The sequence below is a fragment of the Bosea sp. F3-2 genome, assembly GCF_008253865.1.
GTDB lineage: Bacteria > Pseudomonadota > Alphaproteobacteria > Rhizobiales > Beijerinckiaceae > Allobosea.
In genome coordinates, this window is sequence record NZ_CP042331.1 from 5,772,291 (window position 1) to 5,827,176 (window position 54,886).

The 54,886-nt window shown below is 66.4% G+C and carries 59 protein-coding genes (1 of these 59 running past the window's edge); 25 read left to right on the top strand and 34 right to left on the bottom strand.

All coding sequences use genetic code 11. The features are described from left to right. The first annotated feature begins 90 nt into the window (after positions 1–90). From FQV39_RS26775 to FQV39_RS26790, 4 genes are read left to right on the top strand one after another with little or no spacing between them, the layout of a single operon-like run. Complete coding sequence (locus tag FQV39_RS26775; RefSeq protein ID WP_149133062.1) at positions 91–966, top strand: S-methyl-5'-thioadenosine phosphorylase; 876 nt, start codon at positions 91–93, stop codon at positions 964–966. 57 nt (positions 967–1,023) lie between these two features. Beyond that, positions 1,024–1,569 (top strand): adenine phosphoribosyltransferase, encoded by a 546-nt coding sequence (locus FQV39_RS26780; RefSeq protein WP_149133063.1) that lies wholly within the window; start codon positions 1,024–1,026, stop codon positions 1,567–1,569. A gap of 4 nt (positions 1,570–1,573) precedes the next feature. Next, positions 1,574–2,683: an S-methyl-5-thioribose-1-phosphate isomerase gene (mtnA, locus tag FQV39_RS26785; protein ID WP_149133064.1), complete on the top strand. Its 1,110-nt coding sequence runs from the start codon at positions 1,574–1,576 to the stop codon at positions 2,681–2,683. After that, positions 2,680–3,324 (top strand): class II aldolase/adducin family protein, encoded by a 645-nt coding sequence (locus tag FQV39_RS26790; protein WP_149133065.1) that lies wholly within the window; start codon positions 2,680–2,682, stop codon positions 3,322–3,324. Before mtnA ends, FQV39_RS26790 begins: the two co-directional genes overlap by 4 nt. Positions 3,325–3,579: 255 nt before the next feature. Here the strand turns inward: FQV39_RS26790 and bglX are convergent, their stop codons facing one another. After that, on the bottom strand, positions 3,580–5,979 hold the full coding sequence (bglX, locus tag FQV39_RS26795) for a beta-glucosidase BglX (RefSeq protein ID WP_210251146.1): 2,400 nt from the start codon (positions 5,977–5,979) through the stop codon (positions 3,580–3,582). Between the two features lie 182 nt (positions 5,980–6,161). Between bglX and FQV39_RS26800 the strand changes: the two genes are divergently transcribed. Next, positions 6,162–7,922 (top strand): glucan biosynthesis protein G, encoded by a 1,761-nt coding sequence (locus tag FQV39_RS26800; RefSeq protein WP_349238567.1) that lies wholly within the window; start codon positions 6,162–6,164, stop codon positions 7,920–7,922. Positions 7,923–7,979: 57 nt separating this feature from the next. Here FQV39_RS26800 and FQV39_RS26805 read toward each other — a convergent pair whose 3' ends face one another. Beyond that, a complete protein-coding gene (locus tag FQV39_RS26805; protein ID WP_149133066.1) occupies positions 7,980–8,993 on the bottom strand; it encodes a MaoC family dehydratase in 1,014 nt (337 codons plus the stop codon). A gap of 11 nt (positions 8,994–9,004) precedes the next feature. Continuing rightward, a complete protein-coding gene (gene ychF, locus FQV39_RS26810; protein WP_149133067.1) occupies positions 9,005–10,102 on the bottom strand; it encodes a redox-regulated ATPase YchF in 1,098 nt (365 codons plus the stop codon). A 210-nt stretch (positions 10,103–10,312) separates the two neighbouring features. Here ychF and FQV39_RS26815 point away from each other — a divergent pair, with 210 nt between their 5' ends. Next, positions 10,313–10,918 (top strand): DUF5666 domain-containing protein, encoded by a 606-nt coding sequence (locus tag FQV39_RS26815; protein ID WP_149133068.1) that lies wholly within the window; start codon positions 10,313–10,315, stop codon positions 10,916–10,918. A gap of 3 nt (positions 10,919–10,921) precedes the next feature. Here the strand turns inward: FQV39_RS26815 and pth are convergent, their stop codons facing one another. The 9 genes from pth to FQV39_RS26860 all read right to left on the bottom strand — a co-directional run bounded on the left by pth (position 10,922) and on the right by FQV39_RS26860 (position 18,603). Further along, a complete protein-coding gene (gene pth, locus FQV39_RS26820) occupies positions 10,922–11,536 on the bottom strand; it encodes an aminoacyl-tRNA hydrolase (protein ID WP_149133069.1) in 615 nt (204 codons plus the stop codon). A 152-nt stretch (positions 11,537–11,688) separates the two neighbouring features. Continuing rightward, the gene (locus FQV39_RS26825; RefSeq protein ID WP_149133070.1) at positions 11,689–12,309 is read right to left on the bottom strand and encodes a 50S ribosomal protein L25/general stress protein Ctc; all 621 of its coding nucleotides are present in this window, start codon (positions 12,307–12,309) and stop codon (positions 11,689–11,691) included. A 137-nt stretch (positions 12,310–12,446) separates the two neighbouring features. Further along, positions 12,447–13,217, bottom strand: a complete 771-nt coding sequence (locus FQV39_RS26830) for an EAL domain-containing protein (protein ID WP_187640073.1) — start codon at positions 13,215–13,217, stop codon at positions 12,447–12,449. Beyond that, positions 13,111–14,304: a diguanylate cyclase domain-containing protein gene (locus FQV39_RS26835; protein ID WP_149133072.1), complete on the bottom strand. Its 1,194-nt coding sequence runs from the start codon at positions 14,302–14,304 to the stop codon at positions 13,111–13,113. The genes FQV39_RS26830 and FQV39_RS26835 overlap by 107 nt, the downstream gene beginning before the upstream one ends. A gap of 95 nt (positions 14,305–14,399) precedes the next feature. After that, positions 14,400–14,963: a VUT family protein gene (locus FQV39_RS26840; protein ID WP_149133073.1), complete on the bottom strand. Its 564-nt coding sequence runs from the start codon at positions 14,961–14,963 to the stop codon at positions 14,400–14,402. Beyond that, the gene (gene queC / locus FQV39_RS26845; protein WP_149133074.1) at positions 14,953–15,678 is read right to left on the bottom strand and encodes a 7-cyano-7-deazaguanine synthase QueC; all 726 of its coding nucleotides are present in this window, start codon (positions 15,676–15,678) and stop codon (positions 14,953–14,955) included. Before queC ends, FQV39_RS26840 begins: the two co-directional genes overlap by 11 nt. Positions 15,679–15,688: 10 nt before the next feature. Continuing rightward, a complete protein-coding gene (locus FQV39_RS26850) occupies positions 15,689–16,633 on the bottom strand; it encodes a ribose-phosphate pyrophosphokinase (protein ID WP_149133075.1) in 945 nt (314 codons plus the stop codon). Between the two features lie 190 nt (positions 16,634–16,823). Next, entirely contained in the window at positions 16,824–17,390 is a 567-nt protein-coding gene (locus FQV39_RS26855; RefSeq protein WP_149133076.1) for a hypothetical protein, read from the bottom strand. Between the two features lie 61 nt (positions 17,391–17,451). Then, positions 17,452–18,603 (bottom strand): M24 family metallopeptidase, encoded by a 1,152-nt coding sequence (locus tag FQV39_RS26860; protein ID WP_149133077.1) that lies wholly within the window; start codon positions 18,601–18,603, stop codon positions 17,452–17,454. A gap of 292 nt (positions 18,604–18,895) precedes the next feature. On the opposite strand from FQV39_RS26860, the gene FQV39_RS26865 reads away from it, so the two are divergent. The 6 genes from FQV39_RS26865 (at position 18,896) to FQV39_RS26890 (ending at position 24,725) form a co-directional block, all read left to right on the top strand. Continuing rightward, positions 18,896–19,150, top strand: coding sequence for an accessory factor UbiK family protein (locus FQV39_RS26865; protein ID WP_149133078.1), 255 nt, complete (start codon positions 18,896–18,898; stop codon positions 19,148–19,150). A gap of 329 nt (positions 19,151–19,479) precedes the next feature. After that, a complete protein-coding gene (locus FQV39_RS26870; protein ID WP_149133079.1) occupies positions 19,480–19,986 on the top strand; it encodes a type III secretion system chaperone family protein in 507 nt (168 codons plus the stop codon). Between the two features lie 530 nt (positions 19,987–20,516). Continuing rightward, positions 20,517–21,338 carry a pyrroline-5-carboxylate reductase gene (proC, locus tag FQV39_RS26875; protein WP_149133080.1) on the top strand — a complete coding sequence of 274 codons (822 nt, stop codon included), beginning with the start codon at positions 20,517–20,519 and terminating at the stop codon, positions 21,336–21,338. 166 nt (positions 21,339–21,504) lie between these two features. Next, entirely contained in the window at positions 21,505–22,257 is a 753-nt protein-coding gene (locus FQV39_RS26880) for a TetR/AcrR family transcriptional regulator (protein WP_149133081.1), read from the top strand. A 114-nt stretch (positions 22,258–22,371) separates the two neighbouring features. Next, positions 22,372–24,369 carry a methyl-accepting chemotaxis protein gene (locus FQV39_RS26885; RefSeq protein WP_149133082.1) on the top strand — a complete coding sequence of 666 codons (1,998 nt, stop codon included), beginning with the start codon at positions 22,372–22,374 and terminating at the stop codon, positions 24,367–24,369. Further along, a complete protein-coding gene (locus FQV39_RS26890) occupies positions 24,366–24,725 on the top strand; it encodes a tRNA-binding protein (RefSeq protein WP_149133083.1) in 360 nt (119 codons plus the stop codon). Before FQV39_RS26885 ends, FQV39_RS26890 begins: the two co-directional genes overlap by 4 nt. Here the strand turns inward: FQV39_RS26890 and FQV39_RS26895 are convergent. Further along, positions 24,722–25,663: a pyridoxamine 5'-phosphate oxidase family protein gene (locus tag FQV39_RS26895; protein ID WP_149133084.1), complete on the bottom strand. Its 942-nt coding sequence runs from the start codon at positions 25,661–25,663 to the stop codon at positions 24,722–24,724. The two genes, FQV39_RS26890 and FQV39_RS26895, sit on opposite strands and share 4 nt — an antisense overlap. Next, positions 25,653–26,291 (bottom strand): glutathione S-transferase, encoded by a 639-nt coding sequence (locus FQV39_RS26900; protein ID WP_149133085.1) that lies wholly within the window; start codon positions 26,289–26,291, stop codon positions 25,653–25,655. The genes FQV39_RS26895 and FQV39_RS26900 overlap by 11 nt, the downstream gene beginning before the upstream one ends. Positions 26,292–26,389: 98 nt before the next feature. Between FQV39_RS26900 and FQV39_RS26905 the strand changes: the two genes are divergently transcribed. Further along, a complete protein-coding gene (locus tag FQV39_RS26905) occupies positions 26,390–27,292 on the top strand; it encodes a LysR family transcriptional regulator (RefSeq protein WP_149133086.1) in 903 nt (300 codons plus the stop codon). Here the strand turns inward: FQV39_RS26905 and FQV39_RS26910 are convergent. The 4 genes from FQV39_RS26910 to FQV39_RS26925 form a co-directional block, all read right to left on the bottom strand. Then, positions 27,289–27,987, bottom strand: a complete 699-nt coding sequence (locus FQV39_RS26910) for an alpha/beta fold hydrolase (protein WP_149133087.1) — start codon at positions 27,985–27,987, stop codon at positions 27,289–27,291. The two genes, FQV39_RS26905 and FQV39_RS26910, sit on opposite strands and share 4 nt — an antisense overlap. Positions 27,988–28,054: 67 nt before the next feature. After that, entirely contained in the window at positions 28,055–29,455 is a 1,401-nt protein-coding gene (locus FQV39_RS26915) for an ATP-binding protein (RefSeq protein WP_248313155.1), read from the bottom strand. A 53-nt stretch (positions 29,456–29,508) separates the two neighbouring features. Next, positions 29,509–30,252, bottom strand: a complete 744-nt coding sequence (locus FQV39_RS26920) for a response regulator (RefSeq protein WP_149133088.1) — start codon at positions 30,250–30,252, stop codon at positions 29,509–29,511. A gap of 82 nt (positions 30,253–30,334) precedes the next feature. Continuing rightward, positions 30,335–30,877 (bottom strand): MarR family winged helix-turn-helix transcriptional regulator, encoded by a 543-nt coding sequence (locus FQV39_RS26925; protein WP_149133089.1) that lies wholly within the window; start codon positions 30,875–30,877, stop codon positions 30,335–30,337. Positions 30,878–31,024: 147 nt separating this feature from the next. On the opposite strand from FQV39_RS26925, the gene FQV39_RS26930 reads away from it, so the two are divergent. Next, positions 31,025–31,912, top strand: coding sequence for a branched-chain amino acid aminotransferase (locus tag FQV39_RS26930; protein ID WP_149133090.1), 888 nt, complete (start codon positions 31,025–31,027; stop codon positions 31,910–31,912). A gap of 353 nt (positions 31,913–32,265) precedes the next feature. Here the strand turns inward: FQV39_RS26930 and FQV39_RS26935 are convergent, their stop codons facing one another. From FQV39_RS26935 to uvrC, 5 genes are read right to left on the bottom strand one after another with little or no spacing between them, the layout of a single operon-like run. Further along, complete coding sequence (locus FQV39_RS26935) at positions 32,266–33,348, bottom strand: DUF1176 domain-containing protein (RefSeq protein ID WP_187640074.1); 1,083 nt, start codon at positions 33,346–33,348, stop codon at positions 32,266–32,268. Next, on the bottom strand, positions 33,317–33,781 hold the full coding sequence (locus FQV39_RS26940; RefSeq protein WP_149133092.1) for a molybdenum cofactor biosynthesis protein MoaE: 465 nt from the start codon (positions 33,779–33,781) through the stop codon (positions 33,317–33,319). Before FQV39_RS26940 ends, FQV39_RS26935 begins: the two co-directional genes overlap by 32 nt. An 8-nt stretch (positions 33,782–33,789) precedes the next feature. Beyond that, positions 33,790–34,041, bottom strand: coding sequence for a molybdopterin converting factor subunit 1 (gene moaD, locus FQV39_RS26945; RefSeq protein WP_149134060.1), 252 nt, complete (start codon positions 34,039–34,041; stop codon positions 33,790–33,792). 38 nt (positions 34,042–34,079) lie between these two features. After that, positions 34,080–34,700: a CDP-diacylglycerol--glycerol-3-phosphate 3-phosphatidyltransferase gene (pgsA, locus tag FQV39_RS26950; protein ID WP_149133093.1), complete on the bottom strand. Its 621-nt coding sequence runs from the start codon at positions 34,698–34,700 to the stop codon at positions 34,080–34,082. 57 nt (positions 34,701–34,757) lie between these two features. Further along, entirely contained in the window at positions 34,758–36,875 is a 2,118-nt protein-coding gene (uvrC, locus tag FQV39_RS26955; protein ID WP_149133094.1) for an excinuclease ABC subunit UvrC, read from the bottom strand. A gap of 96 nt (positions 36,876–36,971) precedes the next feature. Here uvrC and FQV39_RS26960 point away from each other — a divergent pair, with 96 nt between their 5' ends. The 7 genes from FQV39_RS26960 (at position 36,972) to FQV39_RS26990 (ending at position 42,745) form a co-directional block, all read left to right on the top strand. Beyond that, positions 36,972–37,556 carry a chloramphenicol phosphotransferase CPT family protein gene (locus tag FQV39_RS26960; protein ID WP_149133095.1) on the top strand — a complete coding sequence of 195 codons (585 nt, stop codon included), beginning with the start codon at positions 36,972–36,974 and terminating at the stop codon, positions 37,554–37,556. Positions 37,557–37,705: 149 nt separating this feature from the next. After that, complete coding sequence (locus FQV39_RS26965; protein ID WP_149133096.1) at positions 37,706–38,725, top strand: NADP-dependent oxidoreductase; 1,020 nt, start codon at positions 37,706–37,708, stop codon at positions 38,723–38,725. Positions 38,726–38,810: 85 nt separating this feature from the next. Further along, entirely contained in the window at positions 38,811–39,665 is an 855-nt protein-coding gene (gene lgt, locus FQV39_RS26970; protein ID WP_149133097.1) for a prolipoprotein diacylglyceryl transferase, read from the top strand. After that, a complete protein-coding gene (locus FQV39_RS26975; RefSeq protein WP_149133098.1) occupies positions 39,662–40,753 on the top strand; it encodes a class I SAM-dependent methyltransferase in 1,092 nt (363 codons plus the stop codon). The genes lgt and FQV39_RS26975 overlap by 4 nt, the downstream gene beginning before the upstream one ends. 45 nt (positions 40,754–40,798) lie before the next feature. After that, positions 40,799–41,563: a peptidoglycan editing factor PgeF gene (gene pgeF, locus FQV39_RS26980; protein WP_149133099.1), complete on the top strand. Its 765-nt coding sequence runs from the start codon at positions 40,799–40,801 to the stop codon at positions 41,561–41,563. A 141-nt stretch (positions 41,564–41,704) separates the two neighbouring features. Continuing rightward, complete coding sequence (locus FQV39_RS26985) at positions 41,705–41,989, top strand: hypothetical protein (protein ID WP_149133100.1); 285 nt, start codon at positions 41,705–41,707, stop codon at positions 41,987–41,989. Between the two features lie 126 nt (positions 41,990–42,115). Then, positions 42,116–42,745: a 2-hydroxychromene-2-carboxylate isomerase gene (locus tag FQV39_RS26990; protein ID WP_149133101.1), complete on the top strand. Its 630-nt coding sequence runs from the start codon at positions 42,116–42,118 to the stop codon at positions 42,743–42,745. 105 nt (positions 42,746–42,850) lie between these two features. Here the strand turns inward: FQV39_RS26990 and FQV39_RS26995 are convergent, their stop codons facing one another. Together FQV39_RS26995 and FQV39_RS27000 are read right to left on the bottom strand one after the other, a co-directional pair. Beyond that, the gene (locus FQV39_RS26995) at positions 42,851–43,597 is read right to left on the bottom strand and encodes an SDR family oxidoreductase (protein ID WP_149133102.1); all 747 of its coding nucleotides are present in this window, start codon (positions 43,595–43,597) and stop codon (positions 42,851–42,853) included. Next, the gene (locus FQV39_RS27000) at positions 43,590–44,405 is read right to left on the bottom strand and encodes a glycosyltransferase family 2 protein (RefSeq protein ID WP_149133103.1); all 816 of its coding nucleotides are present in this window, start codon (positions 44,403–44,405) and stop codon (positions 43,590–43,592) included. Before FQV39_RS27000 ends, FQV39_RS26995 begins: the two co-directional genes overlap by 8 nt. Positions 44,406–44,789: 384 nt before the next feature. Between FQV39_RS27000 and FQV39_RS27005 the strand changes: the two genes are divergently transcribed. Beyond that, complete coding sequence (locus tag FQV39_RS27005; RefSeq protein WP_149133104.1) at positions 44,790–45,452, top strand: outer membrane protein; 663 nt, start codon at positions 44,790–44,792, stop codon at positions 45,450–45,452. A gap of 404 nt (positions 45,453–45,856) precedes the next feature. Here FQV39_RS27005 and FQV39_RS27010 read toward each other — a convergent pair whose 3' ends face one another. The 4 genes from FQV39_RS27010 to FQV39_RS27025 all read right to left on the bottom strand — a co-directional run bounded on the left by FQV39_RS27010 (position 45,857) and on the right by FQV39_RS27025 (position 48,544). After that, a complete protein-coding gene (locus FQV39_RS27010) occupies positions 45,857–46,459 on the bottom strand; it encodes a glutathione S-transferase (RefSeq protein ID WP_149133105.1) in 603 nt (200 codons plus the stop codon). 29 nt (positions 46,460–46,488) lie between these two features. Continuing rightward, a complete protein-coding gene (locus FQV39_RS27015) occupies positions 46,489–47,340 on the bottom strand; it encodes a 23S rRNA (adenine(2030)-N(6))-methyltransferase RlmJ (RefSeq protein WP_149133106.1) in 852 nt (283 codons plus the stop codon). Positions 47,341–47,404: 64 nt separating this feature from the next. After that, complete coding sequence (locus FQV39_RS27020; protein ID WP_187640344.1) at positions 47,405–48,067, bottom strand: ribonuclease T2 family protein; 663 nt, start codon at positions 48,065–48,067, stop codon at positions 47,405–47,407. Positions 48,068–48,085: 18 nt separating this feature from the next. Next, a complete protein-coding gene (locus FQV39_RS27025; RefSeq protein WP_149133108.1) occupies positions 48,086–48,544 on the bottom strand; it encodes a hypothetical protein in 459 nt (152 codons plus the stop codon). A 219-nt stretch (positions 48,545–48,763) separates the two neighbouring features. Between FQV39_RS27025 and FQV39_RS27030 the strand changes: the two genes are divergently transcribed. After that, positions 48,764–49,399 carry a pyridoxamine 5'-phosphate oxidase family protein gene (locus FQV39_RS27030; RefSeq protein ID WP_149133109.1) on the top strand — a complete coding sequence of 212 codons (636 nt, stop codon included), beginning with the start codon at positions 48,764–48,766 and terminating at the stop codon, positions 49,397–49,399. Between the two features lie 18 nt (positions 49,400–49,417). Here FQV39_RS27030 and FQV39_RS27035 read toward each other — a convergent pair whose 3' ends face one another. Then, positions 49,418–50,548 carry an iron-containing alcohol dehydrogenase gene (locus tag FQV39_RS27035; protein WP_149133110.1) on the bottom strand — a complete coding sequence of 377 codons (1,131 nt, stop codon included), beginning with the start codon at positions 50,546–50,548 and terminating at the stop codon, positions 49,418–49,420. A 41-nt stretch (positions 50,549–50,589) separates the two neighbouring features. Further along, a complete protein-coding gene (locus tag FQV39_RS27040) occupies positions 50,590–51,492 on the bottom strand; it encodes a DMT family transporter (RefSeq protein ID WP_210251147.1) in 903 nt (300 codons plus the stop codon). Positions 51,493–51,630: 138 nt separating this feature from the next. Between FQV39_RS27040 and FQV39_RS27045 the strand changes: the two genes are divergently transcribed. Both FQV39_RS27045 and FQV39_RS27050 read left to right on the top strand, forming a co-directional pair. Next, positions 51,631–51,954, top strand: coding sequence for an ArsR/SmtB family transcription factor (locus tag FQV39_RS27045; protein ID WP_149133111.1), 324 nt, complete (start codon positions 51,631–51,633; stop codon positions 51,952–51,954). Then, positions 51,951–52,508 carry an SRPBCC family protein gene (locus FQV39_RS27050; protein WP_149133112.1) on the top strand — a complete coding sequence of 186 codons (558 nt, stop codon included), beginning with the start codon at positions 51,951–51,953 and terminating at the stop codon, positions 52,506–52,508. The genes FQV39_RS27045 and FQV39_RS27050 overlap by 4 nt, the downstream gene beginning before the upstream one ends. On the opposite strand, the gene FQV39_RS27055 is transcribed toward FQV39_RS27050, so the two are convergent. The 3 genes from FQV39_RS27055 to FQV39_RS27065 all read right to left on the bottom strand — a co-directional run. After that, entirely contained in the window at positions 52,509–53,036 is a 528-nt protein-coding gene (locus FQV39_RS27055; protein WP_149133113.1) for a winged helix DNA-binding protein, read from the bottom strand. Positions 53,037–53,154: 118 nt separating this feature from the next. Continuing rightward, the gene (locus FQV39_RS27060) at positions 53,155–54,150 is read right to left on the bottom strand and encodes a TRAP transporter substrate-binding protein (RefSeq protein WP_149133114.1); all 996 of its coding nucleotides are present in this window, start codon (positions 54,148–54,150) and stop codon (positions 53,155–53,157) included. 35 nt (positions 54,151–54,185) lie between these two features. Then, positions 54,186–54,886 carry the 3' portion of a TRAP transporter large permease gene (locus FQV39_RS27065; RefSeq protein WP_149133115.1) on the bottom strand. The gene runs 610 nt beyond the window's last position, so the window shows 701 of its 1,311 coding nt (coding positions 611–1,311); the start codon falls outside the window, past its right edge; its stop codon occupies positions 54,186–54,188.

The window sequence follows — 54,886 nt, forward strand, 5'->3', positions numbered from 1 at the left end:
CGGCAACGGCGATCGGCATATTTGTCATCGCATCGGATCCTTCCGAAAAGTGGCTTCCACTGTTCGGTCCGATGCTCGAGGGAATCAGCCATGAGTGAAGCCGTCCTCGGAATCATCGGCGGATCGGGCATCTACGATCTGCCGGGCCTTAGCGACTTGCGCGAGGAGCGCATCGACAGTCCCTGGGGCGAGCCGTCGGACGTGCTGCGGATCGGCCGGCTCGGTTCCACCAGGATCGTCTTCCTGCCGCGGCACGGGCGCGGCCATGCCATTCCGCCTTCCGAGATCAACTACCGCGCCAATATCGACGTGCTCAAGCGCGCCGGTGTGACCGACCTCGTCTCGCTCTCGGCCTGCGGCTCCTACAAGGCCGAGCTCTATCCAGGGCTGTTCGTTCTGGTCGATCAGTTCGTCGATCGCACCACGCGGCGCGAAAGCTCCTTCTTCGGCAGGGGTTGCGTCGCTCATGTCTCCGTCGCCCATCCTGTTGGTCCGGCGCTGCAGGGACGGATCGCGGCGGCTGCCGAAGTGGAGGGGCTGCCCTTCGTGCGCGGCGGAACGCTGGTGACGATGGAAGGGCCGCAATTCTCGACCTATGCGGAATCGATCACCTATCGCAGCCTCGGCTACGACCTGATCGGTATGACCGCGATGCCGGAGGCCAAGCTCGCGCGCGAGGCGGAGATCACCTACGCCACCGTCGCGATGGTGACGGACTATGATTGCTGGCATGAGCTGCACGGCGCCGTGGATGTCAGCTCCGTCGTGGCGGTGCTGCATGAGAACGCCGACAAGGCGCGCCGCCTCGTCGTGCGGCTCGCGGCCGACTTCCCGGCCGAGCGCGAGCCTTGCCCGGCCGGCTCGCACAACGCCCTCGATAATGCGATCATCACCGCACCCGCCTTTCGCGATCCCGCTCTTCTGGCGAAGCTCGGAGCGGTCGCCGGGCGCGTGCTCAAGGGCTGAGTGATGGCTGCGCCCTTGACGAAGCTGGCTCGGCGTCCGACCAAGGCGTCCGTCACCATGTCCGAGACGACCTCCATGAACCTTGCCGACAGCATCCGCGCGATCCCGGACTATCCCCGGCCCGGCATCGTCTTTCGCGACATCACGACGCTGCTCGGCGATGCGCGGGCCTTCCGCCGGGTCGTCGACGAACTGGTGCAGCCCTTCGCGGGGCTGAAGATCGCCAAGATCGCCGGCATCGAGGCGCGCGGCTTCATCATTGGTGGTGCCGTGGCGCATCAGCTGTCGGCCGGCTTCATTCCGGTGCGCAAGAAGGGTAAGCTGCCGCTCGAGACGCTGCGGGCGACCTATGCGCTCGAATACGGCACCGACGAGATCGAGATCCACCGCGATGCGGTGCAGCCGGGCGAGCGCGTCCTGCTGGTCGACGATCTCGTCGCGACCGGGGGCACGGCCGAAGCGGCCGTCAACCTGTTGAGCGGGCTGGGCGCGGAGGTGGTCGCGGCCTGCTTCATCGTCGATCTCCCCGATCTCGGCGGCGCCGACAGGATCCGCCGTCTCGGCGTGCCCGTGCGGACGCTGGTGTCCTTTACCGACCCTTGAGCCCATGAAAATCAACGGCCAGCATTACCGGACGATCTGGCTTGCGCAGGATGGCTGGCGCGTCGTCGTCATCGACCAGACGCGGCTGCCTTTCCGCTTCGAGACCGTGGCGCTCGGCTCGACCGAGCAGGCGGCCGATGCGATCCGCTCGATGGTGGTGCGCGGCGCGCCGCTGATCGGCGCGACGGCCGCTTATGGCGTGGCGCTGGCGATGCGTGCCGATGCATCGGATGCCGCGCTGGAGGCGGCACTCGCGCTGCTCGGCTCGACCCGGCCGACCGCGGTCAATCTGCGCTGGGCGCTGGAGCGCATGCGACGCGTGCTGGCGGCGCTGCCCGCGGAGAAACGTGTCGAAGCTGCCTATGCTGAAGCAGCCGCGATCTGTGACGAGGATGTCGCGCTCTGCCGGGCCATCGGCGAGCACGGATTGCCGCTGATCCGCGAGATCGCTGCGCGGAAGCCGGCGGGGCAGGCGGTCAACATCCTCACCCACTGCAATGCCGGCTGGGTCGCGACCGTGGATTGGGGCACGGCGCTGGCGCCGATCTATCTGGCCCACGATGCCGGCATACCCGTCCATGTCTGGGTCGATGAGACGCGCCCGCGCAACCAGGGCTCGGCGCTGACGGCCTATGAGCTCGGCGCCCATGGCGTGCCGCACACCGTCATCGTCGATAATGCCGGTGGGCATCTGATGCAGCGCGGGCAGGTCGACATGGTGATCGTCGGCACCGACCGGACGACGGCGACAGGCGATGTCGCCAACAAGATCGGCACCTATCTCAAGGCGCTCGCGGCCCACGACAACGACGTGCCGTTCTATGTTGCGCTGCCTTCACCGACGATCGACTGGAGCATCGGCGACGGCCTCGCCGAGATTCCGATCGAGGAGCGGGCGACCCGCGAAGTGACCCATCTTTCCGGGCTCGCGGAGGATGGCGAGGTGCGGCCCTTCCGCGTCGTCGCACCCGGTAGCGGCGCGGCCAACCCGGCCTTCGACGTGACGCCGGCGCGCCTCGTCAGCGGGCTCATCACCGAACGCGGGGTTTGCGCGGCGAGCACTGAGGGCCTCGCCCAGCTCTTCCCCGATCTGGCGAACAGGGCGACAGCATGAACGAGACGGAGCTGCGGCAGGAGATCGTCGCGGTCGCGCAAGCGATCGACCGGGCGGGCTTCTGCCCGTCCAAGTCGGGCAATGTCTCGGCTCGCTTCGGGGAGGGGATGCTGATCACCCCGTCCGGGCTGCCCTATGCCCAGACGAAACCGGAGGACCTGATCCATCTGGCGCTCGACGGCACGGTGCTGAGCGGTGCGCGCAAACCGTCCTCGGAATGGCCCTTCCATGTCGAGATTTACAAGGCCCGGCCGGATGCGCAGGCGATCGTTCACACCCATTCCCCGCGCGCCACGGCGCTCTCCAGCACGCGGCGCGGCATCCCGGCCTTCCACTACATGATCGCGCTTTGCGGCGGTGCCGATGTGCGCTGTGCCGACTATGCGACCTTCGGCACGCCCGAACTCGCGGCCAATGCGGTGAAAGGGCTGGAGGGGCGCAAGGCCGTGCTGCTCGCCAATCACGGCGTGATTGCGCTCGGCCAGACGCTGGCCGGCGCGCACACCATCGTCGCCGAGGTCGAGAACCTCGCCGGGCAATATCTCGACATTCTCGCGGCCGGGCTCGAGCCGGTCATCCTCGACGCCGATGAGATGGAGCGCGTCGGCGCGAAGTTTGCGGGCTACGGCAAGGTCGGCTGAGGCAAGCTGCCGAGGCGACGCTTCACGGACCTGGGGAGATCGGCCGCGGGGCCCCTTAGGCCAAGAGGTGGCGCCACAGGCCGGCACAACTGTCCGGCCTGGAGCGAGCCGCGTTTTGATAGAAGGGGATGTCATCCCGGACGGAGCGAAGGGGAGACCCGGGATCCATGCCTGAAGCTCTATCGGAAACGTTCCGGCATGGATCCCGGGTCAAGCCCGGGATGACCGCGTGGCTTCGGGCAAACTTAGCGCGCCCTAGTCGAGCATGAAGGACTGCTCCAGCACGTCCCTGGAATCGAGGCCGAGCTGCACCTCGAAGCGCCCGCTCTCGACGACTTCCTTGAGTTCGGCATTGATGAACTTGAGCTGCTCCTTGCCGATCTCGAAGCGGACCACGCGGCTCTCGCCGGGCTTGAGCGTCACCTTCTGGAAGCCCTTCAGTTCCTTTATCGGGCGCGCGATCGAGGCGTAGGGGTCGGCGATGTAGAGCTGCACGACGTTGGCGCCCTCATAGGTGCCGTCATTGGTCAGCGTCGCCTCGGCGGTCAGGCGTTGGCCCTGCGTGATCCGGGATGCCGAGAGCTTCAGGTTGGATAGGGTGAAACGGCTGTAGCTCAGCCCGAAGCCGAAGGGATAGAGCGGGCCCTGCTCCTCCTCGAAATATTGCGAGGTGTAGTTGCCCGGCTTGCCCGGAGTGAACGGGCGCCCGATCCGCAGAGGATTGTAGTAAGTCGGGATCTGACCGACGGAGCGGGGGAAGGAGATCGGCAGCTTGGCCGAGGGGTTGTGGTCGCCAAACAGCACGTCGGCGATGGCGTTGCCGCCCTCGGTGCCGGTGTACCAGGTCTCCAGCAGCGCGTCGGCATTGTCCTTTTCCCAGCCGAGGGCGAGCGGACGGCCGTTCATCAGCACGACGACGAGCGGCTTGCCGGTGGCCTTGAGGGCCTTGAGCAGGGCGCGCTGGGAACCGGGCATCTCGATGCTGATGCGGCTCGAGGATTCATGCGACATGCCGCGCACCTCGCCGACGACCGCGATCACCACGTCGGCTTGGTTTGCGACCGATACGGCTTCCTGGATCATCTCCTCAGGGCTGCGCGGATCCTGGATGACCTCCGGCTTGTCCCAGTTCAGATAGTTCAGGTATTCGACGACCTTCTGGTCGTCGAGGACGTTGGAGCCGCGGGCGGTCAGGAGGCGTGCCTTGCCTTCGATCGCCTTCTCGATGCCGGCGCGCACGGTCACGGCCTGCTCGGCCACGCCCTGCGCGGACCAGCTGCCGAGGATATCGAGGCCGGAATCGGCCAGCGGTCCGACAAGCGCGATCGTTCCGGTCTTCTTCAGCGGCAGCGTCTGGTTGCGGTTCTCCAGCAGCACGATGGTTTCGCGGGCGATCTCGCGCGCCGGCTGGCGGTGGAGGCGGCTGTCGGCCTTCTCGTTCACCGGGTCGTCGGCGGGTTTGCCCATGCGCAGGAACGGATTGGCGAACAGGCCGAGATCGTATTTGGCGCCCAGCACCTCGCGGACGCAGGCATCGAGTTCCGCCATCTTGACCTCGCCCGAGGCGATGAGGCCCGGCAGCTCGGCAAGATAGACCTGATCGGCCATGCTGAGGTCGATGCCCGCCTTGATGGCGAGCTTGGCCGCCTCACGCGCATCGCGCGCGACGCCATGACGCGTCAGCTCGGTGATTGCGCCATGGTCGCTGACGGTCACGCCGTCGAAGCCCCATTGCTCGCGCAGCAGATCCTGCATCAGCCAGGTGTTGGAGGTCGCGGGCACGCCGTTGATCGAATTGAGCGCGACCATCACGCCGCCGGCCCCGGCCTCGATCGCGGCTCGATAGGGCGGCAAATAGACCTGATGCATGCGCAGCGGGCTCATATCGACCGTGTTGTAGTCGCGCCCGCCCTCGACCGCGCCGTAGAGCGCGAAATGCTTGACCGCCGCCATGATGCTGTTGGGGCGGTCGGTCGCATCGCCCTGGAAGCCGCGGACGCTCGCCCGTGCGCATTCGGAGACCAGATAGGGGTCTTCGCCGAAGCCCTCGGAGGTGCGGCCCCAGCGCGGATCGCGGCTGATGTCGACCATCGGCGCGAAGGTCATGTCCACGCCGTCGTTGCAGGCCTCGATGGCCGAGACGCGGGCCATCCGCTCGATCGCGGCCATGTCGAAGCTCGCCGCCAGGCCGAGCGGGATGGGGAAGGTGGTGCGGTGGCCGTGCACCACGTCATAGGCGAAGAAGAGCGGGATCTTCAGCCGGCTGCGCTTGACGGCCGCTTCCTGCAGCGGCCGATTGTCGCGCCGGATGACGGTGTTGAACGAGCCGGCGATGCGCCCGGCTGCAACCTCGTCTATCAGCTTGGCATGCGGCATCTCGGGGCCGATGCTGATCAGGCGCAACTGGCCGATCTTCTCCTCGACCGTCATGCGCTTGATCAGGTCGTCGATGAACGCCTGCTTGCTGACGGGGCCGGTCAAGTTGAGGGCCTGTTTCGGCGCTGCTGCAGCCGGTTTCGCGGCCACCCCCGCGACCAAAGCGGCCGAAGCCATGGCGCCTAGAGCCTGGCGCCGGGACAAGCCCTGATCGGCCTCGTCCTTGCAGGAGACCGCATCCAGCCCGTCGGCGACCGGCGCACCGTTCGAATTATCCATGCTGAGTTCGTTCACTGAGGTTGGGAAAGGCGAAGGGCGGCGTGGGAGCGGTTCGGAAGAACGACGCTCATTCCTTGACCCTTGTGTCGATGATGGGCATTTGTGCTCGGGTGCGCCGCTGCCAACGTGGGACGGGCGCGCTCCGCCCCGCCAGCCTGCATCTTTAAGGAGCTGATGTGAACTTGTCGACCCGTTCTGGTAACGGGGCCTTCGATATGGCCCGGATTTCTTTTTCGGCCGGACGCATGCTGACGATGGCGTTGGATTGGTGCGGAGCGGCCCGGCGCGGGGCAGGCTTCGCGCGATTGGGATTGGCGCTCGGCTGGTTGGCTGTCGCAACGCTCGCCGGGACCTCGGCCTTCGCGCAGAAGCGCCCGGTGGAGTTCGGGCTCGAGGACGTGCTCGCGAAGGCGAAGGCGCTGGCGGACAAGCCCCATATCACCCCGGCCAGCAATCTGCCTGACGTGTTCAGCAAGATGCAGTTCGCCGACTACCAGAAGATGCAGCCCCGGCGCGACCGCTTTGCCTGGACCGAGCTCGGCACGCCCTTCAAGCTGGCGTTCTACCACCAGGGAATGCAGTTCAACGCGCCGGTGAAGATCAACGAGATCGTCAACGGTGCGGTGCAGGAAATTCCCTACGATGCCGGCCGCTTCGATTTCGCGGATCTGCATTTCGACCGCGAGCAGACCAGCAAGCTCGGCTGGGCCGGTTTCCGGGTGGTGTACCCGATCAACCAGGCCGGCAAGCTCGATGAGGTCATGAGCGTGCTGGGCGCGAGCTATTTTCGCGTGATCGGCAAGGGGCAGATCTACGGCCTTTCGGGGCGCGGCCTGGCGATCGATACCGGCCTGCCGATCGCTGAAGAGTTCCCGGCTTTCCGCGAATTCTGGCTTCGCCGCCCCAAGCCGCGGGACAAGCAGCTGACCTTCTATGCGCTGATGGATTCGCCGCGAGCGACGGGCGCGTACGAATTTACCCTGGCGCCGGGCGCCGACGCGGTGTTGAGCGTCAAGGCGCGCGTCTTCATGCGCGAGGGTGCAGCCCCGCGGACGCTCGGTATCGCGCCCTTGACCAGCATGTTCCTCTTCGGCCCCAACCAGCCATCGCCGACCTATAACTTCCGGCCGGCCATCCACGATTCCAACGGGCTTGCCATTCACGGCGGTGACGGCAAGTGGACCTGGAGCCCGCTCAGCAACCCGCCATCCATGGTGGCTACGACCAATTTCGCGGCCGAGAACCCGAAAGGCTTCGGCCTGCTTCAGCGTGGGCGCTCCTTCACGCGCTATGAAGATCTGAAGGATCGCTACGATCTGCGTCCGAGTGCCTGGATCGAGCCGACCAATAACTGGGGCAAGGGCAGCGTACGTCTCGTCGAGATCCCGACGGGGGACGAGACCAATGACAACATCGTCGCCTTCTGGGTGCCCGAGAGCATGCCGGCGGCCGGCCAGCCGCTGCAGTTCGACTATCGAATCCACTGGACGACGGACGAACCTGCGATTTTGAAGGACGGCACCTCCTATGTCTGGCAGACGATACGCTCCACGGGAGAGTTCTATCAGTCCAACCTCATTCGCGCGGGCGATGGGACGCAGGCGTTCCTGATCGACTTCAAAGGGCCCTCGTTGCGCCAGCTTTCGCCGCAGGCGCCGGTCACGGCCGAGGTCGGTGCCAACGACAATGTCGAGATCGTCGGAACCGAGCTGCAGCCGAATCCTGCCATCAAAGGCTGGCGTCTGACCTATCGGGTAAAACTCAAGAACCCGGCCGTGTCTTCCGATCTGCGCGCGACATTGAAGCAGGGCGACCGCACGCTGACAGAGACCTGGAACCTGAGAGTTCCTCCTTTGCCCGCTCCGAAGGGAAGGGAGTCCTATCTCAATCCCTTCAAGGCGATCGAAGGCCAAAGGTCAGAGCTGATCGAGCCGAAGCCCTGACGTCGCCTTGCGTTATGGCCGAGCCTGCCGTCCTCAGACGGCGGGCGGGACTTTTGATCAGGCAGGCTTCCGCTCGACGAAGACACAGCCGTCGAAGCTGAAGACCTCTTCGCCGCGCTGGTTGATGCCGGTGTTGCGGTGGAAGAACAGGCCCCATTGCGGGCGCGAGGCGCTCTCGCGCTTGTCCGCCACCTCGGAGAAATAGGTGATGCGGTCCCCGGTGAGGACCGGCTTCGACCAGCGCAGGTTCTTGAAGCCGGGCGAGGGGCCGAGACGGGCCGGGCGCCCGGGCGTGGCGGCGAGCTGGCGCTTGCGGTGCGAGACCATGGTCGCCATCCAGACCGCTGCCGTGTGCCAGCCTGAAGCGGCGAGCTGGCCGAACAGGCTGGTGCGCGCCGCCGCTTCGTCCATGTGGAAGGGCTGCGGGTCGAAGCTGCGAGCGAAGGCGATGATTTCCTCCGCCGTGAAGACGAAGCTGCCGAGTTCGTGGCGGCTGCCGATCTCCAGCTCCTCGAAGAAGCGAGTCGGTTGCGCCGGCTCTGACGGGGCTCCAAGCAAGCTCTCCTGAACCGGGCGTTCGTAGCGCGGCGAATGGGCGAGCCAGTCGCCTTTCGGCTGCGGGGCGATGCCGGAGTTCCTGCGGCCGAACATGATCCAGTTGGTCTGCTCCAGCAGCGGCTCGCCGCGCTGGTTGAGCAGTTCGAGCCGGAAGCGCACGAGGCCCATCTCGGGCCGCGAGCGCGAGGCCTTGGTCTCGAGCACCGTGCGGCGAGCGGTCACGCTGTCGCCGGGCAGGAGCGGGCGCAGCCATGTCACCTCCTCGATGCCCGGCGCGCCCATGCCGGTCGAGTCGAGCAGGAAGCTCTCCGCCATCAGCCGCATCAGTAGCGAGCAGCTGTGCCAGCCGGAACCGATCAGGCGGCCGACGAAGCTCGCCTTCGCGGCTTCCGGATCAACATGGAAGTCCTGCGCGTCATAGCGCGAGGCGAAGGCGACGATCTCGTCCTGCGAGACAGCGATGCTGTGCGAGAGGACGCTCTCGCCAGGGACGAAATCCTCGAAGTGCAGCATCGGCCGGCTCTTCAGGTCGCGAAGCGGAAGTGCAGCACGTCGCCGTCGGCGACGACGTACTCCTTGCCTTCGAGGCGGAACTTGCCGGCCTCGCGCGCGCCCGTCTCGCCCTTGTTGGCGACGTAGTCGTCATAGGCGATGGTTTCGGCGCGGATGTAGCCCTTCTCGAAATCGGTGTGGATCACGCCGGCGGCTTGCGGGCCCTTGGTGCCCTTCTCGATCGTCCAGGCGCGAGCCTCCTTCGGGCCGACGGTGAAGTAGGTCACGAGGTTGAGCAGGCTGTAGCCGGCGCGGATGACGCGGTTGAGCCCCGGCTCCTCCAGCCCCACGGCTTCCAGATAGTCCGTCTGCTCCTCCGGCGGCAGCACCGCGATCTCGCTCTCGATCTTGGCCGAGACGACGACGGCGACCGCGCCTTCCTCGGCGGCGCGCTTCTTCACCAGCTCGGAGAAGCTGTTGCCCTTGTCGGCGCTCGCTTCCTCGACGTTGCAGACATAGAGCACGGGCTTGGACGAGAGCAGGCCGAGCAGCTCGAAGGGGCGGCGCTCCTCGGCCGCGAGCTGGACGAGGCGGGCCGGCTTGCCGTCGCGCAAGAGGACGAGGCAGCGGGTCATCAGGTCGACCGCTTCCTTGGCTTCCTTGTCGCCGGACTTGGCTTTCTTCTCCAGCGGGACGACGCGCTTCTCCAGGCTTTCGAGGTCGGCGAGCATCAGCTCGGTCTCGATCGTCTCGATGTCGTCGATCGGCGAGACCTTGCCCTCGACATGGGTGATGTCACCGTCTTCGAAGCAGCGCACCACATGAGCGATGGCGTCGCATTCGCGGATATTGGCGAGGAACTGGTTGCCGAGGCCTTCACCCTTCGAGGCGCCGCGCACGAGGCCGGCGATGTCGACGAAGGTCAGCCGGGTCGGGATGATCTCCTTGGAGCCGGCGATGGCGGCGAGCTGCTCCAGCCGCTCGTCGGGCACGGCGACGTCGCCGACATTCGGCTCGATGGTGCAGAACGGGTAGTTGGCAGCCTGCGCCGCGGCCGTCTGCGTCAGCGCGTTGAAGAGGGTCGACTTGCCGACATTCGGCAGGCCGACGATTCCGCATTTGAAGCCCATGATCGCCTGTTCCGTTGCCCTCGGCGGACTGAACCACTGCCGGGCGTGAAGCTTTGAAAGTTGCGGCCTTATTGGGGGGCTTGCGCGATAAACACAAGTGCCGCGCGCCTGATGGCGGCTGTGCCGCTCACGCGAACGTGCATGGCAGCGGGGCAGATGCTGGTGCTGGATCGTCCGGCCGCGGCCGCTCGTGCCGTTCGGAGCATCGCCATGAACCGTTTCCGCTTCGCATTCATCTTGCCGATCTTTGCCCTGGCCGGCGGCTTGGCCTTGGCGCAGGCGCCGGGGACGCGATTGCGCGGTACGGTGGAGCGCATGGAAGGCGCGACGCTGGACCTCAAGGCGGCCGACGGGCGGGAGGTGAAAGTCGCGCTCGCGCCGGGTTTCTCCACCGGCGGGGTCGTCCCCGCCAAGACGTCTGACATCGCGAAGGGGAGTTTCATCGGCGTCGGCGCGAAGCCGCAGCCGGACGGCACGCTGCTGGCCGTGCAGGTCTTCATCTTCCCGGAGGCGCTGCGCGGTACGGGCGAAGGGCACCGGCCCTGGGGCGTGCTGCCGGATGCGACCATGACGAACGCGACCGTGGCCGAGACGGTCTCGCGGGTCGATGGCGCCAATCTCGTGCTGAGCTATCCGGGCGGCGAGCAGAAGGTCGTGATCACGCCTGAGGCGACCGTCCTGATGGCAGCGCCGGCGGAGGCGAGCGAACTGAAGCCCGGCGCGCAGGTTGCGATGACGGCGAGCCGGCAGGCCGACGGCAGCTACAGCACGAGCCGTGTGACGGTCGCGAAGTCCGGCGCGAAGCTGCCGCTCTGACGATTAATCGGTGGCCTTCTCGCCCAGCCGCTTCACGGCGCCATGGCCGCGCGCGTCCATGAAGAGATGCACCTTGTTCTGGAAGCCGGTATCGTCATGGGCGGCGAGCAGGGCCGCGTGATCGGCGCAGGCCGTGCAGAGATCCTCGACCCAGGGCTGCTCGACCTTGCCGAAATCGTTCAGCACATAGCCATGGACCAGCTCTTTTAGCCCCGGATGGCCGATGCCCATGCGGACGCGGCGGTAGTCGTTGCCGATCGCGGCCGTGGTCGAGCGCAGGCCGTTATGGCCGGCATTGCCGCCGCCGAGCTTCACGCGCAGCTTCGCGGGGGCGAGGTCGAGCTCGTCATGGAAGACGATGACGTCGGCCGGCGCGATCTTGAAGAAGCGCGCGGCCTCGCCGATCGAACGGCCTGACTCGTTCATGTAGATTTGCGGCTTGAGCAGGATCACCTTCTCGCCGCCGATGGTGGCTTCGCAGGATTCAGCCTGGAAACGCGCGCGCCAGGGCGAGGCGCGATGGAGGCGGGCGATCTCCTCGACGGCCATGAAGCCGATATTGTGCCGGTTGCGGGCATAGCGCGCGCCGGGATTGCCGAGGCCGGCAAAGATCAGCATGGCGGAACTCCGGCAGGCTCATGGATCAGCATCGGATCCCTCCGAAAAGTGGATTCCACTTTTCGGTCCGATGCCAAAGCAAGACGGCCGGGAGGACCCGGCCGTCTCGGTAGACTGGATAGGCGGAAGCGGCGCCAGGCGGCGCCGTTTCATCAGGCCTTGGCTTCGGCCGGAGCCTCGGCAGCAGCCTCGGCAACGGGCTCGACCTCGACGTTCGGCGGAGCGATCGTGACGATCGTCGCGTCCGAACCGACGGTCAGCTTCGCGCCGGCCGGCAGCTTGACGGCCTTGGCCTCGATCTGGTCACCGATGTTCAGGCCGGCGACGGAGACCTCGAAAGCTTCCGGAATGCTGTCAGGCTCGACGGTGATCTCGAGGGTGTGCTCGATGATCTGAACCAGACCGCCGCTCTTGACGCCCGGGCTGGCTTCCTGGCCGATGACGTGGATCGGAACCTGGACCGTGACGGTCTGGCCCTTGGCGACGCGCAGGAAGTCGACGTGGATCGGGAAGTCCTTGACCGGGTCGAGCTGGTAGTCGCGCGGAATGACGCGCTGCTTCTTGCCGCCGACGGTGATCTCGAAGATCGTGGTCAGGAAGTGGCCGCCGAAAATCAGCTGGCGGGTCTTGTTGGCGTCGAGCGCGATGGCTTCGGGAGCAGCGCCCCCACCATAGATCACGGCAGGCGTTTGGCCCTGGCGGCGAACTGCACGGGCGGCCCCCTTGCCGACCTGTGCGCGCGCCGAAGCCTCGATTTGCTTCACGGCGGTCATGTTGGATGTCCTTGACTTGTAAATGACAAGGCCGCCTCGTGGCGGCCATCGGATTGCGCGTCCAGAGCCTCCAAGGGTGTCAGCGGGACGCGCGGCTGCTCATAGGCGAAAACGGGCGCAATCTCAACCCCGTTGCATCATGCCGCGTTTGCGACGGCTTCTCGTTCGAGCGCGGTCGCAGAGCTTGCCTGGCCGAAGCGCTGCAGCAGCTCACGGATGACCAGCGCCGGAACCGGCGGCGAATAGAGATAGCCTTGTCCGAAACGACAGCCCATCTCCTCGAGACGCTGAGCCTGCGACTGCGTCTCGATGCCCTCGGCGATGATCTTCATGCCGAGCCGGCGTGTCATCGTCAGCAGGGATTCGACGATCACGGCGCTGCGGGCTCCGCTGTCGATGGCGCTGACGAAGGAGCGGTCGATCTTGATGATGTCGATCGGGAAATCGAGCAAATGGGTCAACGAGGCGAAGCCGGTGCCGAAATCATCCAGTGCGACCAGCATGCCGCAGGCACGCAGCGCCTCCATTGTCCGCGCGACGCCATCCCTGCGGCCACCCATGAAGACCTGCTCGGTCACCTCGACGACGAGGTGGCGCATCGACAGCCCCGCCTTGTCGAGCGCCCGGGCCACGCGTTGCGCCAGATCGCCCTTCTGGAAATCAGCCGAGGTCACATTCAGGCTGGCATGCTGGATATGCAGGCCTGCGCTTTGCCATTCGGCCATGTCGGACGCGACCGAAGCCAGCATCTGCGTGGTGATGCGGTGGGCGATCTTCGAATCCTGCAGGGCTTCCTGAAATTCACCGGCCGTCACGATGCGCCCGTCGTCCAGCCGCATGCGGGCGAGCGCCTCGACGCCGACGATCTCGGCCGTGTCGAGCCGGATGATCGGCTGGTAGTACGGCACGATCCGCTCGCCGCCGAGCGCCCCGTCGACATCCTTGCGAATTCGGGTGCGGTGCATCATCGCGCTGCGCAGCTTGCGGCGGAAGCGCACATAGCGGCCGCGGCGAGTCTCCTTGGCATGGTACAGTGCGAGATCGGCATTTCTGCCGGAGCGTCACGCTGTCTTCCCCGTCCTCGCCGGCGATGGCGCCGCCGATCGTGACGCTCGGCTGAATGCTGTGTCCGTCATGCTCGAGCGGCGTCGCGGCGATCGCCGAGAGAGCGGCGGAGGCGAGGCTGCGCATCCGCGCAGGGCTCTCGCAATCCGGGATCAGGACCGCGAATTCGTCACCACCGATCCGGCAGGGAAGGCAACCGATCAGGGCAGTGCTCAGGCGGTCGCCGACGCCGGCGATCAGGCTGTCGCCGGCGGCATGGCCGAGCGTATCGTTCACGATCTTGAGATGATCGATATCGATCAGCATCAGCCCGTAGCGCCGCGAGGCCGCGCTCATTGTGGTGATGGCGTCGTTGAACTGGGCCCGGTTCGGCAGCCTGGTCAGCGTGTCGAAATAGGCGAGATGGTGATTGCGAGCACGCACCTCGTCGTGCTCGATCGCGATGGCGCAGAGATGGACGCAGGTCGCGACGATGCGGCGCTCGAGCGCGCGGGGACGGCGGGGCGTGCGGAAGTAGAAAGCGAAGGCACCGACGACGCGGCCGTCCCGCGCCTTGATCGGCGTCGACCAGCAGGCTCTGAGGCCGAGTGGCAGGACAAGCTGCGTATACGGCTCCCAGAGTGGGTCGGTCGCGATGTCGGTCACCTCGACGGGGGTGGCACGATGGATCGCGGTGCCGCAGGAGCCGGCGCGGGGGCCCGTCGGCGCGCCGGCGATCGCGGCGACATAGTGATCGGGCAGACTCGGTGAGGCGAGGGGTTGCAGATGACCCTGATCGTCGACCGTCACGACCGAACAGATAACCCCGGGCGAGATCGCTTCCGCCTGGTGGCACAGGCGCTCCATGCACAGGGCGAGCGGTTCCCCGCGCGCGATATCTTCCAGAATATCGTTCTGCAGGGCCTGCAGGCGGTCGGAGGGCTTGATCACGCTGTTCCCGACAGAGATGGGCTTGTCGAAGAACGCACATTCTAACTCAATCGGCTTAAAGGCCGATTGAGGGGCCGATTCAAACTTTATCCGCCTCAGGCGGCGACGAGGCCCAGGCGCTCGTCACGGCGGCGCATCAGATACATCAGCGGCAGTGCGAACATGACCATCCAGGCCTTGCCGATGATCTGGCCGGTGAGGAAATCCAGGCTGCCGAAGGCGAGGTACAGGAAGACGATGCTGTCGACGACGAGGCCGACCATGCCGGAAGCGAAGACCGCGGTCAGGAAACGGCGGCGTTGCAAGGGCGTATAGATGGCGAAATCGGCGAGTTCCGACAGCAGGAAGGCCGAGACCGAGGCGATCACGATCGCCGGGGGGGCGAGCAGGGCCGAGATCAGCGTGCCGACGGCGATCGCGCCGAGGCCCGCCAATGTGCCGAGGCGGCGCTGGACGATGTCGCGCAGCACGAGCGCAAGCCCGACCATCAGCACGCCGCTCGGCGCCATCACTCCCGGCCAGACCGGCACGAGGCAGGGGCCGTTCGGCACGCAGACAGTGCCGGCATTGCCGATGAGCCAGTTGGCCAACGGAATGGTGAGGCCGAACAGGACGAGCGCGACGAGGCCTTCGATCCGCCGCTGGTGATCACGATTCATAAGAGGGTCCGCTGTCGTCGGGTGCCATGAGATAGGCTGCGAAGCCTTTTGCGCGCAAATCGCAGGCTGGACAATGGCCGCAGCCGAAACCCCAGCCATGCCGGGTCGTCCTGTCACCCAGATAGCAACTATGCGTCTGTTCGAGGACGAGATCGAGGAGAGCCTGCCCGCCGAGTTCCCGCGCCAGCGCGAAGGTCTGCGCCTTGTCGCGCCACATCAGCGGCGTGTGCAGCACGAGCCGGCGGTCGAGACCGAGGCCGAGCGCGACCTGCATCGCCTTGATCGTATCGTCCCGGCAATCGGGGTAGCCGGAATAATCGGTCTCGCAGACGCCGAGGATGATGTGTTTCAGGCCGCGGCGATAGGCGAGGGCCGCGGCGAAGGTCAGGAAGATCAGGTTGCGGCCTGGCACGAAGGTTGTCGGCAGGCCGGTCTCGGCGAAGCTGATTTCGGTCTCGCGCGTCAGCGCGGTTTCGGAAATCGCGCCGAGCGCCTTCAGATCGACGATATGGTCGGGGCCGAGCCGCTCGGCATAGTGGGAGGAAAGCGCCGGCAGCTTTTCCCGAATGGCGAGGCGGCACTCCATCTCGACGAGGTGGCGCTGGCCGTAGTCGAAGCCGATCGTCTCCACCGTGTCGAAACGGTCGAGCGCCCAGGCCAGTGCCGTGGTGGAGTCCTGGCCGCCGGAAAACAGGACGAGCGCGCCGGAACTCAAGCGACCATCCTCAGTCGAACAGGCTCGACACGCTGGTCTCGCTCGCCGTGCGCTCGATCGCCTCGCCCATCAGCCCGGCGATGGAGATGACGCGGATGTTGCGCGCGACCTTCACCGCCTCAGTCGGCATGATCGAATCGGTGATGACCAGTTCCTTCAGCTTCGAGGAGGCGATACGAGCAACCGCGCCGCCCGAGAGCACGCCATGGGTGATGTAGGCGTAGACCTCCTTGGCGCCCTGCTCGAGCAGGGCTTCGGCCGCGTTCACCAGCGTGCCGCCGGAGTCGACGATATCGTCGATCAGGATGCAGGAGCGGCCCTCGACCGAGCCGATGATGTTCATGACTTCCGATTCGCCCGGCCGGTCGCGGCGCTTGTCGACGATGGCGAGCGGGGCGTCGATGCGCTTTGCGAGCGCACGCGCCCGGACCACGCCGCCGACGTCCGGCGAGACGACCATGGCGTTCTTCCATTCCAGCCGGTCCTTGATGTCGCGCGCCATCAGCGGGGCGCCGAACAGGTTGTCGGTCGGGATGTCGAAGAAGCCCTGGATCTGGCCGGCGTGGAGGTCGAGCGTCAGCACGCGGTCGACGCCGGCATGGGTGATAAGGTTGGCGACGAGCTTGGCCGAGATCGGGGTACGGCCCGAGGCACGCCGATCCTGCCTTGCATAGCCGAAATAGGGGATCACCGCCGTGATGCGGCGCGCCGAGGAGCGGCGCAGCGCGTCGGTGATGATCAGCAGCTCCATCAGGTGGTCGTTGGTGGGGAAGGAGGTCGACTGGATGAGGAAGACATCCTGCCCGCGCACATTCTCCTGGATTTCGACGAAGACCTCCATGTCCGCGAAGCGCCGGACGGTGGCCTTGGCGAGGGGAATACTGAGATGGTTGCAGATGGCTTCTGCAAGCGGCCGGTTGGAGTTGCCGGCGACGACTTTGAAATGAGAGGGCATGCCGTGGCGCACCGTTGGACAAGGCGGGGCACGAGCCGGCGGGCCGGCTCAATTCGAACGGCTCTTAACAGTGCGATGACATGGAGTCGACCGCTGCGCTGCAATATCGCCGCTCAAAAAGCGCTCGCGGCGCTTGGCGTGACCCGGAATCCACTGACGTAGCGTCGCCCGAGGGGCTGAACGCCCGCGCTCAGCTCTTCTTGTCGGTGGTTGCGGCGACCTTGGTTCCAGGCTTCGCCGGCTTGTCGGCCTTCTTGTCCTTGTCGCCGCCAAGCGTCTCGATGGCCGGGGTGGTCACGAGGAAGCCCGCAATCGCATCCATCGAGTCGGAGGCCGCCTTGGCGACAATCGTCTGGTCGATGCCGGCCCACGGATCGGAGCCGCTGCTGCGCTTGCCGATGCTCTCGCCCTGCACGCGTTGGGCGCGCTGCTTGGTCGAATCATAGACGTCCCAGACGAAGGCGAGCGAGGTCTGGCCGTCCTCGGTCGGCTGGGCGGTGAGATAGCCTTTCACGCGGAAGCGCGCCGGCTTGTTGCCGGGCACGATCTCCATCTTGCGCTCGGCGGCGGCTTCGCCGAGCAGCCCGGCAAAGCTCGTGGTGACATCCTCGGGCGCGCCGGAGATGCTCTGCACCGATACCGGAACGCCGGGCGCGTCGACACGCGGCCGCGACGCGGTCTGGGTGGTTTCCTGGCAGCCGGCGAGGGCCAGCGCAAAAAACGGCCCCAGAGCCAGGCCGCTCAAACGGTTGATCATGACGCCTCCCGCCCTTTGGGCTGTGGACTGCTTCGAGATTCCCTGTGCCCCTTTTCTAGGCTTAACGGAGGACGAGGTCCAGATCAGGCAAATTCAGCGCCTCGGCGCCGCCCGCGCCCACCAGATAGGTGCGGCCCAGGCACATGGCGGTCGCGCTGTCGGAATCCATCAGGATCATGTGGGCGAACATCACCATGCCCGGCACGATCTCCCAGTCATTGGCCTCGTAGAACATCGGCCAGTCCATCCAGGACGGTGTGAACTTGGCACCCAGCGAATAGCCGCAGGCATTGAGTCGGTGCTGCGCGAGGCCGTGCTCGTCGAAGATGCGGGCATGCGCCGCGAAGACATCGCCGGCGGTGCGGCCGGGCTTCAATGCGGCCTCGCAGGCGAGCAGCGCGTCGCGGGCGGCGGCATGATAGGGGCGGTGCAGCGGGCGGGGATCGCCGACCACGACGGTGCGCATCGCCGCGACGTGGTAGTGCCGATCGACCCCAGCGAATTCGAGGGTGATCTGATCGTTGGCGTCGAGCCTGCGCCGGCCGGACTTGTAGCGGCAGAGCAGGGCGTCACTGTCCGATCCGATGATGAACTCATTGGCCGGATAGTCGCCGCCGCCAGCGAAGATCGCATTGTGCTGGGCGGCGAGGATCTCGCCCTCGTCGGCGCCGGCCCGGATCATGTCAAGCGCTGCCCGGTCGGCCGCGTCCGCAAGCGCCGCAGCGCGGCGGACATAGACGATCTCCTCGGCCGATTTCACGGCGCGCAGCCGCGTGACGATCGTCGAGGCATCAACGAGCTCGGCCTGGCCGGTGAAGGCTGTGTCCAGCTTGCGGTAGTTCGAGGCGACGAGGCCATAGGACTCGAACTCGACGCCGATGCGCTTGCCGGACAGGCCGAGATCGCGCGCCAGCGCCAGAAGGTCGCTGGCCGGATTGGCGTCGCGGCCGTCCTTCCAGATGCGGATGTCGCCGAGGTTGGAGGTGTGCTGTGCCTGCCGCAGGTCGGCTGAGCGAGTCAGCAGCGCCATGGTGCCGTCGGCCCTGACGACGAGGCATTGGAAGAAGCAGAAACCGAAGGTGTCGTAGCCGGTCAGCCAGAACATCGATTCCTGCTGGAACAGGAAGAGCGCGTCGAGCCGGCCGGCCTGCATCGCGGCGAGGAGGGCTTCACGGCGGCGGGCGAATTCAGCGGGGGTGAAATGCTGGGCCATGATCGTCTCCTCGGGGCAGGCTGCGTTCTCCTGGAAGCGCGGGTCATCCCGGCCGAAGAGCCGGGATCCATGCCTGAAGCTTCGTCGGGAAGCGCTCTGGCATGGATCCCGGGTCAAGCCCGGGATGACCCGCGTGGTTCCGCGTCAAATCAGCAGCCTGCTGGTTGTGCAGGCGGACATGTGACTGCTCTGCCGGCCGGTAGGCAAGCCGGACCTCCGGTCGCAATTGCGGCGCCGGTCCGCGCTGCCTATAGGCTTTGGTCAGAGAATTTCGCCCCGATGGGAGAGAGCCATGGTGAACCCCGGCAACCGCATCCTCGACGACATTGCCCGCCTCGCCACCGATGCGGCCGGAGCCGCGCAGGGCGTGCGCCGCGAGGTCGAGACCGTCGTGAAGACCCAGATCGAGCGCCTGCTGCGCGATCTCGACGTCGTCACCCGCGAGGAATTCGAGGCGGTGCGCGAGATGGCGCTGATCGCCCGTGAGGAGAACGACAAGCTCGCCGCCCGCCTCGCAGCGCTCGAGGAGAAGCTGGGCAAGTCCTGACTAACGAGTTCTGAACGGTCAGCCTCACAGCGATGGCCCTCATGCCCCCGCGTCATGTCCACAGCCATGTGCTGTGGACAGCCCTTCGGAGGGATTGAGCCCACCGGGCGAATCCGCGGAGCTTCGCGTTGTGTTGGGAGCGTCACAGCGCCTGCGCTATCGTCGGTGGAAAGAATTGATTCGTCGGGCGGATTCGCTTTCGGCCGATGAAGGGAGCGCCCCGCCCCGGGGTGTTCCGGAGGTGTGTTGCGTTCCTTCGGCTTTCCAGTCGCCGTGTTCCTCTTCTCGAACGCGCCGGGGCTCATGCCCCGGAAGGTGGACCCTAGGGCATGATGGACCTCGATATGGATGCCGAGCTGGATCGGCCTTCCAACCCGCTCGACCTGTTCGAACGCCTTGCCGCTCTCAACGGTTGGACCTTCGACCGCGACAGCGAGGACGAGCTTTCGGTCGCGGTGACCGGCGGCTGGTCGGAATATCACGTCGCGATCACCTGGCTCGCGGAGGTCGAGGCGCTGCACATCGCCTGTGCCTTCGACCTCAAGGTGCCGGAGCGGCGGCGCAGCGAGGTGCTGCAGCTCGTGAGCCTGGTCAATGAGCAGCTCTGGCTCGGCCATTTCGACCTGTGGAGCACCGAGAGCGTGGTGATGTACCGCCATGCTCTGCTGCTTTCCGGCGGGGCGGAGCCGACCGACGAGCAGGCGGCGGCGCTGGTCAAGACGGCGGTCGAGGCCTGCGAGCGCTACTACCAGGCCTTCCAGTTCGTCGTCTGGGCCGGCAAGACGGCCAAGGAGGGCATGGAGGGTGCCATCCTGGAGACGGTCGGCGAAGCCTGACCGGCCGCATTGCCGTCATGGCCGGGCTTGACCCTCTGCTGTCGGGTTGAGCGCGGCCGAGCCGCAGCTCCCCTTCTCCCACCCATCTCGGGCTTGCCCGAGATGGGCAGCTTTTGGTGCCGAAGTCGGCAACAGCCGACTTCGGTGCGGGAGAAGGTGGCGCGTAGCGCCGGATGAGGGGTCGCACAGGTCTTGAAAGCTTCGAAAAATGTCGCATCGGGCCAGCGATCGGCGTCGCGAGACCCCTCACCCTAACCCTCTCCCGCATCGAAGTCGGCTGTTGCCGACTTCGACACTTGGTCTGCTGATCTCGGGCAAGCCCGAGATCAGTGGGAGAGGGGATGGCGCGAGCATGTCTCCTTGGTCATCGCTCACTGGAAGCCTTCGGCGGAGCAAAGCTTTTCCCTGTTGCAGTTCAGTTGAACCGGACAGACGTGGGCTTGACCCGGCCATCTCTTGCAGGCTCTGGTCCTGAGATGCCCGGGGCAAGCCCGGGCATGACGCCCTGGTCCCAAGCGACGAGAACCGCCATGTCGAATTCCCTTCCGCAATCGCTCGTCCTGATCGGCGCGGGCAAGATGGGCGGAGCGATGCTGGAGGGCTGGCTGCGCATCGGCATGGACCCGGCCGGCATCAGCATCATCGATCCCAAGCCTTCCGACGAGATGGTCGAGCTCGCTGGCGAGAAGGGGATGCGGCTCAACCCTTCCGCCAAGGAGATTCCCGCGGCCGATGTCGTCGTCCTCGCGACCAAGCCGCAGATGCTGGATACCGCCGCACCGGCCGTCCAGGCTTTCATCCATCCCCGGACGCTGCTGATCTCGATCCTCGCCGGCAAGACGCTGGGCGATCTTGCCGCACGCCTGCCGAACGCCGCCGCGATCATTCGCGCCATGCCGAACCTGCCGGCCTCGGTGCAGCGCGGCGTCACCGCTGTCGCGCCCGGCAAGGGCGTCAGCGCCGCGCAGCGCGCCACCGCCGATGCGCTGCTCGGCAGCATCGGCAAGGTCGAGTGGCTCAACGATGAGGGGCTGATCGACGCCGTCACGGCCGTCTCGGGTTCCGGCCCGGCCTATGTCTTCCATCTGGTCGAATGCCTGGCCGCGGCCGGGGCTGCGGCGGGGCTGCCCGCCGATGTGGCAGAGCGGCTGGCGCGGGCGACGGTGGAGGGCGCGGGCGAGCTGCTGTTCCAGTCGCCGCTGCCGCCGGGAACCCTGCGCCAGAACGTGACCTCGCCGGGTGGCACCACGGCTGCCGCGCTCGAAGTGCTGATGGCGGATGACGGCTTGAAGCCGCTGATGAACAAGGCGGTGGCTGCTGCGAAACGTCGCGCCGGCGAGCTTTCGGGCTGAAGCTGTTCAGTTTTCGTTGAAAACCGAACAGCTTCAGGTCGTTGCGTAACGCATTTTCTTCGCGCGAACCGGTTTCCACTTCGCTCGAAAATGCTGCAGGCGGCCTTCCACCCGCCACGATAGCGGCCTAACCTCCTTTCGACGCGAAGCGAGAGGAGCTGTCCCCATGGTCCGCAAACCCGTTTCCACGCCGCCGGCAGGCGCTGAGCCCGGGCCCGCCGCCAAGCCGGCCGATCCGCGCAAGCGCGCCGTCGATGCGCTGATGAAGCTTGCCGCCGAGCGGCCCTGGCATCAGATCGAGCTGCCGGATATCGCCACCGAGGCCGGGCTGACACTGGCGCAGCTGCGCGGGCTCTTCCCCTCCAAGCTCGCCATGCTGGGCGGCGTGACGCGCCTCGTCGACGAGGCGGTTCTGGCCGGCACGTCGGAGGATCTGGCAGGGGAGCCCGCCAAGGAGCGCATGTTCGATCTGGTGATGCGCCGGCTCGACGCGATGGCGCCGTACAAGGCGGGCCTGCGCAAGATCGTGCCCGTCATCCGGCGCGATCCGCTGGCGCTGGCGGCGCTCAACCGCGGCGCGATCAATTCCTGGCGCTACATGCTGGCTTCCGCCGGCATTCCGACCGAGGATGCGCTCGGGCATCTGCGCCTGCAGGGCGCGGTGCTGCTGATGGCGCGGGTGTCCGAAACCTGGCTCGACGATGACGAGCCCGAGCTGTCGAAGACCATGGCACGGCTCGATCGCGAGCTGAATTTGGCCAGCTGCATCATGGCACGAGCGGAGGATGTACATCGCCTGACGGCGCCGTTCAGAGGGCTGGCGCGGGCGATCTGCTTCGGCCGGCCGTTGAAGGCGCGTCGGCGCGAGCGTGCCTCGGAGCGCGGCGAGGACAACGACGACTACGCACCGGCGATCTGAGCAGAGGCGCCGCTGCATCGCAGCGGCGAAAATGTGGCCGAAATGGGTCAATGTTAAGCGCGTTTTAGTCAATTTGCGCGAGGTGAAGGATCCCATCCCGCGCAGGAAACGCGTATGTCTTTCTTCAAGAAGCTTGCGACCCTGTCGATCAGCCGTTCATTCGCCCTGATCGCAGCCCTGGCCGTGCTGATCGCGATCGGCAGTGTCGGCTACACGTTGAATGCCGCCCGCAACGAGATGCTCGCGCTGAAGCGCGCCGAGATGAAGAATCTCGTCGAAGCCGCAGCGACGACGGTGAAAGGCTATCTGGCGCGGGTCGAAGCCGGTGAGCTCAAGGAAGACGATGCCAAGAAGATGGCCATGGGGGCCCTCGGCAATGCGCGCTTTGATGATGGAAACTACTACTTCCTCATCAATTACGACGGCATTAGTGTCATGCATGCCAACAAGAAGATCCAGTCGACGGACATGAAGTCGCTCAAGGACGCGGATGGCAAGTTCTTCGTCCAGGAGATGATCGCGCTGGTGAAGGCGAAGGGCGAAGGCTTCCTCGACTATGGCTGGCTCAAGGCCGGCGACAAGGAGCCTTCCCTCAAGATCTCCTATGTCGTCGGCATTCCGAAGTGGCAGTGGGTGGTCGGTTCCGGCCTTCATGTGCAGAATGTCGATGCCACCTTCATGAGCATGGTCGCGGGCGTCGCCAAGGTGCTCGTGCCGCTCGGCCTTCTCATGCTCGGCCTGGTCGTTGTGCTGAGCCGCCGCGCCACCGGCATGCTGCATTCGCTGAAGGGCTCGATGGAAGGCGTCGTCTCCGGGCATCTCGACACTGCGATCGAGCATCAGGAGCGCTCCGACGAGATCGGCTCGATGGCGCGTTCGCTGGTGATCTTCCGCGATGCGGCCCTCGCCAAGGAGGCGATGGAGGCCGACAAGCTGCGCGCCGAGGAGGAAGCGGCCGACCACCGCAGCGCCGCCGATGGCGAACGCCGCCGCAATGAGGCCGAGCGTGCCGAGCATGCACGCGTCCAGGCCGGCGTGGTGCAGGCTCTCGCCACCGGTCTGGAGCGGCTCTCCGATGGCGACCTGACCTACCGGATCGAAGCGGCCTTCGCCGCCGAGTACGTCAAGCTCAGGGACGACTTCAACGGCGCCATCGCCAAGCTTCAGGACGCGATGCGGCAGATTGCGACCAATACCGAGAGCATGAAGGCGGGCTCGACCGAGATCAGCCAGGCGGCAGACGATCTCGCCAGCCGCACCGAGCAGCAGGCCTCCTCGGTCGAGGAAACCGCGACCGCGCTCGACGAGCTCACCGCCACGGTGCGCCAGACGGCCGAGAGCGCGCGCCTCGCCAACCAGGCGACGGAACAGGTCAAGACCGAGGCGGAGCAGTCGACCAGCATCGTGCGCGACGCGGTGACGGCGATGGGCGGTATCGAGAAATCGGCGCAGGAAATCTCGCAGATCGTCGGCGTGATCGACGAGATCGCCTTCCAGACCAACCTGCTCGCCCTCAACGCCTCGGTCGAGGCGGCACGCGCCGGCGATGCCGGCAAGGGCTTCGCCGTTGTCGCCTCCGAAGTGCGGGCGCTGGCGCAGCGTTCGGCTTCCGCCGCCAAGGAGATCAAGACGCTGATCGACGCTTCGGCGATCGAGGTCGAGAAGGGCGTCGCGCTCGTCGGCCAGACCGGCGGCGCGCTCCAGCGCATGGCTTCCGAGATCACCCGCGTCACCGGTCTCGTCGCCGAGATCGCGGGCGCCGCGCAGGAACAGGCGTCGGGCTTGCAGGAGGTCAACTCCGCCGTCGGCGAGATGGATCAGGCGACGCAGCAGAACGCCGCGATGGCCGAGCAATCCACCGCTGCCGCCCATTCGCTGTCGCAGGAGGCCGACCGCCTGTCAGCGCTGGTCGCACGCTTCCAGCTCGGCAGCGATGTCGCCGGGCTCAAGGCGATGGCGCGGACGATGCAGGCGGCCGTCGCGCAGTCGGCTGCCACACCAGCGCCCCGGGCCGCCGCGCCCCGGACCGCCAGCAAGGCCTATAACGGCAGCACAGTCGCCGCGCACAAGGCCGATGCCGATGCCCGCGACAAGGGCTGGGAGGAATTTTGAGCACTTCTGCTGAACCGGCCGTCCCGATCGGCTTCGACGACTTCCTCAAGGTCGACATCCGTGTCGGCACGATCGTCGAGGCCGAGCCCTATCCCGAAGCGCGCAAGCCCTCGATCAAGCTCGTCATCGATTTCGGCGGCTCCATCGGCCGCAAGAAATCCTCGGCGCAGATCACCAAGCACTACCGGCCCGAGGATCTACCGGGTCGGCAGGTGCTCGCGGTGGTCAACTTCCCGCCGCGCCAGATCGGCAAATTCATGTCGGAGGTGCTGACGCTCGGCATTCCCGATGCCGAGGGCGAGGTCGTGCTGATCGGGCCGGGCCACGGCGTTCCGGATGGCGGAAGGCTGTACTAGCTGGCCGCCAAAGCAGCGGGAGCAGACCAGAGGCCAGTCTGCAATGTGGTTGACGCGAACTCCGGTGCCGACCAGCGCAAGGACAGCGCATGGGCGCGCCGCCAGCCCCGAGTGACATGGAAGCGCCACAGGCGCTGCGAGCCCTCCAGCCCGGAAAGCTCCGGCCCGTCCCAGACGATCTCCGCCACGCCTTGCAATTGCAGTGTCGTGCCCGTCTCGAAATCGACGAAGAGCAGGGCGGCTCGCGGCTGCTCCAGCAGGTTTCCGAGCGTGTTGAAGTAGTTGTTTCCGGCGAAATCCGGGATGGTCAGCGTATCGCCGTCGATCCGCACGAAGCCCGGCCGGCCGCCGCGATGGGAGATGTCGACGCCTCCCAGCGGTGTTTCGAGAGCCGCGGCGCTGGCGATGAAGAGCGTATCGGCCTTGGCGATCAACGCCCGAGCCGCCGCATCGAGGCTGGAGAGGCTGGCGGGTTGATGGGCGGGGTCGCTGCCGTTCGGAGCCCGACTGCGCGCCTGGATGTATTTGGCGCAGTTGCCGAAGCTCTGGGCCACGGCCACTGAAAAACCATCGGCTCCAACCGCTTCGACCCGGCCGTTGGCGCGATTGCGGCGCCTGGTCTCGAATTCGAGCCCGAGCAGGCCGATGGGGCTGCCCGGCCGGAACGCGCCGTATGCCGGATCGCCGGGTTGCGGCAGAGCTGAAATCGACAGGCTCGTCGGGTCCGGGCTGGTCACGAAACCGGGCACGCCGGTGAGCGTCGTCGCCAGCGGCCAGCCCTCGCCATCGAGCACACCGGCGAAGAGCCAGGGAAGCTGGCCGAAGAAGATGCGGTGCTGGTCCGGCATGAAGCTGCGGATGCCTGCGCCGCGCGCGGCGACGCCGGCCCGCGTCTGCACGGCGTGTTCGCCGGCGTGGAAGGGGTCGTCAGGCGGCATCGTCGTCGAGCTCGGCGGGGAGGGGCGATGGCGGGATCCGCTTGAAGAACGGCAAGGCTTCGATGCGGGCCAGCCAGCGCCGCACGGCCGGATAGGGCCGAAGCGAGATGCCGCCCTCCGGCGCGTGAGCGACGTAGGCATAGCAGGCCAGATCGGCGATGGTCGGGTGAACCGCCGCCAGGTAGTCGCGCTCCGCCAGATGCTCTTCCATGAAGGCAAGGAGCCGTGCCGCGATCCGCTTGGCGCGCGCCTTGTCGTCGTTCAGGCCGAACTGCGTGATCAGCCGCGCAACGGAAGGGCCATGCATGACCTCGCCAGCCGCGATCGAAAGCCAGCGCTGAACATGGGCCGCGCCGACGGCATCACCGGGCAGCCAGGTGCTGTCCGGGGCATAGCGCCTGACCAGATAGACCATGATCGCGTTGCTGTCGGCGAGCGTCAGCTCGCCGTCCTGCAGGACGGGAATCTGACCGAGCGGATTGAGCTTCCGAAAGGCCGGGCTCTGCCGGACTTCGGCGGGTGCCGGCTCGAAGCGGAAGGGCAGGTCGAGGGCGCGGAGTAAAAGCTCGACTCGGTGGGCGTGGCCGGAAAGGGGCGTGCCGTAGAGGACGATCTCGGTCGATGGCATGGCGATGCTCCTGCTTGTCGACTGAATAATGATCGTTTCGAGAACTGCCGAAATCTGCTACGCCTCGAAATCAGAATTTCAGTTTGCGGAACAGTAATGTGGATCGGATCGAGGAACTCGCGATCTTTGTCGCCATCGTCGACGCCGGCAGCCTGGCAGGTGCGGCGCGGCGACTGCGCAAGTCGCGACCGGCTGTAACGCGGGCGCTCGCGGCGCTGGAGGAGCGCGTCGGCTCGCAATTGATCGCTCGGACGACGCGGCGGCTGACGCCGAACGATACGGGCAGGGAACTTGCGACGACAGCCCGGCGGCTCCTGGCCGATTACGAAGCGGCGTTGGGCGTCGCGGCGGCCGAGCCGGTCAGCGGGTTGCTGCGGATCACCGCGCCGCTCGCCTTCGGCAGGCGGCATGTCACGCCTCTGGTGTCCGAGTTCCTCGACCGCTATCCGCAGGTGCAGGTCGAGCTCGTGCTCGCCGACCGGAATCTCGACCTGATCGAGGAGGATCTGCAACTCGCGGTGCGGATCGGGCCGCTGCCGAATTCAGGTCTGCTGATGCGGAAGGTCGGGGAAGTCCGGCGCATCCTCGTTGCGGCGCCGTCCTATCTCGCCCGCTGTCCACCGTTGCGTCGCCCGGCCGATATCGCAGCCCATGAGACGATCGCGAGCGTCGCCGCCAACCAGACGCTGAACTGGCGCTTCGGTGGGGGCCGCCGCGGCAGCGGGGTCGTGCTGACGCCGCGGTTCATCGTCAACGAGGTGGAATCGGTGCTGATCGCGGCGCGCGCCGGGCGGGGGCTTGCGCGGGTGCTCTCCTATCAGGCGGCCGACGATCTGGCTGCGGGAACGCTGGTGCGTCTGCTCCCGGATTTCGAGCCGCCGCCGCTGCCGGTGCAGCTGGTGATACCGGGCGGGCGCCAGCCTGCGCCGCGCGTACGCGCCTTCATCGACCACGCCGTCGCGCGTTTGCCGCAGCTTGCGCCGATCGGCGGGGATTCCTAGCGCAGCGAGCCCGCAAAGCCGGATATGGCGGAGACGACCTGACCCTCGCGGCCGATGAAGCCGTGATGGGCACGGGCTTGGCACGGGTTCCCGGTCGAGGAACCACCGTCGATCCAGAGCAATCGCGCCTTGCCGCCTGTCCATTGTTGAAAGGCCACGGCCGATTCCGGCAGCGTCACGCGGCAGCTGTCCTGGCGGTGATGAATGATCAGCGTCGGGGGCAGGCGCGAGGGATCGCCGATCATGTCCCGCGCCTGATCAAGCATGGCCGAGGCGAAGACGATGCCGTCCGGCCTCGCCGGCAGGGTGCCGGCGACCTTGAGAGCGCCGCGACTCATCGCCACGACGATAACGCGTGGCGCGAGAGCGCGCATGTATTCCACGGCTTTTGCCGGGTTGGCGTTGGCATCGAGCGCGATGCTGGCGATGCCGCTGCGCAGATAGGCGTCGCGAGTCCGGACGATCCAGTTGCTGTCGCGCTCGACGCTACCGTCGGAGCCGATGCCGATATAGCCGTCGCCGCCGGTCAGCAGAACCAGTCCGGCACGAGGCTTGCCCGCCGGCTTGTTCAGGAGCGCGCGGCCGCCGCCGAAAAGACCTCCGCCGAGATCGACAACGTCTTCGCAGCGCGCAGCCGTTGCGGAAAGGAGAAAGGAGGCTGCCAGGAATGCTGCAGCGATCCAGAACGTCCTCATGATCGGCCCCCCGATGAGCTTGGTGAATACTTGCGGTTATGAGTGGAGGCGTCGAGTAGATTTTTGGTCAGACCGGCAGGCGCACCGTCGCGCGCAGGCCGCCGAGCGGCGAGTCGCCGAGGATGATGTCGCCGCCATGGGCGCGGGCGATGTCGCGCGCGATCGCAAGGCCGAGGCCCGTGCCGCCGCCATCGACATTGCGGGCTTCGTCGAGGCGGAAGAAGGGTCGGAAGACCTCTTCGCGCTGGTCGGGCGGAATGCCCGGCCCGTCATCGTCGACCATCACGATGAGATAGCGCGCGTCATGCGTGGCGCGGATGGCGATGCGATCGCCATAGCGGGCGGCGTTGGAGACGAGATTGGTCAGGAGGCGCCGGAAGGCGTCCGGGCGGATGACGACCAGCGGGTCGCCGACGACCGCCAGCTCGGTCTGGTGGCCCTGACGCTCGGCATCCGATTTCAGCTCCTCCAGCAGGGCGCGGATGTCGGTCTCGACGGCGGTTTCGCCGGCATCGCCGCGCGCGAAGGCGAGATAATCCTCGAGCATGCGGCTCATCTCGTCGATATCCTTCTCGAGCGCCTCGATCTCCGAGGAGCGCTCCAACAGGGCGAGCGAGAGGCGGAAGCGCGTGAGGATGGTGCGCAAATCGTGGCTGACGCCGTTCAGCATCGTCGTGCGCTCGCCGATCGAGCGCTCGACGCGCCGCTTCATCTCGATGAAGGCGTTGCCCGCGCGTCGGACCTCGCGGGCGCCGCGCGGGCGGAAATCGGCATCGCGGCCCTTGCCGAAGGCTTCCGCCGCATCGGCGAGCTTGAGGATGGGCCGAATCTGGTTGCGCAGGAACAGCACCGCGATGGTGAGCAGGATCAGCGAGGTGCCGATCATCCAGAGCAGGAAGATATGGCTGTTCGAAGCATAGGCCGAGTTACGCCGGGTCAGGATGCGCATCACGTCCTTGCCGAGCTTGATGCGGATCTCGATCAGGCTGGAGCGGCCGACCGTATCGAGCCAGAAGGGGCGCGCAACCTGCTGGCTGAGCTCGGTCGAAAGCGCATTGTCGAGCAGCGAGAAGAACGGGCGCGGCCCCGGCGCCGGCAGGTCGGAATCGGGGATGATGTCGAGGTCCATGCCGAGCCGCTCGGCGGCGATGCGCGAGAGCGTCGTGGTGTCGGCATCCTGCGGGTAACTCTCATAGACATCGATCAGCATGGCGATGTCGGCGGAAACCGCAGAGGAGAGGCGCTGCGTCACGAGCTGCCAGTGCCGCTCCATGAAGACATAGGCGATCACCGATTGCAGCAGCACCACCGGCGCGATGACGATGACGAGCGCGCGGGGATAGAGCCCCTTGGGCATGTAGCGCGCGATGATCTGGAGCGGGTGGCCGATGCTCCTTAGCGCGGGGCGCAGGAACCTGCCGATACGGCCGCAGACCATTTCGAGCCAGGCGAGGACAGGACGCAGCATGGCCGCGGCCGAGCGCAGTGCCGATTGCCCATTCCTGCCGTGGTGAAGCGGAGTCACGTCCTGTCCGTCACCAGCCTGTAGCCGACGCCGCGCACGGTCTGGAGATAGAGCGGATCGGCCGGATCACGCTCGATCTTACGACGCAGCCGGTTCATCTGCACGTCGACCGTGCGGTCGTTCGCGGCCGAGCCCTGCGCCGCCAGCTCCTCACGCGGGACGACCTCGCCGGCGCGCTCGGCAAGGGCCGTCAGGATCTCGCGCTCGCGCTCGGTCAGGCGAATGGTTTCTTCGCCCTTGCGCAGCTCGCCACGGGCCAGCCCGTAGATGAAGGGGCCGAAGCGGACGAAATCGGGGCGGGTGCCGGATTGCGCCGCCTCGACGACGAGGGTGCGCTTCAGGATGTTGCCGAGGCGCAGGAGCAGCTCGCGTGGCTCGAAGGGCTTGGCTAGATAGTCGTCGACGCCGATCTCGAGGCCGTTGATACGGTCCTTGCCGTCGGCGCGGGCGGTCAGCATCAGGATCGGCACGGCAGAACCGCCGCGGAAACGGCGGGCGAAGTCGAAGCCGTTCTCGCCGGGCATCATCACGTCGAGCACGATTGCGTCGAAGACGAGGTTGCCGAGCCGGGTGTCGGCCTCCGCCGCATTGGCCGCGGTGGTGACGCGATAGCCGTTGTCGCCGAGGAAGCGGGCAAGCAGATCGCGCAGGCGGCGGTCGTCGTCGACGACGAGGATATGCGGCGCCTCATCGGGCAGCGGCTTGCGGGTCGGCTTCGCTAGGGTCTCGCTGGCGATCATGCTGGCGGCTTCCTCCTGCATCCGGGCTGGGAGCGATCACGGTGCCCGGCTGCCTTAGCACAATGCGCGAGGTGGGTCGCTGTCAGGGCTTCGCGAGCAGGCGCTCGACCTTTGGCCGCTCCGCCGGGTCGATCAGGGCGGAAAGGTATTGCGCGGCGATGGCCGCTGCTTCGGGGCCGACGCCGTCGAGCGCCCGGTGGATGCGCTTGGCCTGGAGCCGGACGAGGCGAAGCGCCAGGTCCTGGCCGGCGGCAGTGGTGTGGAGATGGCGCTGGCGCTTGTCCTGCCGGCCGGTGCGCTGCTCGATATAGCCTTTCTCGACCAGCTCCTTGAGGACGCGGTTCAGGCTCTGCTTGGTGATCTGCAGGATGTCGAGCAGCTCGGCGATGGTCAGGCCGGGACAGCGCTGAACGAAATGGAGGACGCGGTGATGCGCCCGGCCGAAGCCGTAATCCGCCAGTATCCTGTCGGGGTCGCCGACGAAATCGCGATAGGCGAAGAAGAGCAGCTCGATCAGGTCGTGCGGAACGGCCTCGGACGAGGGCTTGAGGGTTGCGTCGACAGGGCGAGGTTCGGACAGGGTCAAAACTGTGCTTCCAAAAATTTGGGTCAGCCTTATTGACATATCTCAGACGGAAGATTACCGGTCAAGGGCGCTGAGCGAACGATTATTTCAAAACCTGTCGTTACGGCGCAGCTTTAGACTCATGCTTGCGTTCCTAAATCGGCTGTGCCGGAGTTCGGGGACAACAAGCACCCAGGAGAAGGTCCCATGTCAGTCATTCCTTTCGACCAGCGCGACGGCGTCATCTGGTTCGACGGCAAGCTCGTGCCGTGGAAGGACGCCAAGATTCACGTACTGACCCACGGGCTCCACTACGGCTCCTGCGTGTTCGAGGGCGAGCGCGCCTATGACGGCGTCATCTATAAGTGCACGGAGCATTCGCAGCGCTTCCACAAGTCGGCCGAGATCATGGATTTCACGATCCCCTATTCGGTCGCCGAGATCGACGAGGCCAAGTATCTCTGCCTGAAGGAGAACGGGCTCAAGGACGCCTATCTCCGCCCGGTCGCCTGGCGCGGCTCGGAAATGATGGCGGTGTCGGGCATGAACAACAAGATCCATACCGCGATCGCGGTGTGGGAATGGCCGAGCATGTTCGACATGGCGCAGAAGCTGAAGGGCGTGCGCCTCGATGTCGCCGATTATCGCCGGCCGGACCCGGCCTGTGCGCCGGTCCATGCCAAGGCGGCGGGCCTCTACATGATCTGCTCGCTGTCGAAGCACAAGGCGGAACGCGCCGGCTACGCCGATGCGATGATGCTGGACTGGGAAGGCAATGTCGCCGAATGCACCGGCGCCAACATCTTCTTCATCAAGGACGGCGTGGTCCACACCCCGACCGCCGATCGCTTCCTCAATGGCCTCACCCGTCAGTCGGTGATCGAGCTGTGCAAGAAGCGTGGCTTCGAGGTGGTGGAGCGGCGTATCCGTCCGGAGGAGCTGGAAGGCTTCAGCGAGTGCTTCATCACCGGCTCGGCCGCCGAGGTGACGCTGGTGTCCGAGATCGGCCCCTACAAGTTCATCACCGGCAATATGGGCAAGGTGATCATGGAAGACTACTCGGCCGCGGTGCGCCCGCAGTCGAAGGCGGCGTGAGCCAACGCCGTCATGTCCGGGCTTGACCCGGCGTTGTCTGGTTCGTTTTGAATACCTTCTTGGAAAGCACAATCGAAGGCTTTCCAGAGAACAGCGACGGAGATGACAGGCGCGGGGAACCCCTCCCCCTTGTGGGGAGGGGCAGGGGTGGGGGTCGAACGACTGGGTTCAGCGCTCACCAAGCGGAACCACTCCCATCCCCATACCCTTCCCCACAAGGGGGAAGGGAGGAGCCCGCCCCGGCACCCGCCTGCGCGGTGAACCGGACAGCCATGCGGGCATCTCGGAAGCCGGTGACCTTTCGCCACGAGATTCTCGGGTCGGAGCTTTGCACCGCCCGAGAACGACGCTCCTTACTTCACCTCGCTGCGGTAGAGCGTGATCCAGTCATCGGAGCCGATGCCGCGGCATTCGCCCATCATGCTGAATTCGGTCTGGACGAAGGCGGTGCCCGTCCAGGCGTAACCGCCGGTGGCGCCGCAATCGCCGAGCCCGCGGCCCTTGGCGAAGAAGCTCAGCCGGCCGGTCTTCGGGTCGAAATCCGCATTGGTCAGCATGTTCTTCGCGTCGCCCTCGCCCTCCGGCAGGGCAACCGGCTTCGCAGCAGCGACATCGCCGCGCTCGACCATCCAGAAGCCCGTGCTGACATTGTAGGCGCCGCGCGAGCAGGCGAGGCCAACAAGACGACGGTCGCCGTCGAGCGGCCAGGCACCGTCGGCCGCGACCAGCATCTCGTCATCTTCGCAAAGATCGGCGTCGCGTTGCTTGATCTGCTTGCGCAGCGTTGCAGCGAGCGCCTTCCCGTCTTTCTCCGATAGCGTGCCGGCCGCCGGCTTTGCCATGATGACCGGCAGCGCCGGGGCTGCCGGAACGGCGGTGCCGCTGCCCTTGCGGACGAGGGCGGAGGTCGTGTTCAGCCGGCCCTGCTGCTCATCGATCCAGAGCATCGCTGCGACCGAACCGGAGAGCGAGACGCTCGCCGCCACGCCGGGCGCCGCGATCGAGAGCTTCGTCGCCTTGCGGGCGGCTTCGATCAGTGTCGCGATCTCGGCAGGCTGGAAGGATAGCGACACCATGTCGCCATCGGCCGCCGCTGGAAGCGCCTTGCCGCCGGCGGGGAAGGGGGCGCCGTCGAGCTTGAGCTGAAGCGCCGTTGGCAGCTTCTTCCAGTCACCGCGCAAGCGCAGGACGAGGCTGACTGTGCCGTCAGGCCCGGCCGGACGCTCGAGACGCAGATAGGCGATGGCGTCGGCGCTCTCCGCCGGCAGCGACAGGGCGGTGCAGCTCTTGAGATTGTCGCAGCCGGCCATCCAGTCGCGAAAGGTCTTCGGTTCCGGCGCGGCTGCCAAGGCCAAGGCCGGCAGCAGCGTCAAACCGCCAACCAGAACGCAGCCCTTCAGCCCTTCAAGGGGTCTCTTCCCAGCGCTTCGCCGCATCGTCGTCATCCGTATTAGCCTCGACCCAGCCGCCGAGCGTTCCGTCAGCGCGGTGCTCGCGCTTCCAGAAGGGCGCGCGCGTCTTGAGGTAGTCCATCATGAAATCGGCGGCCTCGAAGGCAGCGCGCCGATGAGCGGATGCCGCGAGCACCAGCACGATCTGCTCGCCCGGCCGGATCAATCCGTAGCGGTGGATCGCGACGAGTCCCATCAGCGGCCAGCGCGCCGCGGCTTCGGCAGCGACGCGGCCGATCTCTGCCTCGGCCATGCCGGGATAGTGCTCCAGCTCGAGCGCGGCGAGACGGCCGTTCTCGTCGCGGCAAAGCCCGGTGAAGGAGACGACGGCGCCGATATCGGCGCGGCCTGCGTTCATCGCCGCAATCTCGGCCGAGAGGTCGAAATCCTCACGCTGGATGCGAACGACAGGTGTCATGGTTGGCCTCAGCCGCCGGTCATCGGCGGGAAGAAGGCGATCTCGCGGGCATTGCCGAGGGCGGCATGCGGCTTTGCGTGAACCTGATCCAGTGCGGCGCGCACGACAGCCTCGTTGGCGAATGCCGCCTCATAGCCCTCTCCGCGCGCCTTCAGCCAGCGCACGAGATCGGCGATGGTGGCGAGGTCGGCGGGGATGTCGAGCGTCTCTTCCGGCAAGCCGACGCGTTCCCGCACCCAGGCAAAATAGACGAGCTTCACTGTGCGGGTGGCGGACGGGGCCATGGGCGAAACGGCGTTCATGACATGCGCTCGTCCTGCTCGACGAGGTGGCGGATGCCGGCGTTGAAATAATCCCAGCCGGTGTAGATCGTGAGGCCCGCCGCCGCCCAGAGCAGCACGGTGCCGATCATCGTGTTGCCGGGCAGGACCTTGTCGCCCGCCGGGCCCGCGATCAGGAAGCCCAGCGCGAAGAGCTGCGCCGTCGTCTTCCATTTCGCGACCTTGCTGACCGGGACGCTGACCTTGAGGTCGGCCAGGAACTCGCGCAGGCCCGAGACGAGTATCTCGCGGCAGAGGATGACGATAGCGGCCCAGAGCGTCCAGCCTTGGATCTGGCCGGTATAGACGAGCATCAGCAGCAACGCGGCGACGAGGAGCTTGTCGGCGATAGGGTCGAGCATGCGGCCGATGGCCGATTGCTGGCTCCAGGCGCGGGCGATGTAGCCGTCGAGATAGTCGGTGATGGCGGCGAGCGTGTAGATCGCCAAAGCGAGCCAGCGCATCCAGTCGTCGCGCGGCCAAAACAGAATCGCCACCAGCGCCGGGATCGCCAGGATCCGGCCGTAGGTGAGGAGGTTGGGCAGGGACCACGGGCCCCGCCGCCTGATGGCGTCTGGAAGAATCGTCACATCGAGCACCAAAGCAATCCGGCCGCCGCAGCGTCAACACGCAAAACCGCGAGGGCGTTATTAGTTTCAGGCATCGTGAAAGAAATCATGCACCGCCTTGGCTGTCGCGGCATTGACGCCGGGGGTGCGCATGAGGTCGTCGAGCTTGGCGCGCTGGATCGCCTTCACCGTACCGAAATGCAGCAGAAGCGCCCGTTTGCGCGAGGGGCCGATGCCGGGGATCTCGTCGAGCGGGTTCTTCATCGTCTCGCGCTTGCGCTTGGCGCGGTGGGTGCCGATGGCGAAGCGGTGCGCCTCGTCGCGCAGGCGCTGGATGAAATAGAGCGCCGGGTCGCGTGGCTGCAGCTTGAAGGGCTCGCGGCCGGCCATGTGAAAGGTCTCGCGCATGGCGTTGCGGTCGGCGCCCTTGGCGATGGCAACGAGCGGGATGTCGATGGCATTGAGCTCGGCCATGATCTTGCGCGCCGCCTCGAACTGCCCCTTGCCGCCGTCGACGATGACGAGGTCGGGGCGGGAGGGAAAGGCGTCGGGGTCTTGCGGGGCGCGCGTTCGCCGGGAGGGCTCTTCCCTTCCCCCTTGTGGGGAAGGGAGAGGGATGGGGGTGGTACCGCTTGGCGAGCGCTCACCTGGCGGCACCACCCCCACCTCCAACTCCTCCCCACCAGGGGGAGGAGAGTCGGTCGCGGTTCCGTGGCTCCGTCCTTCTTCCTTCGCCAGCCGCGCGAATCTGCGCGTCAGCACCTCGCGCATCATGCCGAAATCGTCGCCGGCGATGGTGTCGGTCGAAATGTTGAAGGTGCGGTACTGGTTCTTCACGAAGCCGTCCGGCCCGGCGACGATCATGCCGCCGACTGCGTTCGTGCCCATGATGTGCGAGTTGTCGTAGACCTCGACCCGGCGCGGCGCGGACTCCATGCCGAAGGCGGCACCGAGCGCGGCCAAGAGCGCGCTCTGGCCGGCATTGTCGGCGAGCTTGCGCGAGAGCGCCTCGCGGGCGTTCTTGACAGCATGCGCCATCAGGTCGGCGCGCTCGCCGCGCTTGGGATGCGCGACCTCGACCTTGCGGCCGGCGCGGGCCGAGAGCGCCTCGCCGATCAACTCGATTTCCTCGACGGGGTGGGAAAGGAGCACGAGTCGCGGTGGCGGCTTGTCATCGTAGAACTGGGCGACGACGGAGGCCAGCACCTCGGCCGGCGTCAGCGAGCGATCGGCGCGCGGGAAGAGGGCGCGGTTGCCCCAGTTCTGATGGTTGCGGAAGAAGAAGATCTCGACGCAGAAATGCCCGGCTTGCTCGTCGATGGCGAAGACGTCGGCTTCTTCCACGCCCTGCGTGTTGATGTCCTGCCCGGCCTGCACGGCCGAGAGCGCGGCGAGGCGGTCGCGGTAGCGCGCGGCCTTCTCGAATTCCAGCTCCTCCGCCGCTTGCTGCATCCGGGCCGAGAGCAATTGCTTCACCGCCGAGGAGCGGCCGGAGAGGAAGTCGCGCGCCTGGCCGGCCAGCGCCTGATAGTCGGGAATCGAGATCTCGCCGGTGCAGGGGGCGGCGCAGCGTTTGATCTGATAGAGCAGGCAGGGGCGTGTGCGGTTCTCGTAGAAGGAATCCGAGCAGGTGCGGATCAGGAAGGCCTTCTGCAGCGCGTCGATGGTGCGTGTCACCGCCCAGACCGAGGCGAAGGGGCCGAAGTAGTCGCCCTTGCGATGGCGCGAGCCGCGATGCTTGAGGATCGCGGGCGCGTCATGGTCGCCGGTCAGCAGGATATAGGGGAACGACTTGTCGTCCCGTAGCAGCACGTTGTAGCGCGGCCTGAGCTGCTTGATCAGATTCGACTCGAGCAGCAGCGCCTCGGTCTCGGTGCCGGTGGTGACGAACTCCATATTCGCCGTCTCGGCGATCATCCGGGCCACGGCGTTGGTATGCGCCATGCCGCGGGCATAGGAGGTCACGCGGTTCTTCAGGCTCTTGGCCTTGCCGACATAGAGCACCTCGCCGGCCCGATCGAACATCCGGTAGACGCCGGGCTTGTTCGGCAGGTGCTTGGCGAATTGCTGGATGACGTCGATGCCGGCCTTGAACGCGCCGGGCGCGGCCTCGCCGAGGTCGAGCGTGGGGTCAGGCGCGGGGAGGGTGTCCTCCTCGTCCTCGAACTCATCCCGCGGCAGATCGTCCTGGCGTTCGCGACTCATGGCCTGCATGTAGGATGTCGGAACGGCTTCGTCATGTCAGGAGCAGCATTCTTCTGCCAGGCAGGCACCGCTTCGGCCTCCAGGAAGACCTCCGCAATGACTACGACGAATCTCCAACCGAAGCCCGGCCGCATCATCCTGCTCAACGGTGCCTCGAGCAGCGGCAAGTCTTCGCTGGCGCGGGCCCTGCAGGGCCGGATCGAGACGCCCTTCTGGCATATCTCGATCGACCATCTGCGCGATTCCGGCGTGCTGCCGACAGCGCGGATCAAGAGCGGTGAATTCGACTGGCGGATGATGCGGGAGGCCTTCTTCCTCGGCTTCGAGCGTTCGCTGCTCGCCTATGTCGAGGCTGGCAACGATCTCATCGTCGAGCACATCATGGAGAGCGAGGACTGGCTGCTCCGGCTCGCCCACACGCTCGCCGGACAGGATGTGTTCTTCGTCGGCGTGCATTGCGAGCTTGCCGAGCTGGAGCGCCGGGAGCTGGCGCGCGGCGACCGGCGGGTCGGCGATGCGAGGCGGGACTATTTCCGGATCCACTCCTACTGTCTCTATGATTGCGAAGTGGACGGGGCGCAGGACGCTGAGGCCAATGCCGATGCGGTCATCGCTGCGTGGCGCGATCGCGTGCGGCCCGCGGCCTTCGAGCGGTTGAGGGAGCGGCGGGATCGGGCCTGACAGCGCGCGATGGCGGCGGCCCTGCCATGCCGGAAGTGCGTCCCGCCTCCGTCTGGGAACGCGGATCGAAGCCGCTACCCATCGTGCGACGCCGAGCCAATATGAGAAGGATCGGCCCATACTGCGCTATTCATGGAGGATCGAAACTCATGTCCCAGTCTGACAGTGTTCGGATCGTTCTCGCCTCCCGCCCGGAAGGGCGCCCCAGCCCGCAGAATTTCCGGCTGGAGCACACCGCCATCCCGGCGATCACCGACGGGCAGGTCCTTCTCAAGGTCCTGTATCTCTCGCTCGATCCTTACATGCGCGGGCGAATGAGCGCGGCGAAATCCTACTCTGCTCCAACCGAGATCGGGCAGACGATGGAGGGTGGAACCGTCGCCGAAGTACTCGAAAGCCGCGACCCAGCCTTCAAGCCCGGCGACATCGTGCTGTCCTATTCCGGCTGGCGGTCGCATGCGGTGGCGAACGGCTCGCAACTGCGCAAGCTCGATCCGAAGAGCGCGCCGGTGACAACAGCGGTCGGCGTTCTCGGCATGCCCGGCTTTACAGCCTATGCCGGGTTGCTCACGATCGGCCAACCCAAGCCGGGCGAGACGGTGGTCGTGGCCGCGGCGAGCGGGCCTGTCGGCTCCGCGGTCGGGCAGATCGCCAGGATCAAGGGCGCGCGGGCAGTGGGCATTGCCGGCGGGGCCGAGAAATGCGCCTTCGTGCGCGATACCTTCGGCTTCGACGCCGTCATCGACCATCGCGATCCCGACATGGCGAGCAAGCTGGCCGCAGCCTGCCCGGACGGAATCGACGTCTATTTCGAGAATGTCGGTGGCCATGTCTGGGATGCGGTCTTCCCGCTGCTCAACACTTTCGCGCGCATCCCGGTTTGCGGTCTCGTGGCGCATTACAATGCGAGCGGCGACTTCCCCGGCCCGGACCGGCTGCCGGTGCTGATGCGCCAGGTCCTCTCCAAGAGCCTCACGATCCGCGGCTTCATCCAGCGCGAGTTCGTCGCAGCGCAGGGGCCCGCCTTCCGCGAGGAGATGGCGCGCTGGATCGCGGAAGGTGCAGTCAAATACAAGGAAGACATCGTCGAGGGGCTGAAGAACGCGCCCGAGGCCTTCATCGGCCTGCTGGAGGGCAAGAACTTCGGCAAGCTGATCGTCAAGCTCTGAGACCGCGTGCCACGGGCAAGCCTTTTTCCTTGACCATTCAGCAGGCGCGCGGCCATCACCGTGCGCCCGCTACCGGACCTCGCCCATGCCCGTTTTCGCCATTCCCTTCCCAATGATCGATCCCGTCGCGGTCCAGATCGGGCCGCTCGCGATCAAATGGTACGGGCTCGCCTATGTCGTAGGCCTCCTCGGCGGCTGGTGGTATGCGCGCCGGCTCGTCGCATCCGACGGGCTGTGGGGCGGGCGGGCGCGGCCGCAGCCGGTCGAGCTCGACGACATGCTGCTGTTCGTCGCCTTCGGCGTGGTGCTCGGCGGGCGTCTCGGCTTCGTGCTGTTCTACGACCTGCCGCGCTATCTCGAACGCCCGCAGGACATCTTCGCGATCTGGCAGGGCGGCATGTCCTTCCATGGCGGCCTGATCGGCGCGACGCTGGGCCTCTGGCTCTTCGCCAGGCGCCGCGGCTATCCGGCGCTATCGGTCTTCGATCTCGCGGCGGCGGTGGTGCCGATCGGGCTTTTCCTCGGCCGTATCGCCAATTTCATCAATGGTGAGCTCTGGGGCCGGCCGGCACCTGACTTTCCCTATGCGATGGTCTTCCCCAATGGCGGACCGGTGCCGCGCCATCCGAGCCAGCTCTATGAGGCGCTCGGCGAGGGCCTCCTGCTCTTCATCCTGGTGAATCTCGTCGTTCGCTTCGGCGGCTTCAGGCGCCCCGGCCTCGTCGCCGGCATCTTCGGCATGGGCTATGCGCTCGCCCGCATCGTCTGCGAGTTCTTCCGCGAGCCCGACCCGCAGCTCGGCTTCCTGTTCGGCACCTCGGTCAATGCGCTCTCGGGCGGCATCACCATGGGCATGCTGCTCTCGCTGCCGGTGTTCTTCGCCGGGCTCTGGCTCGCCTTGCGCAGCCGGCAGGCGGGGCAAGGCGAGGTGCGTGCGTGAACGCCCTCAAGGCCGAGATCGTCGATCTGATCCGGCAGGAAGGGCCGATCGGCGTCGGTCGCTATATGGCGCTGGCGCTAGGCCATCCGCGTCATGGCTACTACATGACGCGCGATCCCTTCGGACGCGACGGCGACTTCACCACGGCGCCGGAGATCAGCCAGATGTTCGGCGAGCTGATCGGGCTGTGGGTCGCGCATCTCTGGCAGGCGATGGGCGCGCCATCGCAACTGCGCCTTGTCGAGCTCGGGCCGGGGCGGGGTACGCTGATGGCCGACATGCTGCGCGCGACGCGGATCGTGCCCGGCTTTCGCGAGGCGATTTCGGTCCATCTCGTCGAAACCAGTCCGGTCTTGCGCCAACGCCAGGCGGCGACGTTGAAGGGAAGCGAACCGGTCTGGCATGACAATGTCGCCGAGGCGCTGTTCGGCCCGGCGATCGTCGTCGCCAACGAATTTCTCGATGCGTTGCCGCTCGACCAGTTCGTGATGACGCCTGAGGGCTGGCGCGAGCGACTGGTGGGACTGGATGCTGCCGGCAATCTTGCTTTCGGTCTGGCTGCCGGGAAGGAGGACGCTTTGCACGTCGCCGCCCCAGCCGGAACAACTTTCGAGCAGCCGACGCTTGCGCTCGACATTGTCGCGGAGATCGCCGGCCATGTCGCGGCGGAGGGCGGCGCGGCGCTCTTTATCGACTACGGCTCGGCTGTCTCCGGCCTAGGCGATACGCTGCAGGCGATGAAGCGGCATGAATTCGTCGATCCGCTGGCCGAGCCGGGCGAGGCCGACCTCACCGTGCATGTCGACTTCGAGCGGATGGGGCAGGCAGCGCTCAAGGCGGGCGCGGCCCTGCACGGCCCCGCGAATCAGCGCAATTTCCTGTTGGCGCTGGGATTGCCGCAGCGGGCGCAGGTGCTGTCGCTCAAGGCTGATGCCCCTCAGCGTGCGGCGATCTCCGCCGCCTTCGATCGGTTGATCCAGCCAGGCGAGACGGGCATGGGCGATTTGTTCAAGGTTCTCGCGTTATCGCATCGGAACCTGCCGCCCCTGCCCGGATTTGACCTTCATAGGCTGCCAGACCAGGGCTGAATTCAGCGGAGCCGCTTGCGGCTTCGCGCAAACCGGACTCGAGCCATGTTCATCACCGCCCGCGAACTCGCCGGAGAGCCCGGCATCCGCCACGCCTTCTTCACGCGCGAAGGCGGCGTCTCGACCGGCATCTACGCCTCATTGAATGGCGGGCTGGGCTCCTCGGACGATCCGGCCGCGATCGCCGAGAATCGGATGCGGATGGCGCAGCACCTCGCGGTCGAGCCTGCGCATCTCGTCAGCCTCTATCAGGTGCATTCCGCCGATGTAGAGGTGGTCACGGGCCCCTGGCCGGGGGAGCGGCCGAAGGCCGATGCGATGGTGACGACCGCATCGCATGTCGCGCTCGGTGTCAGCACCGCCGATTGCGGGCCGATCCTCTTCGCTGATAGCGAAGCGCGGGTGGTCGGAGCCGCCCATGCCGGCTGGAAGGGAGCCTTCGGCGGCATCGTCGGCGCGACCGTGACCGCGATGGAGAAACTCGGCGCCCGGCGCGAGCGCATCACCGCGGTGCTCGGGCCGACCATCAGTGCCAAGGCCTATGAGGTCGGGCCGGACTTCATCGAGCGCTTCAAGGCGGAGAATCGGACCTATTCCCGGTTCTTCACGCCGTCCGAGCGGCCGGCGCGTGCGATGTTCGATCTGCCGGCCTTCATCGCACTCAAGGCACATGAGGCGGGGATCGGCCGATTCGTCGATATGGGCCTGTGCACCTATGGCGACGAGAAGCATTTCTTCAGCTATCGACGCACCACGCATCGCGGCGAGCCCGATTACGGCCGCCTGATCTCGGCGATCGTGCTCGACTGAGCAGGAAGCGGTTGACGGATCGGCCATCGCGCTTGTCGCGGCCTGCCAGCCGAGGCATCGTCGCTGCAGGCTGGTCGGAATGCATCGCTGCCGCGGCTCAGAAACGTTCTTCGGGCGATGCATTCACATGCGGGGGCCGAGATGGAACAGATCCTGATGAACCTGATCGCCGGTGCGATCGGCGGCAATGCGGCCGGCAAGGCCAGTCCCAGCTTCGATCTCGGGACATTGGGCAACACCATTTCCGGACTGGTCGGCGGCGGCGTGCTTGGCCAGCTCATTCCGATCCTGCTGCCAGCGATCAGTGCGGCGGCTCAGGGCGGCAATCTCAGTGTCGGCGGGATCCTGACCAATCTGATCAGCGGCGGCGCCGGTGGCGCCATCCTCACCGCGATCATCGGCGCGCTGAAGAACAGGGCCGCCTGAGTACGGCCGACCAGCCCGGCAGTCTGGCTTCCCGCGGAGCCGGGCTGCGTTCTCCACAGGGGCGTGGCCTTGCGAGCGACGCGCGTGGCGAGGATGCTGCACCCGGAAAATACCGTGGAGGCCGCCTTGTCCCGCTCGATCACCTATTACTTCTCGCTGCATTCGCCTTGGACCTATCTGGGCAACGCGGCCTTCCATGAGATCGTGCGCCGGCATGGCTGCACGATCGACTACCGGCCGATGCCCTTGCGCTCGGTGTTCGATGAGACGGGCGGGTTGCCCCTGCCGAAACGACACCCCGTGCGGCAACGCTACAGGTTGGTCGATCTTCAGCGCTGGCGTGAGCGGCGCGGTCTGCCGCTTGTGCTGCAGCCCAAGCATTTTCCCTTCGATCCATCACAGGCCGACCGGATGACAATCGCGATTCTGGCAGGTGGCGGCGATCCCTTTGCCTTTATCAGCGATGTGATGGCGGGCGTCTGGGCACGTGACGAAGACATGAGCCGCCCTGAATCGCTTCTGGCTTGCGCGGACCGGGCGGGGCTCGATGGGCAGGCTCTGCTCGCCGCGGCCGACAATCCGCCGATCCGGCAACGCTACGAGGATGCGCTGGGCCAGGCCGTCGAGGCCGGCGTCTTCGGGGCGCCGAGCTATGTGCTCGATGGCGAGGTGTTCTGGGGGCAGGACCGGCTCGAACTGCTCGATTCGGCGCTGGCGAGCGGGCGTGCTCCCTATCGGCCCGACAGCGGCACCTGAGAATCAGAGCATTTCCGCGCTTCTTTGAATCGCAGAAATGCTCTAAGCTATTGTTTTAACGCATTTTCTTCACGCGAACCGGTATCCACTTCGCTCGAAAATGCTCTAGCCGACGATGTCGGGCGTGCGCCAGCCGAGATGCTGGCCGGCATCGACGGCGATCATCTGGCCGGTGACCGAGCGCGCCTGCGCCAGATAGAGAACGGCGTCCGCGATCTCACCCGGAGAGACCTTGTGGCCGAGCAGGGTCGCTGCGGCCTCCTGCTCCATCAGCGCGGGGCCGTCATAGGTGTTGGGGAAGGTCGGGCCGGGGCCGACTGCGTTGACGCGAATCCGTGGTGCGAGCGCCTGCGCCAGGGTCCGCGTCGCGGTGAGCAGGGCGGCCTTGGTCAGCGTGTACGAATAATATTGCGGTGTCAGTTTCCAGACGCGCTGGTCGACGATGTTGACGACCGCACCGCTTGCTTGCTCCGGCAAATGCGTTGCCAAGGCTCCGATCAACAACGAGGGCGCGCGCAGATTGATCGCGAACTGGCGGTCCCATGCGGCGACATCGAGCGACCGGACATCGTCGTCGACGAAGCTCGCGGCGCTGTTGACCAGCAGCGTCACCGGTCCCAGCGCCTGCGCTGCTGCCGGAATCAGGGCAGACGCGGCCTGCGCGTCGGCGAGATCGGCGGCGAGGGTGCAGCAGGTGGCACCCGCCTCGCGGAGTTCCGCAGCCAAGGCTTCCGCCTCATCGCGACTGTCACCATGGTGGATCGCGACGGCGTAGCCGGCTTGCGCCAGTCGCGTGACGATCGCGCGGCCGATTCGCCTTGCGCCGCCCGTGACCAGCGCGACCTCAGCCATGGGAGGAGGGCCGGTCGCCGGGCTTCGCCGTATCCTTGACGGAGGAGCGCCGTTGCAACCGGCGCTCCCAGTGCTTGGCGGCGCGCAGATAGCGATAGAACGCGTAGTTCATTGCGGTCATGAAGCCATAGACACCGCGCAGCGCATGGCGGCGGCCGATATAGGCCTTGACGAAATTGGCGGGAAATTCAGCCAAGAGCCTGAATGCCGAGATCGTCTCGCCGCGGGCGTCGAGATCATCCGCCTGGGCATCGCTATAGGCATTGAGTTTCTCCATCTGCTCGCCGAGCGAACGGACGGAGAAGTGGTGGATCGTCCCCCTCAGCCGCCCGACCTTGGTGCCAGGCAGAAGATCGACGCGGTCGTGCACGGGCGAAACCGAGTAGCGCCCCCAGCTCTTGCGATAGAGCCGCACCGGCGCGAGCCCATAGGCGAAGCGATGCGGCGCCTTCTCGCCGGGGAAGATCTCGGCGATGCGAATCTTGTAGGCATCGGCTGGCGGCGATCCGCTGGCAAAAAGCGCGGCGATCTCGGCGATGAGATCGGGCGGCAGCACTTCGTCGGCATCGACATTGAGGAGCCAATCGTGGCGACACTGCTCTTCCGCGAAGCGCTTCTGCTGCCCGTAGCCCGGCCATGGATTGAAGATCACACGGGCGCCGAGCGATTCTGCCAGGGCCTGGGTCCCATCGGTCGAGCCCGAGTCGACCAGCACGATGTCGTCGCTGAGCGCCCGGGCGGCCTCGACGGTGCGCCCGATCCGGTCCACTTCATTCAGAGCGATGATGAAAATCGAGAGAGGCGGCACGGTTCTGTCACTTCTTGAGATTTTCAAGGCTTAAGCATGTCCGATCCTGTGCGGCAAGGTTAGAGCCTGAAGCTCCGGCCAGATCTCGTCGAAAATGCGGAGCCCTAGACAGGGGCCTGCGTTCGTAGCCCGGACCGGTTCCGGTCATCGAACGGGTCTAGCGTACTAGTAGTATTCGATTTACCATGGCTGTTGGGAGGGGGGTGGTTAACCTGGCTTTACCTATTTGCGTGCAGTCATCGCATTCGTGCCGCATTTCTGCCGCGCTCTGCAAGGTAGATGTGCTTCCGATGCAACAGACAAAGCCATTGCCCTGCCCTATAAAGGGTTCATCGAAATCACCTGCCGGCTCGTCCGGCGCCCGCGACGACTAAGGAGTCTATCATGAAGAAGTATTTGCTTGCGAGCGTTGCCGCGCTCGGGATTGTCGCCGCTGGCGCCGCCTCGGCTGCTGACCTGCCGTCCCGCAAGGGGCCGATCGCTGCCCCGGTTTACGTCCCGGCCTTCACCTGGACCGGCTTCTACCTCGGTGTTAACGCCGGCTATGGCTGGGGCAACGTGAACACCAACAACTTTGGTCAGATCGGCAGCGCCGGCAACCTCGACGGCTTCGTCGGCGGTGGTCAGGTCGGCTACAACTACCAGATCGGCCAGTTCGTGGTCGGCGCGGAAGCTGACATCCAGGGTGCTGACCTCAGCTCCGGTGGCGACTTCTTCGGCAGCAGCGTCAAGACCGAGTACTTCGGCACCGTCCGTGCTCGCGTCGGCTACGCCTTCGACCGGTTCCTGCCTTACATCACCGGTGGTTGGGCTTATGGCAACGTGAAGACCTCGATCCCGTTCATCGGCTTCTCGTCCGACCGCACCCACACCGGCGGCTGGGCCCTCGGTGGCGGTCTCGAGTACGCCTTCACCAACAACATCATCGCTGGCGTCGAGTACCTCTACGTCGACCTCGGTGAGAAGAACATCACCACGCTTGCTGGCACCGGCAAGGCCGGCACCGACTTCTCGGTCGTCCGCGCTCGCCTGAGCTACAAGTTCTGATTTTCTCCTCCCGGAGACAGAACGAACCCGGTGGCCTCGGCCACCGGGTTTTTTGTTGCCTCCAGGTCCCGTGAACACTTGGCCAAGCTGGCCTTGTTGTGGCACCGCGGTCTTTCCGGGGCAGGCCGAAGGCCTGAGCCCGGAACCCATGAACACTGTCTCAGCAGGAAGAGCCGTGCTCCGAACCGGTCCGGCTCTATATCTGGAGCGGTCGTGGTCATGGGTTCCGGGCTCGGCCCAAGGGACCGCCCCGGAATGACGGCGGCGGTTCCGGCCGATCCATCTCGGCAGCTGTCCACTCCGCTCTGAGCTTCGGCAACAAAAACGCCGGCAGCTTTTGACTGCCGGCGGGCCAGGTTCATCAAGACATCGGCATGGCCGATGCCTTGCTCCATTCGCGTTGTTCAGCCTTTGAAGCGTGTTGCCTCGAAGGCCGGGACGCGGGCCGCGAAGTCGTCGAGCCAGCCGACGAGCTTCGGATGGGCGGCGCGCCATTTTCCTTCGAAGCGCAGATCCAGATAGCCGAGTGCGCAGGCCAGCGCGATCTCGCCGATGCGCGGGCGATCCGGGAAGGCGGGTGGCTCCGCCTCGAGCGCGGCGAGGCCGCGCGCCACCTTGCCGCCCTGATGGGCGAGCCAATTGGCATTGTGCCCTTCTTCCGGGCGGAAGCGCCCCTCATAGACCTGGAGCAGGGCAGCGTCGGAAATGCCGTCAGCGAGCGCCTGCAGGCGCAGTTGCTGGAAGCGCGCTTCGCCCGCCGGAATGAGCCTGCCGCCAGCAAGGTAGTCGAGATAGTCGACGATGACGCGCGAATCGAACAGCGTCGTGCCGTCCTCCAGAACCAGCGTCGGGATCTTGCCGAGCGGATTCTGCTGGCGCAGCGGTTCCGACGGATCGTTGGTGTCGGCCGCGACGATCTCGATGCGGTCCATCAGCCCGAGTTCGAGAGCCGCCATCTTGACCTTGCGGCCAAAGGGTGAGGCGGGGGAGGAGCGCAGGACGAGCATCGACGGGTTCCTTCAGGAAGAGCGGGCGATCAGCCGTCGGGGCGGATCGCTTCACAGAGATAGCGCGGTCGCGGCCCCTGCGCGAGCCGCTCGGTCAGGGCCGGCAGCAGGATTTCCGCTTCCTTGGCGAGCAGCCAGGGCGGATTGGCGATCAACAGGCCTGTCGCGCCGAGTCCGCCGGCCGCCTCGGGGCGATCGACCGCGATCTCCAGGCGCAAGAGCCGGGTGATTCCGGCCTCGATGATCTCGTCCATCATGCCCTCCACCGACCGCAGGTCCTTGATCGGATACCAGAGCGCATAGATGCCGGTCGGCCATTTGCGATGGGCTGCGATGAACTGGGCAGCGAGAGTCGCGAACTCGTCCTTCTGCTCGAAAGGCGGATCGATCAGGACGAGGCCGCGGCGTTCCTTGGGCGGGACATTGGCCCTCAGTGCCGTCCAGCCGTCGATCGCCAGGGCCTTGCAGCGCTTGTCGCGGCCGATCGCCTCGACGAGCTTCTGATAGGTCGGCGGATGCAGCTCGGCCGCGATCAGTCGATCGTCCGGCCGCATGACATGGCGGCAGAACCAGGGCGAGCCCGGATAGGCACCGGCGCCATAAAGCGAGCGAATGCCGGCAAGCGCGGCACGATAGGGGGCGAGCAGTTCCTCTGCTGCCGGGGCGAGCGGCGACTGATCGATTCGCGCCACGCCGTCCTTCCATTCATGCGTGCGGAGCGCTTCTTCGGAGCCCAGATCGTAGCGCCCGCTGCCGGCATGGGTGTCGATGATGCGATAGGGCGTCGGCTTGGCAGCGAGATGCAGCAGGATGCGCGTGAGAATGACGTGCTTGAGCACATCGGCGAAGTTTCCGGCGTGGAAGCCGTGGCGGTAGTTCATGCCGGCGTTGTTAGAGCAAGCTGCTCGTGCTCGAAAGCGGCAAGCCGGCGCGCTCGGCTGCTTTTCAGCGCGGGGCGACGACAGTGAATTCGCGGGCGCGGCAACCGGAGCGATCGACCTGCTGGCAGCTGCGAAACTCGCGGAGATCCTTGCTGAAGCAGATCCGGACTTCCTGCAGCACGCCGCGCTTGCAGGCGACGGACATCATGTCGGTGCGCAGGTCGGGATTGGCGGCGACGAAGGCGCGTTCGAGGTCGATCGCCGTCCAGCTCTGGTCGCGATCGGCCTTGGCGAGAGCCGGCGGGATCGCCACCTTGTCGCGGGCGCGCCGGACGTCGCGGAAATAGTCGCTCGGGCTCGATCCGCTGCAGGTGCCGTGCTTGCGCCACTCGTAGCGGGCGAGGCTTTCGGTAGGGAAAAGGCCGTCCGCCTCGCTCAGCGCAATCCGCGAGGGCGAGCGGCCGGCGGGCCCGCAATCGCTCGGATAACCACGCTCGTTCTGCGGCCAGAGGCCGTGAACCACGAAGCGAAGGCCGCTGCCTTCGCCGCACTGCTCACGGTTGCGCGTACGGTCGCCATCGAGCTCGCAGAAGCCCGGCGACCAGGACAGGGCCAGGACATAGAAGTCGAAATCGCCCGGCACGCCGCCGCGCGACCCGAAGCCCTGCGCGGATGCGGCAGCGCCGAGGCAAAGCAGCGACAGGGCGGCGAGCGCGAGGCGCTTCATCATGGAGCGGTCTGTGCGTTAGGGGCGCGCCATTTGACAATCGGGCGCGTAGGCCCGGTTGCGGTCGAGGCCGCTGACGCACCAGTTGACGTTCCAGGTCCATCCGAAGAGGCCGAGACGCTCGCGCACGGAATAGTCGACGCGGTGAAAGCTGCCGTCGTTGAGCAGGATGCGGCCGGAGCAGAAGCGGCGCGGAATGAAGTCATCGCCCCAGGAGCGGAAGCCGATCTGCGCGATACGGTCATAGGTTACGGCCCGGAGGGGACCCCAGAACTTCTCCTCGCGGGAGTTGAACCAGCTCGTCAGCTCATCCAGCACGGCAGGGTCCTCGCAGGCGGGAACGTTGCCGGAATAGGGAATGATGCGCTCCTCCGCCCGGTCGGCGGGATGGACGTAGCGGCGGCCGGTTGCGTCGGCGGCAAAGGCCGTCAGGCAGGCGAGGGAGACGAGGGCGGTTCGCAGCAGAGCGCGGCGCATGGAATCAGGCCTCTTCAGGAGGGCAAAGCTAGACGGCACGATGGCGATGCCGCAGGCGAGGGTCAAGAAAAGATGCTTCTCGTTACTGCTGCGGAGCGCTCCGGGGGCTTTGCGGTCACAGTCGCGTCGTCATGCGAACCGCTCGGGGCGTCTCGTCGGATGCCATGCTGGTGCGCTTCTCCGGCTTCGGACAGATTGTCCGCAGATGGGGGAGACGCCATGACCGACTGCTTCGACGACCCGGCCGCGCGCATTGCGGATGCCGATGCCTTGCGCGGCCATATCGGCCCGGTCCATCCGCTGGCGACCGCCAAGGTGCTGAACAGGCTCGACCAGTTCTGCCGCGACTTCATCGCTCTCTCGCCGTTTCTGGTGCTGGCAAGCTGCGATGCGCAGGGCAACGCCGATGCGAGCCCGCGCGGAGACGGGCCCGGCTTCGTGCGCGTGCTCGACGACAAGACCCTGCTGATCCCGGATCGGCGCGGCAACAACCGGGTCGATTCCCTCGGCAACGTCATGTCCGCGCCGGGCATCGGCCTCGTCTTCATGGTGCCGGGTATCCCGGAGACGCTGCGCGTGAACGGCAAGGGGCGGGCGACGCGCGATGCCGAACTGCTGGCGCCTTCAGCCATGCTGGAACGCGCGCCCGTCACCGGCCTGATCGTCGAGGTCGACGAGGCCTTCTTCCATTGCGGCAAGGCGCTAATCCGCTCGAAGCTATGGGATCCGGCCTCGCAGGTGCCGCGCCACAGCTTCCCGACGCTCGGCCGCATCATCGCCGACCAGACCAAGGCGGTCGATGGCGACGAGGCCGACCGCAATCTCGAGGAAGGCTATCGCACGCGCCTCTATTGAGCGGCGCGGAGGCGAGCCTCAGAACGAGGCTTCGAGCATGGCGGCGTAGGCGGCCGCCGTGGCCGGGCGCGGATTGGTCGCGCTCGAATGGTCGAGCGTCGCCGCTTCCGCGATCGCCGGCACGACATGGCGCGGCAGGCCCATCGCCGAGAGGCTGCCGGGCATGCCGAGCCGGGCGACCAGCCCAGCGATCCATTCAGCCAGGTCGGCGTCGGGGCTAAGGCCGAGAACGCGCCTGATCTCGGCATATTTCGCTTCGGCCGACGGGGCGTTGAAGCGCAGCACCGCGGGCAGCAGCACGGCATTCAGCGTGCCGTGATGCAGTGAGATTTCCTTCAGCCCGCCAAGCGGATGGGAGAGGGCGTGGACGGCGCCGAGGCCCTTCTGGAACGTCATGCCGCCCTGCAGCGCGGCCATCATCATCTCCTTGCGCGCTTCGCGGTCCGAGCCGTCCTTCACCGCGCGCTCGATATGCGTGACAGCGCGCTTCAGCCCATCGAGGGCGATCGCCTCGGCGGGCGGGTTCTCGCGCGGGCTGAGATAGGTCTCGATGCAATGGGTGACGGCGTCCATGCCGGTCGCGGCGGTGAGCCAGGCCGGCATGCCCAGCGTCAGCTCGGGATCGCAGATGGCGAGGCGCGGGATCAGATGCGGCGAGATGAAGCCGAGCTTGCGCCCGTCCTTCAGCGTGATCAACGCGGCACGGCCGACTTCGCTGCCGGTGCCCGAGGTCGTCGGAATGGCGATGACGGGCGCGACCTTGGCAGTGACCTTCGGGATGCCGCCGAGGATCGCGGCATAGGTTTCAAGCGGGCCATCATGGCCGGCGAGCAGCGCGACGCCCTTGGCGAGATCGATCGGCGAGCCGCCGCCGATGGCGACGAGCCCGTCACAGCCGTGCTGGCGGTAGAGCGCGAGCGCGGCCTCGACCGCCTCCTCGGTCGGGTTGGTCGGGGTGTCGACGAAGACCGGTGCGGATTGCAGCGCGGCCGCATGATTCTGCACAGCGGCCACAAGCCCGGCCGCGGACACGCCCTTGTCGGCGACGATCATCGGCCTGGCGATGCCGAGCCCGGCGAGGTCTGCTTCGATTCCGGCAATCTCGCCGAAGCCGAACTTGATCGTGGTGAGATAGGTGATCAACGCCACAGGCAAGCCCTCATTCGTCGGTTGTCGTCAGTTGGAGGGCATCATGGAGCGCCGACTCCCGTTGCTTCAAGCGGCGATGGCGCCGGGGCGGCCCGGCGTTCGAGGATGAGCAGCGCCAGGCCCGCCGCGACGATCAGGGCCGCGCCACACAGCATCGCGGGGGTCGGCCAGTCGCCGAAGATGAACCAGCCGAAGACCAGCGCCCAGACGATCAGCGTGTACTGATAGGGCACGACGACCGAGGCTTCGGCGAGCTTGAGCGAGCGGGTGACGCAGATATGCGCGGTCATGGCGACGATGCCGAGAAGGCCAAGGAGGGCTGCATCCTTGAGGCTCGGCGTCACCCAGCCGAAGGGCAGCAGCGCCAGGCCCATCAGCAGGGCGCCGAGCGTCTGCCAGGTCACCAGCGTCACGTCCGGCGTGCCGCGCAGCTGCCGGCCGGCGATCATCATCGCGGCGAAGAGGAAGCTGCCGAGCAGGGCGATCAGCGCCGGCATCGACAGGCTTGCGCCGCTGGGATTGAGCGCGACCGCGACGCCGACGAAGCCGAGAGCGACGGCAAGCCAGCGCCGGCCATCGACGCGCTCCCCCAGCAGCAAGGCCGCGAGGATGACGACCCAGACCGGCGCGGCGAGCCAGATCGTCATGGTGTCCGCGAGCGGCAGATAGCTGACGGCGAGATAGAACAGCGCGACCTCGCCCGAGCCGAAGAGCACGCGCAGCGCCTGCAGGCCGGGGTGCTCCGGCCTCAAGGTTCGCCGCACGCCCTGCTTGAAGACGAAGGGCATGATGACGACGAGCGCCGCCAGGCTGCGCATCACCAGCACCTGTCCGACCGTGTAGGTGGCGACCAGCCATTTGCCCATCACGTCGTTGAGCGAAAACAGCAGGATGCCGAGGAGCATCATGGCGATGCCGGCGAGCGAGGCGTTGCGGGAGGTCATGGCGGGGCGTCGGTTCTCAAAGGCGCGCCACAACTGGCCGACTCGGGGACCGCTGGCAATCCTGCGTCGCAGCATGCAGCGGTCGCTCTCATAATTTAAGTATTGACTTAATTAAGTGATAGCGGAATCATTTTGGACATGGACCGCTTCGCCGCCCTTGCCGACCCGACCCGCCGCAGCATCGTCGAGATGCTGGCGGAAGGTGCGCTGCCGGCCGGAGAGATCGGAGCACGCTTCAGTGCAAGTCCTCCGGCGATTTCGCAGCATCTCAAGGTGTTGCGGGAGGCAAGGCTGGTGACGGTCGAGGTCCGCGGCCAGCAGCGGATCTACCGGCTCGACCCGGCCGGGCTCGATGCCTTCGACGCCTGGCTGCGCCGGGTGCGGCGCTTCTGGGGGCGCCATCTCGATCTGCTGGAACAGGAGCTCACAAAGCCCGAAACGGACGAAGGAGACACGCGATGAGCGAATATGGCGTTGTGCTGGAAAGCGGGGCAGTGCGCTTCGAGCGCCTGCTGCCGGGGCCGATCGAGCGCGTCTGGTCCTATATCACCGAGTCGGACAAGCGCGGGCAGTGGCTGGCATCGGGACCGTTCGACCAGCGTGTCGGCGGGCGCACCGAGCTGCTGTTCAAGCATTCGCAGATCACCGACGAGGTGCCGCCGGAAGCCTACCGCAACGTGCATGAGAACGGCGTGCGCGCGACCGGTATGATCACCCGCTACGAGCCGCCGCGGGTCATCGCCTTCACCTGGGGCGGCGGCAGCGAGCCTGAATCCGAGGTCGAGTTCGCGCTGAGCCCGAAAGGCGACAAGGTCCTGCTGGTGGTGACGCATCGCAAACTCCCCAGCAAGGCGGAGATGACCAGCGTTTCCGGCGGCTGGCACATGCATCTGGGCCTGCTGGAGGATCTGCTCACCGGCAGTCCGCGTCGCGGGTTCTGGTCAAGGCACGCGAAGCTCGAAGCGGAATATGCCGCGCGTTATGCCGATCTGCCGGAACCGGGCGGCGCGGCCTGACTACAAGCTCGCCGCCGCCCGCGCCGCTTGGTCGTACTGGCCGGAAAGCGAGCGCATCGCGGCGGCGATCTCTGACAGCCGCGCGGGGTCGGCGCCGGTTGCGCGCACGGACTTGACCAGGAGCTGTTCGCGGATCTGGGCATAGCGCTGGCAGGCTTCCTCGCCGGCCGGCGTGACCTCGACCGTCTTCTCCTTGCCTTTCCGCCCGCCTCTGAGCAGCTTCAGCCGCTCCAGCTTCTTCAGCGAATAGTTGACCAGATGCGTGTCCTCGATGTTGAGGACGAGGCAGATGTCGGCCAGCCGCTTCGGCTTGCCGCGGTGATTGACGTTGTGCAGCACGATCACGTCGAGCGGCGAGAGATCGGGCAGTCCCGCCGCCGCCATGCAGCGCACGATCCAGCGATGGAAGGCGTGCACCGTCATGCTCAGCGCGAATTCGAACTCCGACAGCGCCGGCAGCGCCCCCGCGGCGAGATGACCGGAGGAGACGATCGGGCCGAGCGTGTCGGGGAGAGGGGGCTGGGACATGTCTGGACTCGCGTCATTCCCGGGCGGCGCCTGGCGCCGACCCGGGAATCTCTGATCGGGAGATGGTCTGCTCAAGGCCGACCATGACGGGCGGCGAAGGCCGTGTGCGGAACGCGCCTCACATCTTCTTGTAGGCGTCGATGATCGACTGGCCGTCGGCGCCGGCCTTCTTCAGCCAGTCCGCGGTCAGCGTATCGCCGGCCTTCTTGAAGCCGCTGGCGAGTTCGGGTGAGGGCGCCTGCACCTTCATGCCCTTGCTCTTCAGCTGGTCGAGATACCAGCCGGCCTTCTCCTGCCACATCTTCCAGCCGCGCTCCTCGGCAGTGGCGGCGGCCTTCAGGAGTGCATCCTGCGTCGCCTTGTCGAGGGCGTTGAAGGCGGCCTTGTTGACGAAGGTGGCGTCCTTCGGGATCCAGGCCTGGACGTCGTAGAAATGCGTCAGCGACTCCCAGACCTTCGAATCGTAGCCGGTGCCGCCCGACGACATGAAGGAGTTGACGACGCCGGTCGCGAGCGCCTGCGGCAGCTCCGCCGCCTGAATCGTCACCGCCTGCATGCCGAGCATTTCGCCAAGGCGGGCGGTGCCGACATTGTAGGAGCGCCACTTCAGACCCTTCATGTCCTCGACGCTGTTGATCTCCTTCTTGGCGTAGACGCCCTGCGGCGCCCAGGGGACCATGAAGAGGAGCTTGACGCCCTGGCTGTCGAGCTTCTTCTCGATCGCTGCCTTCGAGGCCGCGTAGAGCTTGCGCGAGTCGGCGAAGCTTGTCGCAAGGAAGGGCACGACGTCGATGCCGTAGACCGGGTCTTCGTTCTCGTGCAGCGACATCAGCACCTCGCCCATCTGGGCCTGGCCGGTCTGGACGGCGCGCTTGATCTCCGGCGCCTTGAACAGCGCGGCGTTGGCGTGAACCGTGATCGAGAGCTTGCCGCCGGTCGCCGCCTCGACATCCTTGGCGAAGAGGACGAGGTTTTCCGTGTGGGGATTATCCGACGGATAGGCGTTGGGCAGGTTCCACTTGGTCTGGGCCGAGGCCGGGGCGGCCGCGAGCGACAGGGCGCCGGCCGCGACGCCCGCAACGAGAAGGCCCTTGATGAAATCCTTGCGATGCATGGTCTTGTCTCCGTTCCCTTGGTTTTGATGCGGTATCATTGAGGCGGAAAGGCCATTTCGGGCAAGACCATCACGATCTGCGGGAAGACCGTGATGATCGCCACGGCCGCGACGAGCAGGAAGAAGAAGGGCAGGGCCGCCAGCGCCACCGTGTTCGAATCCTTGCCCGACATGGTCTGGAGGACGAACAGGTTGAAGCCGACCGGCGGCGAGACCTCGGCCATCTCGACGATCAGCACGAGGAAGATGCCGAACCAGACGAGGTCGAAGCCGGCGGTCTTGATCATCGGGATGACGATGGCGGTGGTCAGCACGATCATCGAGATGCCGTCGAGCGCCGTGCCGAGCACGATGTACATCACGGTCAGCGCCGCGATCAGCGCGTAGGGCGAGAGGTGCAGGCTGTCGACCCATTCGGCCAGCGCCGCCGGGATGCCGGTATAGGCCATGGAGGTCGACATGAAGGAGGCGCCGGCCAGGATCAGCATGATCATGCAGGTGATCCGGGTAGTGCCCATCACGCTCTGCCAGAAGGCCTCCTTCGTCAGCGATCCCGACCACCAGGCGATGCCGAAGGAGCCGAGCACGCCCCAGGCCGCGCATTCCGTCGCGGTCGCCCAGCCGAGCAGCAGCGACAGGAAGACCAGCGCGATCAGCAGCATGCAGGGGATGAGCTGCGCCGATTCCCTCATCTTCTCGCGGAAGGGCATCTTCGGCTCGGGCGGCGGCGACTGCT

Bases quoted from the DNA above. Each gene is read 5' to 3' on its own strand.
- FQV39_RS26775 (WP_149133062.1), top strand. From the start codon at position 91: ATGAGTGAAGCCGTCCTCGGAATCATCGGCGGATCGGGCATCTACGAT.
- FQV39_RS26780 (WP_149133063.1), top strand. From the start codon at position 1,024: ATGTCCGAGACGACCTCCATGAACCTTGCCGACAGCATCCGCGCGATC.
- mtnA (WP_149133064.1), top strand. From the start codon at position 1,574: ATGAAAATCAACGGCCAGCATTACCGGACGATCTGGCTTGCGCAGGAT.
- FQV39_RS26790 (WP_149133065.1), top strand. From the start codon at position 2,680: ATGAACGAGACGGAGCTGCGGCAGGAGATCGTCGCGGTCGCGCAAGCG.
- bglX (WP_210251146.1), bottom strand. From the start codon at position 5,979: ATGGATAATTCGAACGGTGCGCCGGTCGCCGACGGGCTGGATGCGGTC.
- FQV39_RS26805 (WP_149133066.1), bottom strand. From the start codon at position 8,993: ATGCTGCACTTCGAGGATTTCGTCCCTGGCGAGAGCGTCCTCTCGCAC.
- ychF (WP_149133067.1), bottom strand. From the start codon at position 10,102: ATGGGCTTCAAATGCGGAATCGTCGGCCTGCCGAATGTCGGCAAGTCG.
- FQV39_RS26815 (WP_149133068.1), top strand. From the start codon at position 10,313: ATGAACCGTTTCCGCTTCGCATTCATCTTGCCGATCTTTGCCCTGGCC.
- pth (WP_149133069.1), bottom strand. From the start codon at position 11,536: ATGCTGATCTTTGCCGGCCTCGGCAATCCCGGCGCGCGCTATGCCCGC.
- FQV39_RS26825 (WP_149133070.1), bottom strand. From the start codon at position 12,309: ATGACCGCCGTGAAGCAAATCGAGGCTTCGGCGCGCGCACAGGTCGGC.
- FQV39_RS26840 (WP_149133073.1), bottom strand. From the start codon at position 14,963: ATGAATCGTGATCACCAGCGGCGGATCGAAGGCCTCGTCGCGCTCGTC.
- FQV39_RS26850 (WP_149133075.1), bottom strand. From the start codon at position 16,633: ATGCCCTCTCATTTCAAAGTCGTCGCCGGCAACTCCAACCGGCCGCTT.
- FQV39_RS26855 (WP_149133076.1), bottom strand. From the start codon at position 17,390: ATGATCAACCGTTTGAGCGGCCTGGCTCTGGGGCCGTTTTTTGCGCTG.
- FQV39_RS26860 (WP_149133077.1), bottom strand. From the start codon at position 18,603: ATGGCCCAGCATTTCACCCCCGCTGAATTCGCCCGCCGCCGTGAAGCC.
- FQV39_RS26865 (WP_149133078.1), top strand. From the start codon at position 18,896: ATGGTGAACCCCGGCAACCGCATCCTCGACGACATTGCCCGCCTCGCC.
- FQV39_RS26870 (WP_149133079.1), top strand. From the start codon at position 19,480: ATGATGGACCTCGATATGGATGCCGAGCTGGATCGGCCTTCCAACCCG.
- proC (WP_149133080.1), top strand. From the start codon at position 20,517: ATGTCGAATTCCCTTCCGCAATCGCTCGTCCTGATCGGCGCGGGCAAG.
- FQV39_RS26880 (WP_149133081.1), top strand. From the start codon at position 21,505: ATGGTCCGCAAACCCGTTTCCACGCCGCCGGCAGGCGCTGAGCCCGGG.
- FQV39_RS26885 (WP_149133082.1), top strand. From the start codon at position 22,372: ATGTCTTTCTTCAAGAAGCTTGCGACCCTGTCGATCAGCCGTTCATTC.
- FQV39_RS26895 (WP_149133084.1), bottom strand. From the start codon at position 25,663: ATGCCGCCTGACGACCCCTTCCACGCCGGCGAACACGCCGTGCAGACG.
- FQV39_RS26900 (WP_149133085.1), bottom strand. From the start codon at position 26,291: ATGCCATCGACCGAGATCGTCCTCTACGGCACGCCCCTTTCCGGCCAC.
- FQV39_RS26910 (WP_149133087.1), bottom strand. From the start codon at position 27,987: ATGAGGACGTTCTGGATCGCTGCAGCATTCCTGGCAGCCTCCTTTCTC.
- FQV39_RS26915 (WP_248313155.1), bottom strand. From the start codon at position 29,455: ATGCTGCGTCCTGTCCTCGCCTGGCTCGAAATGGTCTGCGGCCGTATC.
- FQV39_RS26920 (WP_149133088.1), bottom strand. From the start codon at position 30,252: ATGATCGCCAGCGAGACCCTAGCGAAGCCGACCCGCAAGCCGCTGCCC.
- FQV39_RS26925 (WP_149133089.1), bottom strand. From the start codon at position 30,877: ATGTCAATAAGGCTGACCCAAATTTTTGGAAGCACAGTTTTGACCCTG.
- FQV39_RS26930 (WP_149133090.1), top strand. From the start codon at position 31,025: ATGTCAGTCATTCCTTTCGACCAGCGCGACGGCGTCATCTGGTTCGAC.
- FQV39_RS26935 (WP_187640074.1), bottom strand. From the start codon at position 33,348: ATGCGGCGAAGCGCTGGGAAGAGACCCCTTGAAGGGCTGAAGGGCTGC.
- FQV39_RS26940 (WP_149133092.1), bottom strand. From the start codon at position 33,781: ATGACACCTGTCGTTCGCATCCAGCGTGAGGATTTCGACCTCTCGGCC.
- uvrC (WP_149133094.1), bottom strand. From the start codon at position 36,875: ATGAGTCGCGAACGCCAGGACGATCTGCCGCGGGATGAGTTCGAGGAC.
- FQV39_RS26960 (WP_149133095.1), top strand. From the start codon at position 36,972: ATGACTACGACGAATCTCCAACCGAAGCCCGGCCGCATCATCCTGCTC.
- FQV39_RS26965 (WP_149133096.1), top strand. From the start codon at position 37,706: ATGTCCCAGTCTGACAGTGTTCGGATCGTTCTCGCCTCCCGCCCGGAA.
- lgt (WP_149133097.1), top strand. From the start codon at position 38,811: ATGCCCGTTTTCGCCATTCCCTTCCCAATGATCGATCCCGTCGCGGTC.
- pgeF (WP_149133099.1), top strand. From the start codon at position 40,799: ATGTTCATCACCGCCCGCGAACTCGCCGGAGAGCCCGGCATCCGCCAC.
- FQV39_RS26985 (WP_149133100.1), top strand. From the start codon at position 41,705: ATGGAACAGATCCTGATGAACCTGATCGCCGGTGCGATCGGCGGCAAT.
- FQV39_RS26995 (WP_149133102.1), bottom strand. From the start codon at position 43,597: ATGGCTGAGGTCGCGCTGGTCACGGGCGGCGCAAGGCGAATCGGCCGC.
- FQV39_RS27005 (WP_149133104.1), top strand. From the start codon at position 44,790: ATGAAGAAGTATTTGCTTGCGAGCGTTGCCGCGCTCGGGATTGTCGCC.
- FQV39_RS27010 (WP_149133105.1), bottom strand. From the start codon at position 46,459: ATGCTCGTCCTGCGCTCCTCCCCCGCCTCACCCTTTGGCCGCAAGGTC.
- FQV39_RS27015 (WP_149133106.1), bottom strand. From the start codon at position 47,340: ATGAACTACCGCCACGGCTTCCACGCCGGAAACTTCGCCGATGTGCTC.
- FQV39_RS27020 (WP_187640344.1), bottom strand. From the start codon at position 48,067: ATGAAGCGCCTCGCGCTCGCCGCCCTGTCGCTGCTTTGCCTCGGCGCT.
- FQV39_RS27025 (WP_149133108.1), bottom strand. From the start codon at position 48,544: ATGCGCCGCGCTCTGCTGCGAACCGCCCTCGTCTCCCTCGCCTGCCTG.
- FQV39_RS27030 (WP_149133109.1), top strand. From the start codon at position 48,764: ATGACCGACTGCTTCGACGACCCGGCCGCGCGCATTGCGGATGCCGAT.
- FQV39_RS27040 (WP_210251147.1), bottom strand. From the start codon at position 51,492: ATGACCTCCCGCAACGCCTCGCTCGCCGGCATCGCCATGATGCTCCTC.
- FQV39_RS27045 (WP_149133111.1), top strand. From the start codon at position 51,631: ATGGACCGCTTCGCCGCCCTTGCCGACCCGACCCGCCGCAGCATCGTC.
- FQV39_RS27050 (WP_149133112.1), top strand. From the start codon at position 51,951: ATGAGCGAATATGGCGTTGTGCTGGAAAGCGGGGCAGTGCGCTTCGAG.
- FQV39_RS27055 (WP_149133113.1), bottom strand. From the start codon at position 53,036: ATGTCCCAGCCCCCTCTCCCCGACACGCTCGGCCCGATCGTCTCCTCC.
- FQV39_RS27060 (WP_149133114.1), bottom strand. From the start codon at position 54,150: ATGCATCGCAAGGATTTCATCAAGGGCCTTCTCGTTGCGGGCGTCGCG.